The organism is Nonomuraea sp. NPDC052634, from assembly GCF_040678535.1.
Classification (GTDB): Bacteria; Actinomycetota; Actinomycetes; order Streptosporangiales; family Streptosporangiaceae; genus Nonomuraea; species Nonomuraea fastidiosa.
In genome coordinates, this window is sequence record NZ_JBFATY010000001.1 from 781,916 (window position 1) to 839,586 (window position 57,671).

A 57,671-nucleotide genomic window follows, 5' to 3' on the forward strand; every position below is an offset into this window, starting at 1 on the left:
GCCGCCTCCAGCAGCTCCAGCACTCTTTCCGCCCGGCGGGCGCGCGGCACCACGTCGTGCACGGCCAGCACCTCGGCGATCTCGGAGCCCACGGTGCGCAGCGGGTCGAGCGAGACCAGCGCGTCCTGCAGCACGAGCCCGGCGAAGCGGCCGCGCAGCCGCCGCCAGTCGTGCGGGCCGAAGCGCAGCGCGTCCCGCCCGGCGACGGTGAACGCCGCCGCCTCCACCGTCGAGCCGGGGCCGGTCAGCCCGAGCAGGGTCCGCGCCGTCACGCTCTTGCCCGACCCCGACTCCCCCACCACGGCGACGCACTCGCCCGGCGCGATCGCCAGCGACAGGCCGCGCACCACCTCGTGCTCCCCGAAGCTCACCCGCAGGTCCCGCACGTCGATCAGCGGCCCGGCGGAGCCGGACGGCGCGGCCGCGGCGGAGACGGCGTCGTGGGTGGTGGTCATGACGTCCTTCCTTCGAAGCGTTGCTGGAGCCGGCGGCCGACGACGGTCAGGCACACGACGGTCAGCGTGATCGCCAGGCCGGGGAAGAGCGCCTCCCACCAGGCCACCCGCAGGTAGTTGCGGGCCTCGGAGAGCATGGCGCCCCATTCTGCGGCCGGGGGCTGCGGTCCCATGCCGAGGAAGCTGAGCCCGGATCCGGCGATGACGGCCTGGCCGAGCCCGATCGTGGCCAGCACGGGGATCGGGCCGAGCACGTTCGGCAGCACGTGCCCCACGGTGATGGCGAGCCGGGAGCGGCCGAACGTGACGGCCTGCTCGACGTAGCCGGAGCGGCGCACCACGAACGTCTGGGCGCGGATCACGCGGGCGTAGTTGGGTACCTGGGCGACGGCGATCGCGAAGATCACGTTTCCGGTGCCGGGGCCGGTGATCGCCACGATGAGCAGCGCGAGCAGCAGCTCGGGCAGCGTGGACAGCACGTCGAACGAGCGGGCCAGCGCCTCGTCGAGCCATTTCGGCGACAGCCCGGCGGCCAGGCCGAGCAGCACGCCCGAGGTGACGGCGAAGACGGTCGCGGCGACGCCGATGCTGATGGAGTGGCGGGCGCCGTAGACGACCCTGGCCAGCACGTCGCGGCCGAGGTGGTCGCTGCCGAACCAGTGCTCGCCGCCGGGCGGGGCGAGCACGGCGAGAAAGACGATGGGGAGGATCAGGCGGCGCACGGTCAGCCTCTGATTCGCGGGTCGATGGCGCGGTAGGCCAGGTCGAGCAGGGTGCTGATGGTGACGTACACGAGGGCCGACAGCAGCACGACCGCCATCACCACCGGCATGTCGCGGCCCTGTACGGCCTCCATGGCGACGCGGCCGAGCCCCGGCCTGCCGAACAGCACCTCGGTGATGACGGTGCCGCCGAGCAGCGCGCCGGTGAACCAGCCGGCCAGCGTGACGGCGGGGATGAGGGCGTGCCTGAGCGCGTGCCTGGCGACCAGCGCCCGCTCGGTGAGCCCGCGCGCCCGCGCGGTGACCGCGAACGGCTGCTCGAGTGCCCGTTCGAGACCGCCGCGCAGCACCTGCCCGAGCACGCCCGCGATGGGCAGCGCGAGCGCGAGCGCGGGCAGCACGAGCGCGCGCGGCCCCTGCGCCCCGGAGACGGGGAACCAGCCCAGCGTGAACGAGAACAGCGACAGCAGCAGGATCCCGATGAGGAACGGCGGCACCGACACCGCCACCAGCTCCGCCAGCGAGGCCGCGCCGCGCGCGAGCCGCCCCCGGCCGGCGGTGACGAGCGCGATCACCCCGGCCAGCGCGATCCCGATGCCGGCCGCGGCGGCGGTGAGCTGCAGGGTGGGCCCGACCTGAGTGGCCAGCACCTCGCCGACGTCCTGCTGCAGCCGGTACGAACGCCCGAGGTCGCCGTGCAGCAGCCGCCACAGGTAGGACAGGTACTGGACGATCTCGGGCCGGTCGAGCCCCCACTCGGCGATGATCTTGGCCCGGATCTCGGGGGTGTCGGGCCCGTCGCCGACCAGGATGTCCACGGTGTCGCCTGGGGCGAGGAGCAGCGCCAGGTAAGCGGCGGTGGCCGCGGCCCACAGCACGGCCAGCCCGCTGCCGAGCCTTCTGATCATGTGCCGATCCGCACGTCGTAGGCGCTCGCGGGGGTGCCCGACGCGGGCTCGAAGCCGAGACCCTGCACGCTCTTGCGCGCGGCGATCTGGTCGGCGGGCACGTAGAGCGGGAACACGATGGCCTTGTCGAGCACCGCGGTCTGCTGGACCTTGTGGTAGAGCTCCTTGCGCCGCTCCTGGTCGGAGATGGCGCCGGCCTCGGCGAGCCAGGAGTCCAGCCGCTTGTCGGCGTAGTGCGTCCTGTTGAGCGAGCCCTCGGCGGGCAGGATGAGGTTGAGCGCGGCGCCGGAGTCGGAGTCGCCGCGGGAGTTCTCGAACACCTCGTAGTCGTTGTCCTGCAGCGCCTGCTGCGCCGCGCCCTGATCGACGATCTTGACTTGGTAGTCGATGCCGGCGTTCTGCTTGACCTGGGCCTGGATGGCCTGGGCGAGGACGTCGCGGCGGTCGCGCTGGAACGCCGCGGAGGCGAAAACGCGCACGGTCAGCCGCTTGCCGTCCTTGACGCGGTAGCCCTCGGCGTCGCGCTCCTTCCATCCGGCGGCGTCGAGCAGCGCGTTGGCCTTGGCCGCGTCGCCGCCGTAGCGGCCCTCCAGGCTCGCGTCGTAGAACGGGCTCGACTTGGCGACGAGGCTCCACGCCCTGGTCGCGGTGCCCTGGTAGACCGACCGCAGCACGGCGTCGAGGTCCACGGCCTCGCGGAACGCCTCGCGTACGCGCTGGTCGTCGAAGGGGGTGCGGGAGGTGTTGAAGTAGTAGCTGAAGGAGGTGCCGGAGTTGAGCGCGGTGCTCAGCGTGAGGTCGGGGTCGCGCTCGATCATCGCGGCCTCGGTGGCCGGCACGCCCTCGATGACCTGCACCTGGCCGGAGGTGAGCGCGCCGACGCGGACGGCGGCCTCGGGCAGGAACCGGTAGGTGATCTCGGCCAGGTGGGCGGGGCCCTGGTGCGCGGCCCCGGCGGGCGGCCACTTGTAGTCGGGGTTGCGGCGGTAGTGGATCTCCTGGCCCGGGACGTACCTGTCGAGGATGAACGGCCCGGTGCCGACCAGGTCGGGCCCGCCGAACTTGAGGTCCTTGGCGTTCTTGAGCGAGCGCGGCGAGACCTGCCCCGCGTAGGGGGAGGCGAGGAAGTCGAGGAAGAGCGCGTCGGGCTCCTTGAGGGTGATCTTGATCGTGGTCGGCGAGACGACCTCGGACTTCTCGTACGCCTTGAGCTGGATGGCCGCGACGGCCGGGTTGTAGCCGGGCACCATGAACTGGTCGAGGTTGGCCTTGACGGCGGCGGCGTCGAACGTGGTGCCGTCGTGGAAGGTGACGTCGTCGCGGAGCCGGAGGGTGTAGACGCGGCCGTCGTCCGACACCTTCCACGACGTGGCCAGCCAGGGGTGGAACTCGCCTTGCTCGTCCCGCGACAGCAGGGCGTCGAACTGGTTGAACACCAGCAGCCTGGCCTTGTTCTGCACCCACTGCTGGGGGTTGAGCGTGATCGGCTCCGTCTCGATGGCCCAGGTCAGGCTGGCGGGCGCGGCCCCCTCCTGCGCGGGCTCGGCGCCGCAGGCGGCCAGGGTGAGTGCGAGCAGTAAGGCCGGCGCGAGGCGTTTCATCGGCGTCATGGGCGTCACTGGTGGTTCCATGCTTCGGCGAGCAGCTCGTACGAGCGCACGCGGTCTTCGTGGTCGTGGGTGATGGTGGTGACGAGCAGTTCGTCGGCCCCGGTCACCCGGCGCAGGGTGCGCAGCCGTTCGGCGACCTGGCCGGGGGTGCCAACGAACTGGGTGTCGACGCGGTCCTTGACCAGGGCGCGGTCCTCGTCGGTCCAGACGTGGGCGGCGGCCTCGGCGGGCGTGGCGAAGCGCATGGCGCCCGCGCCGGTCCTGATGCTGCGCACCCACAGCGCGTAGGGGGAGGCGAGCTCGCGGGCGGCGGCCTCGGTGGGGGCGACGACGGCGTCGGCGGAGACCATGACGTACGGCTCGGACAGCTCGTCCGACGGCTTGAACGCCTCCCGGTAGGCCTCCACCGCCTCCAGCACATTGGAGGGGCTGACGTGGTAGTTGGCGGCGAACGGCAGCCCGCGCTCCCCCGCCACCCTGGCGCTCTGGCCGCCGCTGCTGCCGAGGATCCACACCTCCAGGTCCGCGCCCTCGCCCGGGACGGCGTGCACCTCGTGGGTGCCGTTGATGAAGGCGAGCACGTCGTCGATCTGCTCGGCGAAGTCGGGCGTCTGAGCGCCGGGCTGCTGGAGGAAGGTGGCGTAGTGGACGAGCTGCGGGTGGACGGCGAGCGTGGACAGGTCGAGCGGCGCCGGGATGAGCAGCCCGTCCACCACCTTGTCCTCGCGGTCCTCGCGCGGCCGCGGCGGAGGACCCTTGGGGGCGGCGGCGAGCTCGGCGCGGCGCTGACCCGAGCGGCCGATGCCGAGGTCGATGCGTCCTGGATGCAGGGCGTCGATGATGCCGAACTGCTCGACGACCGACAACGGGGTCTGGTGTCCGAGCTGCACCGCGCCGGAGCCGACCCTGATGCGCGAGGTCGCCGCGGCGACCAGGGCGATCAGCACGGCGGGCGCGGAGCTGGCCACGCCGGGCGCGAAGTGGTGCTCGGCCAGCCAGTAGCGGCGGTAGCCGAACTCCTCGGCCCTGCGGGCCAGGTCGATCGTGTTGTTCAGGGCGTCGGAGGCCGTGCCGCCCGAGGGGATGGGGGCGAGGTCGAGGATGGACAGCGTCATGACGTGCCTCCTGCGACGGCGGGCACCCGGTCGTCGGACGCGGCGGGAGAGGAAGGCGGTGAGGGGAACGGCCGGCTCGGGGCCTCGGCCCGCAGCACCGGCGCGATCTCCGACTGGAACAGCTCAAGCGTGGCCCGGTGCCGCGCGGGCGTGAGCCCTTCTGCGTCGGCGGGGATGTGCATGACCTCGTGCCCGAACCGCCGGTGGTAGCGCAGCACCTTGTCGATGATCTGCTGCGGGCTGCCCACCAGCACCGAGCTGCGCTCGATGGCGTCCTCCAGCGTGGGGAAGACGATCGGGATGCCGGCCTTGCGCTGATAGTCCAGCCGCGCCTGGAAGACCGGCCGGTAGGCGGCGATGGCCTCCTGCGAGGTACGGGCCGCGTACAGTCCGGCGAACCCGGCCCCGACCAGCGCGTCCGCCGGGTCGTGCCCGTAGTGCGCCCACCGCTCGCGGTAGTGGTCGATCAGCTCGGCGTACGGCTCGATGGGGTTGGAGACGTTGGCGGAGAACAGCGGGTCGCCGTGGCGGGCGGCCAGCTCGACCGACTCCTTGCTGGTGGCGCTGCCGTGCCAGACCCTGATCGGCCGCTGCAGGGGACGCGGCCAGGTCTGGGCGTCCTCAAGGGCGGGGCGGAACCGGCCGCTCCAGGTCACCTTCTCCTCCCGCCACAGACGTCGGAACAGCTCGTACGACTCCCGGTTGCGCTCCCACTGGTCCTCGGTGGTGACGTGGAACAGCTTGGCCTGGGCCGCGCCGTTGCCCTTGCCGATGATCAGTTCCAGCCGCCCGCCGCACAGGTGGTCGAGCGTGGCGTAGTCCTCGTAGGCGCGTACGGGGTCGAGCAGGCTCAGCGTGGTGACGGCGGTGAACAGCCGGATGCGGGAGGTCTTGGCGGCGATGTGGCTGAGCACGACGGGCGGCGATGAGGACAGGAACGGCCACTCGTGCCGCTCCCCCACCCCGAACCCGTCGAAGCCCAGTTCCTCGGCCAGTTGCGCGGTCGCGACGACCTCGCCGAAGCGCTCGGTCGGCGAGGTGGCGGCGTGGTGCGAGATGAGGGTGATGGCCAGGATCTTCATCGTGCCTCCGCGTACCGGTTCGCCGGCCGGGGCAGGCCGAGCAGCCCGCGCAGTGTCCCGGCCTCGTAGGTGCTTCTGAAGGCCGAGCGCGCCCGCAGCTCGGCGGTCAGCCCCGAGGTGATCTGTGACAGGTCGTACGGCAGCGCCCCCGGCCGCAGCCGGAACCCCTGGATGCCGGCCCGCCGCCACTGCATCAGCAGGTCCGCGAGCTCCCGCACGTGGCCGGTGAAGATCGCCGCGTCGGAGGTCAGCTCGGCGCCGTCCTGCTCGTCGAGCCGTGCCTTGCGCCGCGCGGCGTCGTCGCCGAGGAACACCAGCAGGTCGGCGAAGATCTTGATGTCCGGCGACAGCTCCCTGATCTCGGCGACGATGTCTCGGGCGTGCCCGGCCGAGTGCGGTGTGACGAACACGACGTCGGCGTTCGCGGCGGCGAACTCGTACGGCAGCCGCTGGTGGGCGAGCGCGGCCACGACCGGCTGTCCTTGCGGCGAGCGCGGCGTGATGGACGGCCCTTTGACGGAGAAGAACCTCCCGGAGAAGTCGATGTAGTGGAGCTTGTCGCGGTCGATGAAGCGGCCGGTGGCGACGTCCCTGATCTCGGCGTCGTCCTCCCAGCTGTCCCAGAGCCGCCTGGCCACCTCGACCGCGTCGGCGGCCTCCTCGAACAGGTCCTGTACGTGCGGGTGCGCGCTGACCGACCCGGCGGCGGGGTCGAGCGGCGGGATGGTCCTGCGGCCGAAGTGGCGGGCCTCGGCCGAGCGTACGGAGATCTGCGGCCGCCAGCCGGCCCGGCCGCCGCTGACGTGGTCGAGCGTGGCGATGCCGATGGCGACGTGGAACGGCTCAGTGTGGGTGGTGGTGGCGGTCGGCACCAGGCCGATCCGGTGGGTGAGCGGGGCCAGCCGGGCGGCGAGCAGCACGGCGTCGAACCGGCCGCGCACCTGGTCGGTGCGGTCGTCGAAGCCGTCGGGCAGCGAGGACTGCGGGCCGAACGCGTCCTCGATGGTGACGAAGTCGAGCAGGCCGCGCTCGGCCTCGGTGACGAGCCCGGCCCAGTAGCGGGCGGTGAACAGGGCGCGGGCGGCCCCGGGCGCCTCCCGCCAGGCGGCCGGGTGCCAGCCCGCGCCGTCCAGGGCGACGGCCAGGTGGAGGGGTGCGGGTGGGGTCATGCCAGCTCCAGGTGCTCGCGCAGGGTGGCGCCGGTGTAGTCGGTACGGAAGACGCCGCGCTCCTGCAGCAGCGGCACCACCTTGTCGACGAAGTCGTCCAGGCCGCCGGGCGTCAGGTGCGGCACGAGGATGAAGCCGTCGGCGGCGCCGGCCTGCACGTGCTCGTCGATCTTGCGGGCGACGGTCTCGGGGGTGCCGATGAACGTCTGCCGCCCGGTCACCTCGATGACCAGCTCGCGGATGGTGAGCTTCTTCTCCGCGGCCAGCGCCCGCCACTTGGCGGCCACGGCGGCCCTGTCCTTGATCGGCACCCGGCCGCGCGAGACGCCCTCGCTGAGGTCGGGCTCGACGTCGGGCAGCGGGCCTTCGGGGTCGCAGGCGGACATGTCGCGTCCCCACACCTGCTCCAGGAAGGCGATGGCGGTCTGCGGGCTCACCTGCTGCCTGCGGATGGCGGCGGCGTTCTCGGCGGCCTCCTCCTCGGTGTCGCCGAGCGCGTACGTGACGCCCGGCATGATCTTGAGCTGGTGGGGTTCGCGGCCGTACTTGGCCATGCGGCCTTTGACGTCGGCGGAGAACCGCTTGCCGTCCTCCAGCGTGCCGTGCCCGGTGAAGACGACGTCGGCGGTGGCGGCGGCGAACTCCCTGCCGTCGGACGAATCCCCGGCCTGGATGATCACGGGGTGCCCCTGGGGGCTGCGCGGCAGCGTGAAGCGGCCTTCGACGTCGAAGTGCTTGCCGTGGTGCACGACGTCGCCGATGGCTCCCTCCCGCAGGAAGCCGCCGCTGTCCGCGTCGGCGAGCACGGCGTCCGGGGCCCAGGAGTCCCACAGCTCGCGGGCCAGGCGGACGAACTCGGCGGCCCGCTCGTAGCGGTCGTTGTAGTCGAGGAAGCCGCCGCGGCGGAAGTTCTCGCCGGTGAAGGCGTCGGAGGTGGTGACGACGTTCCATGCCGCCCTGCCCTCGCTGAGGTGGTCGAGCGTGGCCAGGCGGCGGGCCAGCTCGTACGGCTCGTTGAAGGTGGCGCTGACGGTCCCGGCCAGCCCGAGCCGGTCGGTGACGGCCGCCAGCGCGCTCAGCACGGTCAGCGACTCCGGCCTGCCGACCACGTCGAGGTCGTGGATACGGCCTTTCAGCTCGCGCAGCCGCAGGCCCTCGGCCAGGAAGAAGAAGTCGAACTTGCCGCGCTCGGCGGTCTTGGCCAGGTGGACGAACGAGGAGAAGTCGATCTGGCTGCCGGAGCGGGGGTCGCTCCAGACGGTGGTGTTGTTGACGCCGGGGAAGTGCGCGGCGAGATGTACCCGCTTGCGTGCTGTCATCGGTCCCGCCCGTGGGGAGTGCGCCAGGTGTCCGGCAGGCCCTCGGTGGTCTCGGCGAACGCGGGCAGCGTGTAGAGGTCGCGGGCGTAGCCCCACAGGTTCGGGAAGCCGGACAGGTCGTGCTCGGTGATGAGGTGGTGGCGGTTGTACTCGGTGTCGTACCTGGCCAGCGTGACCCACAGGCGCACGTCGGCCTCGGTGACCGTGTCGCCGAGCAGGTAGCGCCGTTCCTCCAGCCTGCGGTCGAGCGAGCGCAGCATGCCGGCGACCCGCTGGCGCTCGTTGTCACGTTCCCGCTCGCTCGCGGCGCGGGCGACGCGCGAGACGCCGGTGTTGACGTCGTGGTAGATCCAGGCGTTCAGCTTGTTGATCTCGGGGCGCAGCGCCCGCGGATAGAGGTCCACGCTGCGGTCGGCCCACTCCTCGAACTGGGTGGCCAGGTCGATCGTGATGTCGGGGAAGTTGTTGCTGACGATCCTGCCGCGCCGCCGGTCCCACAGCACGGGCACCGAGATGTGGCCGGGGTAGCCCTTCTCGGTGGCGTCGTACGCCTGCTCAAGGAGCGTGAACCCGTTGACCGGGTCGGGGCCCCTGCGCTCCCTGAAGGCCCAGCCGCGCCCGTCGCGCTCGTCGTCCACGTAGGACAGCGACACCACCTCCTCCAGCCCCTTGAGCTTGCGGACGATCGCCGCGCGGTGCGCGTACGGGCAGACCCAGGCGACGTAGAGGTGGTAGCGGCCGGGCTCGGCGCGGTAGCCGCTGGACCCGTCGGCGGTGATCCGGCCCTGGAAGGGGTAGATGGGGCGGTTCCAGCCGGGCGACAGGTGCAGGCGGCCTGGGCCGTACGAGCCGTAGGCGTCGTAGTCGACGGGACTGGCGTAGGCGGGGGCCGCCGTCCCGATGTCGGTCCGGGGGTTGATCCCGGTGTGCACGGTCACACTCAGCTCCAGACGCGGGTCGCTCAGTCTTCGTTGTGCGGGCGGAAGCGGCCGAATCGGCCCTTGTGGTAGAGGAGCGGCCGGCCCTCGCCGTGCGTGCGCACGTCGGCGACCAGGCCGACGACGAGCACGTGGTCGCCGACGTCGGCGGTCTCGTACGGCAGGCACACCAGGTGCGCGCACACGTCCTGCAGCAGCGGCGCGCCGAGCGGGCCCGGCCGCCACCTGGTGGGCGGGGCGAAGCGGTCGATGCCCTTGCGGGCGAACCTCGCGGCCAGGTCGGCCTGGTCGGCGGAGAGGATGTTGACGGCGAAGTGGTCGGCGGAGCGCAGCCAGGGCCAGGTGGTCGAGGACTGGTCGACGTAGAAGGAGACGAGCGGCGGTTCGAGGCTGACCGAGGAGAACGAGGTGGCGGTCATGCCGACCGGGACGCCCTCGTTCTGCGCGGTGATCACCACGACGCCGCTGGCGTGGACGGCGAGCGCGCGGCGGAACGACTCGGCGCCGACGGCGCGGCCGGGCAGCGTGTCGGTCATGCCCGGGCACTCCCCTCGCGGTCGGTGCCGGCCGGTGCTGGGCTGGTGGGGGTGGTGGGACGTGATGGGATCACGGGATCGTTCCTCACGGGGAAGGCGCGCTCGCGCGGCGCGCTGGCGGTGGTGCGCGAACGCGGGTGTACGGGGTCGTCAGCGGGTGCGTGGACGGCGTCGGCCACGCCCGAGCTCAAGGGGTGATGGCGGCGTGCGGCGGAAGGCCGCGGGCGGTGGTCCGTGATCAGCGACACTGCGCGCTGGCGATGTGGCAGAAGTCCACGTGCGGGCGCGCGGTCAGGAGGAAGCCCTGGCTCATGTCTTCGACGCTAAGCCGGACTCTCGGATAAGTCAATATTTCCTACTTGTTATACGGGAAATTGGACGGCGCCTGCCCGGACATGGCGACGCCCCGCCACCGGCCGGCGGCGGTGGAACCGTCCATCGTCACCGCCTCGCTCCCCCAGGCCGCCGCCGGCACCGCCTACCGGCACGAGCTGCGGGCCAAGGGCGGCGTGCCGTTCTACGACTGGCAGATCACCAGCGGGTCGCTGCCCGCCGGGCTCACCCTCGACCGGTTCACCGGCACCATCACCCCGACCGCCGCGGGCAGCCACACCTTCACCGTCCGGCTGCGCGACTACGACCGGCTCAGCAGCTCCGTCACCAAGACGTTCACGCTGAACGTCGGCAGCGGCGGCGCAGGCCCCGCGACCGACCTGGCCGCGGACGCCGCCCCCTCGGCCTCCTATACCGCGCCCTGGGAGAGCGTGGCCGCGATCAACGACGGCATCGACCCGCCGTCATCCAACGACACCGCCAACCCCCGCTGGGGCGCCTGGCCGCAGACCGGCACCCAGTGGGCCGAGCTGACCTGGCCGTCGGCCCGCACGATCGGCTCGGCCGAGGTGTACGTCTTCGACGACGGCGGCGGCGTGCGGCTGCGGCGAGCTGGAAACTGCAGTACTGAGCGGCGTTGGTCGGGCTTCTCGAGGTCAAGGCATACGCCTGACCGGCCGTGCGGATACCCACTTTTTTGTGGGTACTTGCCGCCCCGGCACTCCACGGACGAAGCTGAGGACACGGCGGCCGGAGGGCCGCCGGGGACCAGCAGGACGTACGAGAGGAGGCCGGGGCGGTGCGCGTCACGAGACCTGCCGGGCCGCGGCCAGCCTCTCCAGGCGGCGGTGACCCCAGCCGGCGAGGGGCTCCAGCGCCTCGGCCAGGTCGCGGCCGAACGGGGTCAGCGAGTATTCGGTCCGCAGCGGCCGCTCGTCGTACACCTGCCGGTGGACCAACCCGTCGCCCTCCATCTCGCGCAGCGTCTGAGTCAGCACCTTCTCGCTGAGCCCGGGCAGCCGGCGCAGCAGCTCGCCGGGACGCCACGGGCCTGACTCCAGCAGCCAGAGCAGCGTCGTCTTCCACTTGCCGTCGATCACGGCGATCGCGGCGGTCACCCCGCAGACGTTGGGGTCCTGTGCTCTGCTGCGCGTCATCGCCGTTTCACCCTTCACAAGCCATGTCGTCGAGGAGTCTTCACGGATGTCCGTATCCACCCCACAGTCTGCCGTCACCGTGCTCGGCCTGGGTCCGATGGGCCGGGCGCTGGCCGGCGCGTTCCTGGACGCGGGCCTGGCCGTCACGGTCTGGAACCGTACGCGGGGCCGGGACCGCGAGCTGGTGGCCCGCGGCGCGTCGGGCGCGCCGTCACCCGAGGCCGCGGTCGCCGCGAGCCCGCTCACCGTGCTCTGCGTGGTGGATTACGACGCCGCCCACGCGATCGTGCGCAGGGACGCGGTGGCCGCCGCACTCAAGGGCCGCACGCTGGTCAACCTGACCGCCGACACGCCGGCGCGCGCCCGCGACATGGGCGCGTGGGCCTCCGCGCACGGCATCGGCTACCTGGACGGCGCCATCATGACGCCGTCCACCACCATCGGCACGCCGAACGCGGTGTTCCTGCACAGCGGCCCCGAGGAGCTCTACCGCGAGCACCGGGCGGTGCTGGAGACGCTCGGCGGCACCCACACCCACCTGGGGGCCGATGTCGGCCGGGCGGCCTCGTACGACCTCGCGCTGCTCGACATCTTCTGGACCGCGATGGCCGGGTACGCCCACGCGCTGGCGCTGGCCAAGGCGGAGGGCGTCACGGCCCAGGAGCTGGCGCCGTTCGCGAAGGGCATCTCCGCGATCCTGCCGCCGCTCTTCGAGCAGGGCGCGCGGGAGGCCGACGCGGGCGTCTTCTCCGGCGACATCAACCCGATCACCTCGGCGGCGTCGTCCATGCGGCACATCGTGCAGGCGTCCGAGGAGCGCGGCATCGACGCGAGCGTGATGCGCGCCGCCGAAGGGCTGGCCCGCCGCGTCATCGGGCTCGGACACGGCGGGGACGGCTTCCTGCGCGTCACCGACCTGCTCAACCCCCGCTGACGGTCCCCCGGTACGGCGGGTCAGCGGCCGCCGGCCGCCGAGGCGGGCAGCGGGATGGCCGGGAAGGGGTTGTCGGGCAGCAGCACCACGCGGCGCGGCCGGTCGGGCGTGCTGGCGGCGTCGAGGTGGAGCAGCGCCGCGCCGATGCCCGCCGCACCGACCATGTAGCCGGTGTCGGCGGTGACCTCGCCCGGCCGCAGCCTCCGGTACGCCTGGTACCAGCGGTAGCCCCGGCCGTTGTGGTCGGTGGCGCGGGCGATCAGGTCGGCGGCGAGCGTGTGGGCGTACTCCAGGTGGGCCCGGTCGCCGGTGACCGCCCACAGGCCGACGAACAGCTCGATCACCCCGGCCGTGCCGCAGCACTGGCAGGCCACGTTCCAGTAGCCCTCGGTGCGGCGGCGCGGCGCCCCGCTGCTGACGATGCCGCGCGCCAGCCGCTCGGCCCACTCCAGGTCGGCGGGGTCGCCGCCCACCCGGTACAGCTCGTAGAACATCCTGGCCACGCCGGCCGAGCCGGAGCAGAAGCCGAGGTAGTGCAGGCCGCGCGCCTGCGGCACGTGGTGCGGCACGACCGCGCAGCGCCCGCTGACGACGCTGACCTCGCGGACGAAGGCGGCGCCGCTGCGCGCGGCGTCGAGGAAGCGCCGGTCGCCGGTGACGCCGTACAGGCGGGCCAGCAGGTACGCCGTGCCGGACGTACCGGCGAGAAAGCCGGGGGTGACGGCGTCCACCGGCAGGTCGGCGCACTCGCCGAACCAGTGGCCCGGCACCGGCACGCGGGCGACGCGCAGGCCCGCCTCCACGGCGGCTTCCTCGTACGCCGGCACGCCGAGGTGCGTGGCCGCCCGCAGCAGCCCGAGGATGATGCCGCCCTCGCCGCGCTGCGCGGGGTCGCGCGACCACTGGACCCCGTCGCCTCGCTCGGTGCCCTTGCGCACGATGTGGTCGGCGATGGCGGCGGCCTCGGCCTCGAACCGCGCATCGCCGAGCGTCCATCCGGCCTCCATGAGGGCGATCATGATGCCGGTGAGCCCGTGGTAGAGGGTGAGGTCCTCCTGCTCGCGCCAGGTCGCGGCGAGCCGCCTGGCCCCGGCCCTGGCGTCCTCCAGGTACGCCTCGTGCCCAGTGGCGGCGGCCAGCTCGAGGAAGAACAGCACCACGCCGGCGGCCCCCGAGTACAGGGACCAGGGCTCGGCGGTGACGGCGGACGCGCCGCGCGTGTCGGGGTTGGCCTGCCACCAGCGGCCGTGCTCGTCGTCGACGGCGGCCGAGCGGACCCACCGCCCGGCCAGGATGGCGGCGGTCAGCGGCGTGTCGGCGCGGGCGCTCGACGCGCGCATCTCGTCCAGGCTCATGGAATCATTTTCCCATAGATTTAGTAGGAAGACTCGGAAAGCGGGCGAAGCAGATGTGGACACGATGCTCCACCCGTCCGGGCCGCGGCACAAATAGCCGCGCGGGAGCGACAGCACTTGCGGTTCCGGCGGCGCCGCCGGCTCTGACGGCGAGCAAGGCCCCGCTACTGGGGACGGCTCCGCTACCGGGGACGGTTCTGATGCCGGGTACGGCTCTGCCGAGAACGGCTCTCGAAGCGCAGGCCGCTCGCGTCGCGTCGGCGTGCATCACTCGTCCCCGGTGACGCCGAGCGCCCGCAGCAGCTCGGCGCGGACCTCGGCGGCGTCCGTCGTGGCGTCGAGCCGCTTCTCGACGGCGATCCGGCCGCCGTCCAGCACCAGCACGCGGTCGGCCAGCGCGATGGCCTCGTCCACGTCGTGGGTGACCAGCAGCACGGCCGGGCGGTGCTGCTCGAACAGCCGGCGCAGCAGCCGGTGCATCTTCAGCCTGGTCAGGGCGTCGAGGGCGCCGAACGGCTCGTCGGCCAGGAGCAGGCGGGGCTCGCGTACCAGGGATCTGGCCAGCGCCACCCGCTGCTGCTCGCCACCCGACAGCTCGTTCGGCCAGGCCCGCTCGCGCCCGGCGAGGCCGACCTCGGCCAGGCTCTGCCTGCCGCGCTCCTCGGCTCCGGTCAGGCCGAGCACGACGTTCGGCAGCACCCGCTGCCACGGCAGCAGCCGGGCGTCCTGGAACACCACGGACACCTCGTCAGGCACCTGCACCGTGCCGCCGCCGGCCACGTCGGCGTCCAGCCCGGCCAGGGCCTTCAGCAGCGTGCTCTTGCCCGAGCCGCTGCGGCCGAGCAGCGCCGTGAACTCGCCGGGCGCCAGCTCCAGGTCCAGGCCGTCCAGCACCCGGCGGGAGCCGTAGACGCGGGTCAGCCCTTCGACGCGGATCAGCTCGCCAACGTCCGTCGCCACGACAGCGCCCTCCTTTCCACGAGGCGGACCGCGGCGTCGGAGAACAGGCCGAGCAGGCCGTACAGGACGATGCCGACGAGGATCACGTCCGTCTGCCCGTACGTGCGGGCCAGGTCCATCATGTAGCCGATGCCGCTGGTCGAGTTGATCAGCTCGGCCACCACCAGGAACAACCAGGCCGTGGTGACCGCGAAGCGCAGCCCCAGCAGGAAGCCGGGCAGCGCTCCCGGCAGCACCACCTTCCTGATGAACGCGCCGCGCGTCAGATCGACGGTCTCGGCCAGCTCGACGTAGCGGCTGTCGATGCCGCGCAGGCCGTTGTGCGTGTGGATGTAGATGGGCACGAGCACGCCGACGGCGATGACGGTGACCTTCATGGTCTCGCCGATGCCCAGCCACAGGATCAGCAGCGGCATCAGCGCCAGCGACGGAATGGCGCGCTTGATCTGCACCGGGCCGTCGATGATCGCCTCGCCCCAGCGGCTGAGGCCGGACACCAGCGCGAGCACCGTCCCCAGCGGCACGCCGATGGCCAGGCCGGAGGCCACCCGGCCGAGCGAGGTCAGCAGGTTGTCCTGGAGGCGGCCGTTCTCGATCAGTTCGCCCGCGGTGGCGACCACGGTCCACGGCGCGGACAGGAAGCGGGGATCGAGCCGGCCCGTCGCCGATGCCACCGCCCAGAGGGCGAGCAGCAGCAGCGGGCCCACCAGGAAGCCCAGCTTGATCGGGCGGCCCGGCCTCAGCCGGCGGCGGGCCCGTACGCGGGCGGGCGCGACGGGACGTGAGGCGAGCAGAGTCATGTCACGCACCCTCCTTGAGCGCGGTTCTCGGGGATCCGGCGGCCTGCGCGGCCTGCGCGGTTTCGCGTGCGTCCGGTCGCGCCGCCTGGCCACGGCCTGCGCGGACGCCGGGCTGCGCCATCACGCGCCCTCCTTGAGCGCGTCGGCGGCGATGTGCTCGAAGCGGCGGTCGTACAGGTCCTCGGCCTTCAGCGGCGGGTTGCCCGTCTCGGCGGCCAGGATGTCGATGGTCTCCTGGTGCCGGGCGATGACCTCCGTCCAGTCGGCCGGGATGTCGGGCTCGCCCGCCTGTTCGACCAGGTACTGGCCGTCGGCGGTGTTGAGGCCCTGGTCCTTGACGTAGTAGCCCTCGATCCACTCCTTGGGGTGCTCGTAGGCCCAGCGGGAGGCGCGCGCCCACGCGGCGACGTACTCGCGGATGGCGGCCGCCTTGGCCGGGTCCTTCAGCGTCTCGGTGCGGACGTAGAGGTGTGCGGGGTCGTCGCGCAGGCCGTGCTGGACGGTGGTGGCGCCGTCCCTGCCGAACTTGCCGGTGTAGCGCTTGATGTTGACGCCGCCGATCGGCGCGACGTCCACCTGGCGTGATGCCAGCGCGTTGGGGTAGACGTCGCCGGTGCTCGGCAGCTCTACCAGCTCGACGTCGTCCTTGGTGAGCCCGGCCTTCTTCAGCACCCTGAGCACCAGCGCGCCCTGCGCCTGGCCGGGACTGTAGGCGATCTTCTTGCCGCGCAGGTCGGCCAGGCTCTTGACCTGGACGCCTGGCGCGATGCCGAGCTCGTAGGTGGGGTGGTCGATCGGGTCCTTGCGGAACTTGGCGGCCACGATCTTCACCGGCAGGCCGGTCCAGGTGGCGTGGATGGGCGGGATGTCGGCCACCGCTCCGACGTCGAGCGCGTTCGCCCTGAAGGCCTCGGTCGTCTGCGGGCCGCCGCTGATGTTGGCCCACTCGATGTCGAACGAGAACTTGTCGATCTCGCCGGACAGCTCCAGCGCCACCCTGGTCGCCGGGTCTCCGACGATCAGCCGGGTGCCTTCCGGGACCGCGGTCGGCAGCGGCGCCTGCGCGGACAGCTCGGGTCCTGAGGACTCCTGGGCGGCGCCCGGCGTACAGGCGGTCATGACCAGCATGAGAAGCGCGGCGAGCACGGGTCGTAACGAGGACGTGTGGTAGGGGCCCTGGCTCATGACCACGAAGGTACGAGCGCCAGGACCATAAGTCAACATTTCCTACCAGGTTTACATGATTTTCTGCCGATGGCGGTCCATGGCCTGCTGAAGTGGCGGTCAGGCACGCCTCGCCAGGGCCCTTTTCGGGCGGGTCATTCGTGCTCGCCGAAGCCTTCTCCAGGGCGGGTTATTCGTGCTCGCCGAAGCCTTCTCCAGGGCGGTCACCGGTGCCCCCGGCAGAACCGCCGTCAGCGGCGCTCGCGGGAGCCTCGCCGCGCCGGTCAGCGGTCGCCGGCGGCGGGGCCGGCGATGCGGCGGAAGTCGCCGAGGCTCTGGCGGAAGAACGCGTGGTCGCTCTCCAGCTTGGCCCTGGTGAAGCGGCCCGGGTCGGCCTCGCGCGCGGACCTGCCCATCTCGGTCCAGAACGCCTCGGGCGGCAGCTCGGCGGCGCCCTCAGGCAGGAACTTCAACGCCTCGGCCACCGCATCGGCCGCGTAGATCCAGTCGGTCTCCACGGCGCGGAACCGCTCGGCGTCGGGCGCGCCCGCCACGTAGTCGAGCTGGCCCTCCAGGGCCCGGCTCGCGTACGTGGCGCCGATCAGCACCCACTGGCCGGCGTCCAGCAGCTCGGATGCGCCGGTGCCGAACGTGGCGCCCGACCGTCTGGCCGCGTGCTCGCCCTCGTACGAGACCGGCACCTCCACGCCGCCCGCCCGCACCAGCCACCCGTCGGGCACCTCGATCACCGACGCCTCCGCCGACCCGCCGGAGACCGTCAGATCGAGGTAGATGTGCGCCTCGACCAGCGAGCGCGCCGTGGCGCCGTCAAGCATGCCTGGCCGCCAGATCGCGGTAGGAGTCGCGGACGATCAGCAGCCGGTCGAGCTGGAACCTGCCGGGTTCGGCCGCCCGCATCTCGCGTCCCCGCTGCGACCAGAACGCGTCATCGGGCACCTCGTCGGCGCCCGGCGGGATGAACTTCACGACCTCCTCGACGGCGGCCGTGGCGATCGACAGCGTACGGTGGGCCTCGGCCGCGTCGTCCGCCGGCACATTGCCCGCCGACAGGTCCGCCACCCACAGCCACTCCCCCGCGTCGAGCAGCTGCGACGGCTCCTCGCCCCCGAACGTCGGGTAGCCCGACGGCATCACCGGCCGCTCCGGCAGGCCGAACAGGTATTCGCGCTGCCTGCCGCAGTCGTCGCAGGTGCCCCAGTAGCGGTTGGCGAGCCCCTCGTCGACGGCGACCAGGCCGTTCTCCCAGGTCGTCTCGACCGAGCCGCACTCGCACGGGTGCAGGTCGAGGTAGAGATGCGCCTCATCCCTTGTCCGCGCCACCGCGAAGGCCATAACCGTCCTCTCCTCGCCGTTCTCCTATCATGCCCGCCCAACGAGACGACCGGCTCGTGCCCACGCCACGAGACGGCCCGCCCACGCGCGCGTCGCACGACGGCCGGGTCACCCCCGCGCCACCAGACGACCCGCCCGCGCACGCGCCACGAGACGGCCCGCTCATACCCGCATCACGTGGCGGTCGGTGTCGCGCTGCTTGCGGCGGCCGCAGTGGCACGGACCGGCTTTCGGGCAGTGGCACTCCTCGTCCGGCAGCCTGCCGACGCCGGCGGAGAGCTTGCGCCCGCGCTCCAGGTACGTGCGCGCCCGCTCCAAGCGGTCGTCGCGGCCGCCGGGCCGTGGACCGTCGAGCAGCTTGGTCAGCTCGGCGGCTACCGGAGCGGGCACCAGGTGCATCGGGGCGGTGGCGGCCAGGTCGTACAGCACGCCGAGCCGGGCCCGTCGCTGCGGCACCGTCGCGGCCCGCACCTGGCGGGCGGCCTCGACCAGCGCCGCGACGTGCCGGTACGGTGCGGCAGGCAGGCCCATCGCCGCCGCGATGGCTCCGGCGGTGACGGCCGCGGCGGCCCGCTCGTTCGCGCCGACCGGCTGCAGCCCGTCCACCTGGTACGTCACCACACCACCGCCCGTCGGTTCCACGGCCCCGCCCGCGCTCGCCGAGCCGGACGAGCCCGCCACACCGGCCGCCCCCATGCCGATGTCCTGTCCGACACCGGTGTCCTGGGCCTTGCCAAGGGTTCGGGCCATGCCAGTCCCATGGGCAGTGCCGTTCGCCTGCCCCACGCCGTTCGGCGAAGCCTCGCCGTTGTGGTGGGCGGCGCCGTTCGCGGCGGCTGTCGGCTGGGCGGGGATGGCCGGGGCGGGCGGGCGGATCTCGACGGCCAGGGGCGGCCGGCCGGGGAGCTGGACGTCGATCAAGCCGGGCCCCAGCACGCGGGCCTTCGCGCCCATGAGCGCGGCGGCCCTGCTGACCGCGTTGGCCGCGGCCAGCTCCGGCAGCTCAGGCGCGCCGCGCAGCGCCGCCACGTGCTCGGGGGCCAGCTCGCCCGCCCTGGCCAGGGCCACGAGCTTAGCGGTCGCACCCGGCTGCCCCGGTGCCAGGCCCGCTCTCTCGGCTTCGGCACGGATCGCGGCTGCCGCCTCGGCGGCACCGGACCGCCCGCCACCGAACACCGCGCCGAGCGACCGGCGCGCGGCGGGCCGCCCACTGAGCGCATCGGCCAGGGATCCGGTGGCAGGGGCAGTGCCGTTCGAGGCGCCGGCGAGCGAGCCCGGAGCTGACGCGCCACCGTTCACGACGTCGGCCAAGGAGTGCGGAGCAGCGGGACGGCCGTGCAAAGCGTCGGCGAGTGACGGCCCCGACGCCGTGGCGCTGCCGTGCAAGGCGTCGGCGAGTGACGGCCCCGATGCCGTGGCGCTGCCGGTCAGGGCGGCGGCCAGGGAGGGCTCGGCCGGCTGCGCGTTGTGGAGCGCGTCGATGAGGGCGCGTAGGCGGGCGGCGGCCGCCGCGTCCTCGTCGCTGACCCGCACGCCGGGCACACCCTCCGCAGCCGGAGGGCCGGACGGCGGGTGGGTGGGCCAGGGCGGGGGCGGCGGGGTGTGGCCGCGTTTGCGGATGTCCGTGGCGACGGCGTTGATGGCGGCCGCGAGCGTCTCCCTGAGCTGCGGGTCGGCGGTCGCGCTCCACCTGCGCGACAGGTGGGCGTGCTCGTTGAGCCGGGGCACCAGGCAGTGGTCCGCGCCTTCCTTCCGGGGCGACAGCGACTCCCTGATCGTCCCCTGGGGCGCCCCGGCCGCCTGCGCGGCGCGTTCCTGGGCGATGTGCGAGATCTCGTGGACCAGCACCGTGGACACCATGTCCGGGTGCACCCGTGGAGCGACGAAAGTGATGTGCGGGTCCTCCGCGGTGCCGGCGCGGAAGTCGGTGCGCCCGATGAATCCGTCGCCGGGGTTCGCGGCCACCACGCGGACGTGCTGGTCGGCGGCCCCGGGCAGCCGGACGACGAGGCGGTCCTCACCGGTCCAGCGCACGTCGGCGACGGCCCCGCCGAAGTCGGTGGCGGCCACGTGCCGGCTGCGGATCTCGGCGACGGTGAGGTCCGGTTCGCCTTCGGGACGCGCCGAGGCGCCCAGCGGGCTGTCAGGCAGCGCCTCCTCGTGCGCGCTGGACGGGAGCGTGCCCTGGAAGGTGCTGGCGCCGGGCGGCGGCTCCGACTCCTCGACCTGGACGATCTTCCAGACCGGTTCCGGCGGCCTGGGCAGGGCGCCGCGCTCGGCCAGCGCGGCCGAGACCTGGTCGGTGAACGTGCCGGACACCGGCGAGTTTAGGAACACCTCGCGCAGGTCCAGGTTCTGCTGGTCGGCCGCGTCCAGAATGTGGGGCGGCAGCGTGGAGAACGCCTCGGCGAACCCGGCGTCGCGGTGGCTGTTCCGCCCGGAGTCGTCGCTGCGCACGGTGCCGTCGGGAGCGGCCAGGTAGTGGTGGAGGCCGTCGGGCTCCTGCACGCGGACGCGGGCCACCGCGCCGCGGTCGCGGGCGGCCACGCGGGCGTCCTGAAGGACCTGGATGAGCCCTTCGCGGCCGGGCTCCGGCGTGAACCTGAACGTCGGCAGCCCGTCGAGCGGCGCCGCGATGCGGATGCCCGCCTGCATCCTGGCGTGCAGCTCGTTCAGCTCCTCGCCGGACATCGTGACCATGGCGGTGCCGCCGCTCGCGCCGGGCAGATGGACGGCCTCGCGCGCGGACCGGACGTCGCCATCGCGCCGCAGCTTGACCCGCTCGAACGTCAGGTCGTAGTCCACCCGCACCTGGACGGTGTAGAGCTTGCCGCTTTCGAACATGCTGCGCTCGCTGCGCGCGCCCTGGTGGACGTTGACGCTCTGCGACGCCTGGGCGCCCGCGCTGGTGCCGACGCTCACGCCGAGGGCGCCGATGCTCTGGCCGCCGTTCACGCCCACGGGCGTGACCTGGCTGCGGCCGACGGAGACGTTCTGCGCCTCGGCCCGCCTGTCCACCTCGCCCTTCTCGCCGTCGAACGGCCCGGCCACCACCGTGAGGTCCGACATGCGGGTCTTGATCGAGACGTCCACGCCCTGGTTGCGGAGCTTGGCCTCGGCGACGTGCGGCACCACGGCGCCGTCGCGTCCCGAGATCTGTTCCAGGCCGGTGATCAGGCCGGAGTGCGACAGCCAGGCCGACAGCGCTCCCAAGCGCTCTCTGACCGCGGCGTCGCCGACCATCTTCGTGAGCTGGCGGATGACGGCGTCGTAGAGCGTGGGCCTGTCCGGGTCCTCGGTCAGGGTGTCGGGGAAGAAGCCCGGCTCCAGCTCGACCGAGCGCGGGTCGGTCACGGCGCGGACCGGACCCGGGTCCTCGGCGACGGGGCGCACCATGTCGCTGGGCACGTCGCGTTCGAGCACCACGTCGTACGTGCGCTGCGGCGGCTCGCCCTTGCGCCCCACCGCGTGCACGGTCTTGCGGATCCTGGCGGCGGTGCCCGGCATGCGCCGCTCGAACGGGATGCGCCGCACGCGGGCGGGGCGGGTCTCGACCTCGAGGACGAGCTCCATGTCCTGGGCGACCGTGGTCACGCCGACGAACCTCGCGATCCGCAGCAGCCGCATGACGTTGTTGATCTTGGTGTTGGAGAAGGAGCGGCTGCGCTTGGTGGACGCGCCGGCCTTGCTTTCGCCGCCCTCCTCGGCTGCGTTGTAGTCGACGCCGGCGGACAGCGCGACGGAGTGCGACTCCGTGTGCGCGAGCTCACCTCCGCGGTAGCGCTGGATGATGTTGCCCTTCTCAGCGGTCTGGCTCACCATCCGGGCCCGGCTCGGGTCGCCCTTGGGCCTGAGCTTGGCGCGGACGGTGACGACCTGCGGGGCCGCGTTGGGGGTGCTCGACTGCACCTCGTACTCGCGCTCGAACCCGCGCCGCGACATCATCTCGTCGAGGTGGATCTCGGAGCGGGTGTCGTTGAGGTCCACCCTGACCTGCCTGGCCAGGTTCGGGGTGGCGGCGTTGGCGCCCGGCACGGCCTCCTCGATGAGGCTGAGCGCCTCGTCCATGAGGTTGACCTCGTCGCCCTGCCTGTTCGTCACGGTGAACGACGTCGGCACGCTGGAGCTCATGCCGGCGGCGTACTGGGGCGCGAGGACGACCTCCTTGAGCCGGTCGTTGACCTCCTGGGCCTTGCTCAGCGCGTCCGCGAGGTGGATGAAGCCCTTGCCGGGGTCGTGACGGGTGGCCTCGGCCGCCGGGGCGACGGCGGGCTCGAGGTCGGCGACCTTCTTGAGCGCTTGGAGCAGGTCGGACGGATAGTGCCGCTTACCGAGCCCGATGTCCTCGCCCCGCTCGACCGCCTCCCTCCTGGCCTGGATGTAGCGGGTGATCAGCGGTACGGCGACCGTGCGGTGCAGGTCCATGTGGCCGTTGATGAAGCGGTCGACCGCGTCGGCCACGACGGCCACCGGCAGCTTCAGCTCTCCCTCGGCGAACATCCGCAGCGCGTCGTGCTCGGGGACGACGAACACCCCGTTGCCGTGGCTGCGCAGCGTGTCGCCCCGCTGGGTGCGGGATTCGTCTCCGACCAGGCCGACCTTGCTGGTGCTGACGGTCGTGACGACGTCGACCGGGACCTTGAAGCGGTACTTCCGGCCGGTCGCGATGCCGAGGAACTCGGTGCCGAAGATGGCGACGAGCGCGGTCAGCAGCATCCTGGTGCGGTTGCGCGAGGGCAGCGAGGCGCTGCCGGTGTCGCTGCTGGCACCGTTGTCGTCCGAGTCGCCGACGCTGTTCACCAGGCTGAGCAGGAAGTTCTTGGCCCCGTTCCAGGAGATGCCGACGCTGCGCAGGGCGAGCATGATGCGGCCGGACACCGGGTCGGCGATGTCGACGAACTCCGCCTCGCCGAGCTCCGCGCGCACGTCCACCTTGGCCCGCGTGGGCTTCGGCCCCTGCGGATCGAGCACGAGATCGTTGGAGATCGGGCCCTCGAAGATGTGGCCGGCGAGATGGTGGCGGCTCAGCATCGGCCAGAGCTGGATCAGCGGCGCGACCCGCTTTCTCAGCGCCTTCGGCAGCAGGCGGCGGACCTGGTCGATGTCGCTCAGTTCTGGGCCGACGTCGAAGTGCTCCAGCGTGGAGAGCCGCATGAGCCGCTTGCTCGGCTTGCCCATCGAGCCGGAGAAGCGCGGCCCGCCCTCGCGGGGCAGCATGTCGCCGGGCACCATCAGGACCGCCGTGATGGGGCGCGGCTCGATCAGGGGCGCCATCGTGGCCCCGTGGATCTGGTGGACCTCGATCGTCGCCCTGGTCTCGACGACGGCGGTCGGCTTGTTCTTGCCGTCCTCGGTCATGCCGACCTTGTTGACCATGCTGGTCACGTTGGTCGCGGCCGAGTACGAGCGGTCGCCGCCGACGTTCGGTCCCGCCTTGTGCGAGATCCCGTCCTGCCCCTCCTCCGGGCCGTCGGTCTTGGACGCCGAGCCGCCGAGCGTCCCCGCCACCGACCGGCTCACGCCCCGCCCGGCGGTGTCGCTGGCGATGTCGAGGTGGGTGCGCACCTTGGTGACCTGGCCGGTGCCGGTGCCGGTGTCGTCCGGGTCCTGCCGGACGACGATGTACAGCGCGTCCAGGCCGAGAGCCCGGTTGAAGCCGTGCTTCTGCAGCGGGACCATGACGCCGCCCTGGGCGAGCTGGTCGAACGCGCTGCGGACCGGGCTCTCCTCCAGGTGAAGCCTGATGTCGCTCTCGTTCATCCGCTGGGCGGCGCGGACGAGCGGGTTCTTGCTGTAGACGCGCTTGCCGTCCACCTCCTCGCCCACCAGCCCGGTGCCGGACAGCTCGGCGAGTACCTCGTCCACGAGCCCGTCGAGCCCGTGGACCTCGCGCACGTCGGTGGGGCCTGCGCCGCGCAGCCGTCCATCCCCGGCGCCGAGCCATTCCGGCAGCCGCATCTCGCGGCCCGGGATGGGCTCGGCTCCCTTGGAGTCCTTGAGCACGGCGAGCCCGTCGTCGCCGATCTTGATGCGGCCGTTCTCCGTGACGAACAGCTCGACCGGCACGGGGTCGCCGGCGTGGAAGGCGTCGAGCACCTGCTGGCGCACCAGCAGCTCCGTCTGGAACGGCTCCAGCGTCCGCGGCGGCTTGTTCTTCCGTTCGATGGTGAACGTCACCTTGGCCACCTTGCGGTAGGCCTGCGAGGGGCCGCTGCGCTTGTCCACCTGCGGATGGACGGCGACCTCGTTCGCCGTGGACGACGACGACTGCGACACCGGCCTGCTGGTGTTGGCGCTGGGCCCGATGGAGTCGGGCCGGTAGTCGCTCAGCGGCCCGGTGACGTCGAGATCCTCGATCTCCGCCTTGGGGAATCCCGCGGATACCTTGCCCTCGAACGAGTCGCCGGTCTCGGCCTTGGTGGTGGAGGTGGCGGTCTCGGTGAGCACCTCCTCCTCGAGCGCGTCGCGCGTCCACCCACCGACCATGCGGGTCTCTTCTTCGACGATCTCGCTGTGGGCGGTGATCTTGAAGTCGGTGTCGCCCGGCACCACCAGATCGACCGACAGGCCGGAGTCCAGGGTCTGGCGGAAGCGCGTCTGCAGCTCGCGGACGACGAACTTGCGCAGGTTCTGGCGGGCGGGGGTGCCGACCTGGGCGAACTCGCCGCCGAGCTGCTCGGCGAGCGCGTCGAACGCCTCCTCCAGGCCGGTCATGCTGATGACCTCCTGGTTCGGCGGCTTCGGGTTGCGCAGCTGCGGGTCGATGGTCTGCTGGGAGGCCGTGCCGGCGTCGGCGTACGAGTGCCACACCCAGAAGCGCTGGGTGCGGGAGTCGCCGCGGCTGCCCTCGCTGACCCGGATGGGCGCGCTCCACGTAGCGTTCTTGCCGGAGCGCTCCTCGATCGTCCACTCGGCGACGGCGTCGTACAGCAGCGACTCGGTGCGGTTGTCCGCGACCGAACCGCCCTGCTCGAACATGCTGCCCCCGCCGGAGGCCGACCAGTTGCGACCGAAGCGGCCGCCGACGGAGATGCCCGCCACCTCCAAGAGGGCGGCGCCCCAGCTGCCCGGAATCAGGTACTCCGCCGCCTTCGCCGTGTTGAAGTCCACGTTGACGCCGAAGCTGCCCGCCTCGGTGGCGGTGTAGGACTGTCCCGTCTGGTAGAACAGGCCGACCGTCACCTGGGACGCCCGCATGGCGGGGCTGTCCACCTCCACGAGGTCCGACAGCCTGAGCTTGATCCGCAGCTCGATCGCCCTGCCGCTGAAGTTGATCGGCAGCACCAGGCCGTCGCCCGCCACCGCCTTGTGCCAGTCGGCGCGGATGAGCCCTTCCAGCTCGTTCGGCGTGAACCGCTTGGCGACCTTCTTCCGCTCCAGCAGCGCGTTGACCTGGTCGGTGAGCTCGTCGAGGTGCGCGAGCCGGCCGGTGGGCATCGCCTCGGGCAGCGACAGCGGGTCCGGCCTGCTCCGCCCCAGCACCTGCTCGTACCGCGCGTACGCCTTCTCCGCCTCCCGACGGGCCTGCCTGATGAGGTCGGCCATGGTGGGCTGGCCCGGATGCGAAGGCCCGAGGCTGCCGGGCGGCGCGGCGAGCAGCCGCGCGTACCGCTCGTACGCCACCCTCGCCGCGATCGACGCGTTCACCGCGTTCGCGTACACGGCGGCGATCCGCTCGTTCCGCGCCTGCTTGTCCCGCCCCGCGCGGGCGTCCTCGGCGGCCGTCGTGGCGCGGATGTCGGCACCGCTGTCCTTGTCCCGGCCGGCGGTCTCGGCCTTCTTCTCGGCCTCCTCGGCGTCTTTCGCGGCCTCCTGCGCGATCGCCACGTGGGCCTTCAGCAGATGGCGCAGGGCCTTCTCGACCGTCGAGAGCTGCTCGGCCGCCCGGCGCAGCTCATCGACGTCCTCGGACGGTCTGGGGATGTCGAAGCCGGTACGCACGTCGTCCGGCCCCACCGCCCACGGCGGCGGCGGCACCTCCGCGCCCCGGGCGCGCAGCTCGGCGTCCAGGCCGTCGATGTCGATCGCCTTCTGCCGCTTCTCCGGCATCGTGGGGGCGTTCTCCCACTGCTCGATCAGCAGCACCCGCTCGTTCCGGCGGGCGGTCACGCACTCGTCCCTGACCTCCCGCGCCGGGCGGCCCGGCAGCATGCGGCGCAGGATGCCCCTGCGTCCCTGGCCGGCCGCCTGCCGCTGGAACGTGTCGGTGATCTCGTGCAGCCACACCCTGGTGAGCTGGTCGGTGGCGACGCGCGGGGCGAACGTCACCACGTGCGGGTCCTCGGCGGTGCCCGCGCGCACCCTGGTCCGCGCCATCTCGCGCTGGCCGGGCTCGCCGACGGTGAACGTGAAGTGCTGGACGCCGCTCCCCGTGGTCACCGTCAGGGCGTCGCCGTCCCAGGACAGGCCCCGCACCTCCTGGGCGCCGTGCACGAAGTGCCTGGGGTCGAGGGCCTGGGCCGCCTGCTTGATCTCGTCAAGGGTGACGTCGGTGTCGCGGCCGCTGTCCGTGACGTACGCGGTGCCGGCGATCGGTTGCGAGGTGACCGTTCCCGGGATGCTGGTGTGCGTCTCCGGCGGGGTGACGCGGGTGACGTCCGAGGACAGCGAGTCGCTGGACGCGGCGAGCACCAGCAGCGCGGACGCCTCCACCACCAGCTCCGGGTGGCTGTCCACGTTGCCCGCGACGTCGTCGAGCGTGCGGCGCAGGCGCTTCATCGTGTCGTTCGGCAGGACGCGGAATCCGCCGTCCGGCTTCGGGACGATCACCTCGCCGTCTGGGCCGATCACGGCGCCGGGGAACGTGGTCTCGAGCGCTTCCACCAGCGCCGCCCGCGCCCTCGTCGGCGCCCCGGCCTTGGACGCCGCCTTCGTCCGGCCGCCCTGGTCGGCGGCCGTCCTGTCGGCCTCGTGGTCCGCGTCCGCTGCCTGGTTGCTCGCCTGATCGGCCGCCTGGGCGGCCGCTGCCCGGCCGCCCGTGTCGGGCTGACCGGACGTACCAGGCCGGCCCGTTACGACGGGCTGGGCGGTTGTGCCGGGCTGCTGGGTCGCGTCGCTGCGGTCGGCAGGCGGCGTGGCCGGCTGAGCCGCGTCGCTGCCCGTCCGGCCGGTGGACGGGCCGGTCGGCGCGCCGGCCGCCACCACAGGCTGGGCCGCGCCCTCGTTCGCCGGGCTCTGCGCGGTGGTCTGCTGCTGCCCAGCGGCCGGCTGCGGCCGGCCATCGGCGCGTGCGGCGGACGGCTCGCTCGTCGTCACCGCCGTGTTCGCGCTGGTCGTGTCCCCTGCCGTGATGCCCGCCGTGGTGCCCGCCGGGGTGCCGGTCGGGCTGCTGACGGTGGCCGGGTCGCCGAGCGTGGCGGCGGCCGGCGCGCCCGGCGCCTGCCCGGCGGCCGGCTGCTGCGCGGAAGCCGAGCCGGACTGCGGCGACGAGGCCGTGCGCGGCTCCGGTGCGGTGGCCGGCTCCGACTCCGGCGTCGCGTTCGTGTGCGGCGTGCGGGCGTCAGGACGCGTGTCGGAGGTGACGCTCGCGGAAGGCTGGGCGTCCGCGGCGAGCCGGGGTGCGGTGTCCGGGGTGGTGCGTGCGGGCTGCCGCTCCGGGGTCGCCTCGGGGGCGTCGTCCTGGTTCGGCTCCTGATTCCGGTCGGGGGCCGGGGTGACCTGCTGTTCCGGGGTGCGGCGACGCTGCGAAGCGTCGGCGTCGGGGACGCCGACGCTCGGGCGGGACGCCGAGCCGGACGACGAACCGGCCGACGACATCGTGCCGGCCGTGCTCGCCGTACGCTGCGCGGGGATGGTGACCGGCTCGGACGTACGCATGCCGCCGGCCGTGGCGGGCTGGTTGCCGCCGGGGCCGGTCGGCGCGACAGCGGTCCCGGAGGGGTCAGCGGACGGGCTGCCTCCGCCCGCCCAGGCGGCGGCGCGGGCGGCGTCGGTCCGTGCGGCGGCGTCGTAGGCGGAGGCCAGCGTGGTCGTCGGATGCGCCAGCGCCAGGGCCACGTCCGGGTTGAACGGGCTGATCGTCCCGGTACGCCCCACGCCACCCATGAACGCGCCCACCATGGACTCGGCGGTGAACGGATTCTGTAGCTCCCCGTACACCAGCGCGTTGCCCATGAAGCTGCCGACCGGTGAGGCGATCACATTGGTCGCACCCGTCGTCAGCGCCCGCCCGGCGAACCCCGGCACCACCTGGGTGACCCGCGAGATCGGCCCTCCGACCACCGTCCCGGTGATTCCGCCGCCACCGCCGCTCGCCGTGACCATGGCGATCTCCCGCCAGTCGAAGTCCTCCCGGGTGCCCTTCAGCCTCTGAAGGTATTGGGCGACGAACTCGATGAAGAACTCCTCGCCCATCTCTTCGACGAGCTCCCTGCCGATCGGCGAGGCCAGCACCCGCAGCAGCAACGCCCGCCCGGTGGGGCCGCTCAACGCCGCCACCTGCGCCAGGCGGGCCGCACCGACCTTCTGCCCGGCGGCGCCCACCAGCTTGACCAGGATCCGGCTGATGGCCGCGCGTGCACCAGCCGCGTACGGACCGATCAACGGCGTTGAGACGCCCGCGGTGAAGAACGCCACCAACAGCGTGATCGCGATGGCGATCACCGTCACCCAGAAGGCCACGTTGATCGTCAGCTTCGAGTACTGCGTCTGCACCGCGAAGTTGCTGGCCTGCACCGCGTACGCGTGCGCGTTGTGGCTGACGCCGGTGATGCCGCTCTCTTTGCTGTACAGCTCACGCGCCCGGCCCACGAACTTCGCGGTCGCGGGCGCCGCCCATCCCGTGACGATCGTCCGCACCGCCGAACCAGCGGGCTCGGCGGAGGAGATCGCGCCGTCCGACAGCGCCGCGTACCGGCGTGCGAGCTCCGACAGCCCGGCCTCGCTGGCCTCCGGCCACTTCTGACCGGCCGACAACATCGGAATCAGCCAGTAGTTCACCCAGTCCGGCAGCGCTTCGGTCTCCCAGACGGGCCGGACGTCGCTGTCGATCTGGACGATCTGCTTCTGGACGGACTGTCCGCCGGGGGTCTGGATGTTGGAGTTGTGGTCGCCCGAGTACGCCATGAACCCCGTCTCAGACTTCCCGCGCCATGCGGGTGAGGTCGTGCCGGATGTCGGCGTCCGTCTGCAACGTGTTGTCGATCGCGGCGCGCAGCCGGTCGCCGGCGTCCACGATCTGCTCGGCCAGCCGCTTGGCCTGGCGGACCATCTCGATGGGCCCGCCGTCGCCGCAGTGGGCCTTGTAGAACGCCTGGCCCTCGGCTCCGCCGCCCCACGGCGCGGTGCTCAGGTACGACTCCACGTCGTCGGCGAGCTTGGGCAGGGTCCTGCCGACCTCTTCGGCGGTCGTGGACCAGGCCGACATGCCGCGGTTCACGACGGTCTTGGAGACGTACGCGCCCGACCAGTCCTCGATCACCGGTCACCTCCGATGCCGTCGACGAGCTGGGCCATCGCGGCCTCCACGTCGCCCTCGAGGTGCGCCTTGAACTGCTCGGCCGGGATCACCGGCTCGAAGATCTCCATGACCCGCTGCTGGGCGGCCTCGGCGGCCTTGCGCGCGGTCGCGGCGATCGTGTCGGCGAGCGCCCTGGCGTCGGGGCGGCGGTAGATGCGGGGGTCGAGGTCGAGGCGGATCAGGTCGCCGCGCGGGCCGACGGTGACGGAGACCAGGCCGTCGCTGGAGGTCTCGGTGACCTGCACGGCCTTGGCCTTGGCGTGCAGCTCCAGCCCTTGCTCCTGCAGGCGCGTGAACGTCTCACGCAGCTCGTCGGCGTATGCCCGCATCGCGGCCACATCCGGCTGTTCGGAAGCCCCCATAACCCCCTCGCTACGTTTGCACCATGTGACGCCACATGTGCCTGAGAGGTCAGTTTCCGTCACATTAACACCAGGAAACAAGGGCTTAACCTAAACGTTCAGAAACCTCGAAGTGAGGGGCACCGCCTCCTCCCGCATGTCCGTCACCTCCGCGCGCGGCACCCAGGCCCGCCACACGCCGCGTTCCACCCGATCGAGTCCCAGGTCACGGGCCTTGAGCGCGGACCCGCCGAGGTATTCGAGCAACAGCCGCCCGTCCCGCTCGTCGTGCACCTGGAAGGGCTCGTCGCGCCACCGGCACACGACGGTCACGAAGTGCAGCGACTCGCACTCCTGCACCGGGACCGTGCGGACGTGGCAGTCCGGCTCGACCTCCTCGAAGCCGTCGCGCGGCGTCTCGCTGCGCAGCCGTACCCAGAGCTCCAGCGCGTGCGGCTCGGGGCTGACCGGATATTCTTCGCCGTTCCAGCGCGCACGGTAGCCGTGCCACGACGTCATGATCGCCTCCCCACCAGGAGCCAGCGGCGCAGGTCGCCGTGGTAGAAGGCGCGGCGGTACTCGGTGCCGGCCTGGGTGAGCTCCCAGATCTCCGCGCCGTGCGGCAGGCCCACGCCGTACACCTTGTACTCGCGGATGACGTTGTCGACGCTGGGGACCAGGCCCATGCCGAAGAACGGCGGCTCCTCCACGACCCAGCCCGCCACGGCCTGCCGCCCCTCCTCGTCGGTGCCTCCGTACGGCGTGCGGTAGAGGTCGAGGCCGACGGGACGCCAGCGCAGCATGTTCAGCGAACCCGTCTCGGTGAGCATGTCGGTCTGGTTCAGTGCGGCGGCCAGCACGGCGGGGGTGGCGATGTGCGAGACGTCGAGCGCGTGGTGGCAGTAGCCCGACACGCGCGGCTCGGACGTGGCGAGCAGGTCGGGGATGTCGGCGGCCGCGATGAGCTTCTGCACCACCGGCACGCCCGAGCCGGGGGCGATCTGCAGGTCCTGCTCCAGGGTGGGCACGGCGAGGCGGGCCACCGTACCGGATTCGAGCAGGAAGGACACCGGCAGCCCCGGGTTGATCGCCAGCCCCCAGCGCAGGTCGGGCCAGCCGGCGGCCAGCTCGGTCATCGACGCGACCCGGCAGTGCGTGGCGGCGCCGCCGGTGGCCAGTGTCATCGCCTCGACCGAGGTGAAGGCCATCACCCAGGTCCGCTCGCCGTCGGCGGCGGTCGCCCAGGCGGGACGCTCGGCGCCGGCGGCCGCGGCGGCGGTGATCGGCAACGCCAGGTCGGCCTCGCGCAGCAGGCTCAGGCACGCCGCCTGCTGCCCGTCCTGATAGGCCGCCAGCAACTGCTCCTCGAAGGGGCTGGCCGGAAAGTGATCATCGACGGTCACCCGACAATTCTGTCCCGTTCTCAACCCTTGTGGTTCCTGTCCGCCCGCCCCTCCCTTCCCGGCCGCGTCACCGCGCGCCCCGGCGGAGCGCATGGTGGGTCCGCGCGGAAGCGGCCGGCCCCACGCCCCCACCGCGCGCCCTCGGCCGAGCGCACGACGAGGCCGCATGGAAGCAGCCGGCCCCACGCCTCACCGCGCGCCCCGGCGAAGCGCATGACGAGGCCGCACGGCACCGGCCGGCCCCCGCCCCCACCGCGCATCCCAGCGGGTGAGGAGCGACGTGGCACAGAACCGGCGCCGTTTCCTCCCCTTCGCCCGACCCGTCAGCGGGTGGGGACCGGGGTGCGGGGAGAGGTGGGGCGGGTCTGGCGGGCGGCGGCGCGCAGGGCGCGGTAGAGGAGGCGGGCGTCGCCGAGGCGGTGGCGCAGCAGCTTTTCGAGCCCGCCGATGGGCACGAGGTTCTGCGGGGCGCGCGGGTCCTTGTAGTCGACGCCCGCGAGCGGCGGCAGGGCGCGGGTGAGCGAGTCGGCCAGCCGTACGAGGTCGTCGAGCGGCAGGTCGGCGCTCGCCTCGCAGCGTACGATCCCCGCCCACGGCATGTCGGAGGTCGTGGGCAGGCGAAGGTACCAGGTGTGGCGGCGCCAGCTCGTGCCCATGAGGAAGACCGGGGTGCGCTGGCCGGGCAGCAGCGCCGGCACGGTGGCGGCCTGCGGGGCGGGCAGGTAGGCGGTGTGGTGGGTCTTGACGTAGCCGACCGTGCGCGGCAGGTGCGTACGCCCCCGCAGCGGCCCGTCCACCAGCAGCAGGTCCTCCTCCCCCGCCTCGGCCCGGTAGCGGACGGCCAGGCCGACCTCCAGCTCGGTGAGGTGGCGCTGCAGGGCCAGGGTCAGCTCGTCGGGGCCGGAGCCGGGGGCCCTGCGTGCGCGGTAGGCGGCGGAGGAGGTGACGACGTCGGCCGCGTGCGGCGAGGCGCTGAAGAGCGACCGGCTGACCTCGACGGCGACCGGCGCGGCCCCCGTCCCGGGGGCGCAGCGGACGATCCCGGCCGCGCACGAGGCCGCGATGCCGGGCAGCACGTCGGGCTCGCCGTCGGCGTACGTCCACAGCCGGGCGTCGATGCGGCGCACCCCGTCGGCGATCAGCAGCACGCCGGGCGGCGCGGTGGCGGGGTCGGGGGTGACCGGCCGCCACCGGGCGGCGGGCAGCTCGACGTCGAGGTCCAGCTCGGCGCTGGTGGCGTCGAGCTCGGCGAGCGCCTCGGCGTCGAGCGCCGCCGAGTAGGCGGGGTCCCACGCGTCGACGGTGAACCCGGCCGTCATGCGGTCGTCCTGCACAGGTGTGACCCCCTGGCGTCGCGGCTGACCTCGAAGCGTACCGGGATGCGGTCGGCCAGCGCGGGCACGTGCGTGACGACGCCGACCATGCGGTCGCGGCCGGCGGCCAGGCGTTCGAGCGTGGTGGCGACCGTGTCGAGTGTGGCCGGGTCGAGGGTGCCGAAGCCCTCGTCGAGGAAGAGCGAGTCGAGGCTGCGCGCGGCGGTCGCCGACAGCCCGGCGACCTGGTCGGACAGGGCGAGTGCCAGCGCGAGCGCGGCCTGGAACGTCTCGCCGCCCGACAGGGTGCGCGCGTTGCGCCGCATCCCCGCCTCGGCGTGGTCGATGACCTCGATCTCGTTCCGCGCGCCGAGCGCCAGCTCGTACTGGCCGTCGGACAGCTCGCGCAGGGTCTCGGAGGCGGCGGTGACGAGCAGGTCGAGCGCCTCGGTGCACAGCCAGCGTTCGAAGGCGTCGGCGCGCAGGCACTGGGCCAGCTCCTTGGCGACCTGGGCGCGCTCCTCCTCGGCTCTGACGCGCTCTTCCAGCTCGCGGGCGGTGGCGCGGTTCTCCTTGACCTGGGCGAGCCTGGCCTCGGCCTGGGCGATCGCGGCGCTGACGGCCTCGCCGAGGCGCGCGGCGGGCCCCGCCCGTCCGGCCCGCTCCCCGGTGCCTTCCGGCGGGGTCACGTCGTGCTCGGCGAGGCGGGCGACCAGCGACGTCCACAGGGCGCGGGCCTGCCGGTCGGTCCCGGCCATGCGGGCCTCCTGCTCCTCCAGGGCGGCGCGCTCGCGTACGGCCGCCTCGTCGCGCCAGGCGAGCAGGGCCGTCCAGGCGTGGTGGAGGTCGGCGCGGTCGAGCGGCGGCGCGCCGAGCGGGACCACGGTGTCGCGGGCGGCGTCCAGGTCGCGCCAGAGCCGCTCGGTCCTCCGTGCCAGCTCGTCGGCGCGGCTTCTGGCCCGGTTCAGTGCGGTGCGGGCCTCGCGCGCGGCCCGCCGCAGCTCGGCCGCCCGCTGCCGCGCGGCCCGCCCCGCCGCCAGCCGTTCCTCCAGCCCGGCCCGCCACTTGGCGATCCGCTCGGCTTCGAGCCCCCCGTCGATGGCCTCCGCCCCGGAAGGCGGCACCGGGGACGCGGCCCGCTCGCAGGGCTGCGGGTCGGCCCCCTCCGCGGCGGCGGCCGCCGCCCGCGCTCCGGCATCGGTGCGCGGCCTCCCATCCCGGCCGATCGTGGCGGCGTCGCCGACATCATCCGCACCGCTCGTGGTGGCGGCGTCGCCGAGAACCGCCGCCAGCTTCCCGCGCAGCTCGGCGGCGCGGGCGGCGAGTTCGCGTACGGTGCGGTCGAGGTGGCGCAGCTCGGTGCCGGTTTCGGTGTGGCGGCGGCGGGCCTGCTCGGCCTCCTTTCGCGTGGTCTTGACCCGCTGCTCGGCGGCCCGCAGATCATCCGTGGCCGGGTGGTGCGGCAGGGCGGTGACGGTCTGCAGGCAAGTGGGGCACGGTTCGCCGACGACGAGGCGGCGGGCCAGGTCGGCCCCGGCGTGGGCGTCGCGCAGCCGGTCGCGGGCCTGCTCGGCCTCGGCCAGTGCGGCCTCCAGGTCGCGGGCGCGGGCGGCGAGGGGTTCGAGCGCGGCGCGGGTCTCGGCGGCCTGGGACTCGGCGGTGCCGAGGTCGGCGAGCAGCCGCTCGTACGTGTCGAGCGCCTGGAGGCGTTCCAGCAGCACGGCCGGGTCGTCGCAGGCGGCGGCCGCGTCCTCGGCGCGCTGCTCGGCGGCCTCGGCGGCGGCCACGGCCTCGGTGAGCGCGGCCACCTCGTCGGTGGCGGCGCGGGCGCTCCCGGCGAGCGTGGGCACGTCGGCGGGCAGGGCGAGCGCGGTCAGCGCGGCCAGCCGGTCGCGCAGCGCGTCGCGCTCATCGGCGAGGCGGCGCAGCTCCTCGTCGTGGCCGCGCAGCGCGTCGAGGTCGGCCCTGATGCTCCCGTCGAGGTCGCGCAGCGCGGCGAGCCGGTCGGACGCGGCGCGCTCGGCCTGCTCGTCGGCGTCGGTGAGCTTGGCCAGGCGCTCCCTGGCGAAGCCGGCGGCCTGCGCGGCGGCGGCCTCCTCCTGGACGGCGCGCTGCCGGATGCGTTCGTAGACGTCGGCGTCGAGAAGCTGCACCAGCAGGTCCTGGCGCTCGCGCGGCTGGGCGTGCAGGAACTCGGCGAACCTGCCCTGCGGCAGTACCACGCACTGGGTGAAGAACCGGTATTCGAGGCCGGTGATGCGCTGCACCTCGGCGGTGACGGCGGCGCCCTCGGCGACGGGCCGGACGACGGCGGCCAGCAGCTCCTCCAGCTCGGCCGAGCCGGGCACGGCGGGGTCCAGCTCGTCGAGGCGGGCCTCGGCGGTGTGCACCTTGCCCTTGGCGTCGCGCTTGAGCGCCCGTACGACGGCGTAGCGACGGCCCGCGCTCTCGAAGACGAGCGCGACCTTGGCCGCGACGGCGGACGGCGCCAGAGCATGGGCGATGACGTTCTCCTTGCCCCAGCGCGGGACGGTGCCGTAGAGGGCGAAGCAGATGGCGTCGATGAGCGTGCTCTTGCCGGCGCCCGTGGGGCCGACCAGGACGAAGTACTCGACGCCGGAGAAGTCGGCGGTGGCGGGCTCGCGGAAGCTGCCGAAGTTGTCGAGGTGCAGCCGCAGCGGGCGCATCAGCCGGTCACCTCCTCGTGGAGGCGGTCGAACAGGGCGGCGACGCGGTCGTCGTGGCGGCCGGAGGCGGCGAGGTAGTCGCGGAAGAGGTCACGGGGGCTGCGGGCGGGTCCTGTCGCCGGGGCGCGGCCGGGGTCGCGTACGGGGCGGAACCGCTCGTGGACGGTGACCTCCAGGGCGGTGGGCAGGATCTCGCGTACGGCCTCGGCCAGGCCCGGCCTGGGCGGCTCGGTGACGACGACCCGCAGCCACGTCTCGGCCAGGCCGGGCGCCATGGCCTCCAGCTCCTCCAGCGTGCCCGTCCTGGTCGCGAGGGCGCGGGCCGAGGTGATGGGCACCTCGCGGACCTGGGCGGGACGGCCCGGCTCGACGGTGACGAGCAGCGCGCCGGGAGTGTTGTCCTCCTCGCCGAAGTCGACGGCGATGGGGGAGCCGCTGTACCAGATGGGACAGGGACCGGCGATCTGCTGGCGGCGGTGCAGGTGGCCGAGCGCGGCGTACTGGGTGGCGGGCGGGAACGCGGTGGGCTCGAAGTAGTAGGAGAAGATCGACTGAGCCCGCCGCTCGCCGCCGCCGAACCGGCCGCTGGGCAGCGTGCCGTGGGTGGTGACGAGGTTGACGGTGTCGGCGGAGAATCCCGCGGTGAGCGCGGCGACCAGCTCGGCGATGCGGGCGGCGTAATCGCGGTTGTGCTCGGCCTGGGTGCCGGCCAGCACCTCCGCGGCGCGTACGACGTACCGATGCGACAGGAACGGCAGCACGGCGAGGCGCACGGGCTCGCCGGAACGTGCGGTGAAGGCGAGCGTGCCGCCCTGGTCGGGCCGCCGGAACGCGCCGACGACGTGCACGCCGATCTTGCCGAGCACCGGCCGGTAGACCTCCAGCAGGTGCGGGTTGTCGTGGTTGCCGGCCAGCACCACCACCTGGCGCCCGCCCTCGTGCAGCGCCATGAGGGCGTTGAGCACCAGCGCCTGCGCCTCGGGCGTGGGGGCGCTGGTGTCGAAGAGGTCCCCGGCCACGAGGACCGCGTCGACGTCCTCCGTACGGGCGATGGTCACCAGGTCGCGCAGCACGGCGCGGTGCTCGTCGATGCGGTGGCGGCCCTTGAGTACCTTGCCGACGTGCCAGTCGGCGGTGTGCAGGATCTTCATGCGCGCTTTCCCTGACCTAGAAGGGCGGGATGTCGTCGTCGGCGCCCGGCAGCCCGGCGAACGGATCGGCGGCGGCCTTCGGGCTCGAAGCGGGCCGCGCCGCGGCTTCGGCGGGACGGGTGGCCCAGGCCGGGAAGGGGAACGTGACGGCGAGCGGCACGGGGATCTCGGGCTGGGTGACGAACATCGTGCCGGGGCGGGCGATCGTGGCGCGGTCTCTGGCGGTGGCGGGCAGCCAGCCGTACTCGGGGCGGGTGGCCTCGGCCGGGTCGAGTCGGCCCGCGATGCGTACCGAGCAGTTGGCCACGATGCGCCGCTCCACCTCGGACGCGGTCTGCTGGGCGCCGATGAGGATCACGCCCAGGGAGCGGCCGCGCTCGGCCACATCCAGCAGGATCTCCTTGATGGGCGACTCGCCTTCGCGCGGCGCGTACTTGTTGAGCTCGTCCAGCACCACGAACAGCAGCGGGCGTGCGGTGCCCGCGCTCTCCTTGCGGGCGAACTCGCCGCGCAGCGTCACGCCGACCACGAACCGCTGCGCCCGATCCGGCAGGTTGTGCAGGTCCACGATGGAGACCTGGGCGCCGGACGTGCCGATGCCGTGCGGCCGGCCGCCGGGCAGATCACCGCGCACGATGGGCGACAGCGCCCTGACCGCGCCGCGCAGCCGGCGCAGGAACGCGTTGACGGTGCCCAGCGGGGTGGGCGCGCCGGTCCAGACGGCGCGGGTGCCCTCGTCGGCGAGCTGGGCGCCGATCACGTCCACCAGGTCGCCGAACGTGCGGCAGACGGGGCCGCCCTCCTCGCCGGGGCGGCGGATGCGTACGGCGCCGCTGTCCCCCACGGGCTCGGCCCACGCCTGCAGCCGCGCCGCGACCTGGCCGACGAGCAGCGAGTACTGGGCACGCTCGTCGTCGGCGTCGGTGAACACGAACCGCAGCAGCTCCTCGGCGCAGAACTCGGCCAGCGTCCAGTAGTAGGCGCTGACGTCGCGGGTCCTGGCCGAGACGTCGGGCACGCCGTTGGGGTCGCGGGGGCGCGGCGGCGCGAACACGTGGACGCTGCCGAACGGCCCGGCGGGCAGGCCGAGCCGGGCGTACTGGGCGGTCGCGGCGGCGTCGAGGCGGGTATTCGCGTGGTCGAGGAAGAGCAGGTCCTCGCCTTTCACGGAGAAGATCAGGGCTTTGGTGTTGGCGGCCTCCGCGCCCAGCACGCCGGAATTGAATATCGAATAGAGGAGAAATGTGGCGAATGACGTCTTTGTCGCCACGCCGGAAACGCCGGAGATCGACACGTGCGCGCCGCGAGTGCCGTCGAGAAAATCGAAATTGACGTACATCGGCCGGCCGTCGCGGCCGAGGCCCATGGGGACGCGCCGGTCCATGACGTCGAAGTAGAGCGCCTGGTCGCGGTCGCCGCTCGCGGCGCGGTAGACGGGGGCGCCGGGCAGCGGCGGCACGAAGACCTCCGGCTCGACCCGGGTGACGCGCACCTCCGCGCGCTCGACCACGGCGGCGGGCAGCGCGCCGTCGGCGATGAGGAAGACGTCGGAGTCGAACCCGGCGCCCTCGTGGCGCGCCTCGACGGCCGACACCACGCCCGCGACCAGCACCGGACCGTAGTCGGGCGTGTCGCGCCTGGTCACCACCACGTCGTCGAGCTGGACGACGCGGCCCGGCTCCAGCCCCACCCAGAACGACAGCGGGGAGGCGGCGTGGGTGCCGAGGACCCGGCCGACCGCATCCGCCGAGGCGGCCCTCCCGCCGGCGGCCGTCCCGCTGCCGGAGGCCGTCGCGCCGGCGGCGGTCCCATTCCCACCGGAGGCCGTCGCGCGCCCTGAGGTGTGGCCGGTGGACCCGTTGGCGGCCGCCGCCTCCGTCTGCTCGCTCACCGATCTCCCCCGCCCCGGACGTTCACGTACTTCCCGCAGAATCCTAACGACCGCAATGCCGCCTTTTGCCACTGTTGTGACATTGCCGACAGGGAGGCGTGGTGGCCGGACCGATTTGGTCAAAAGCAGGTAAAGAATCACCGGTAACGGGGCGCGTGCGCGCGGTACTCGCCGTAGCGGCGGGCCCGGTGCAGCGCCTCCAGGAACGCCCGAGGGCCGTCGAAGTCGGGCATCTCCATGTACGCGGCGCCGATCCCGTCCGGGTCGTGGGCGTCGGAGCCGACGGTGCCGGGCAGCCGGTACGCCCGTGCCGCCCGTAGCGCGGCCCTGTTGTGCTCCTGGTCCTCGATCTTGGCGTTGAACACCTCGACGGCGTCGATCAGCCCGTCGCGGCACAGCTCTTCCAGGCGGTCGCCGAGGCCGGAGCGCTCCGGATCGTACGGGTGCGGCGCGCACACCAGCCCGCCTTGGGCGCGGATGCGCCGGATCGCCTCGCGGGCGGGCAGCACGTACGGCACCCGCTCGGTCAGGAACAGCCCGAGCAGCTCGCCCCACCCCGTACGGATCTCCTCGCCCGGCACGACCCGGCACCCGACGGCCCGCGACAGCTCCTCGGCCGTGCCCGCCAGGTGGTTGTGGTCGGTCAGGCACACGACGTCGATGCGGTGCGCGGCCACCCGTTCGGCGAGCAGGTCGAGCGTGGTGACCGCGTCGCCGGAGGCCACGGTGTGCACGTGGCAGTCCACCCGCACCCATCCGGCGGGCACGGGCCGCTGGGTGTCGGGCGGTGACGCCGGCTCGATCGCGGGCGGCACGTGCGTCACGATCTCCGCTCCCCTGGCGATGCCGGCGCACCCCCGGGTGCGGCGGGCGCGGGCTCTTCCCCCGCGGGTACGGCGGCCTGGCGGGCGCGGCGGCGCAGCCCGCCGAGCGAGGCCAGCACCGCCAGCACGGACACGGTGGCGAGCACCCCGAACGTGATCCGATACCCGGTGATCAGCGCCCCGATCCCCTCGGGGGCCACCCGCGACAGCGTCCCGGCGAAGACGGCGGGCCGCAGCGCGGCCGGCAGCGGCCCGGTGACCAGGGAGAGGGCGAGCGCGGTGCTCACCACGACGCCGGTGTTCTGCACCATGAGCCGCATGGCGTTGACGATGCCGATCCGGTGGGAGGGAAGCTGGTCGAGTATCGCGGTGGCGGTGGCCGGCAGGAACATCCCGGCGCCGGCTCCGACCAGCACCGTGCCGGCGCAGACGGGCGCGTACCCGACGTCCGGCGACAGGCACGCGAGCAGCACCACCAGCCCCGCGGTGCCGACGACGTTGCCGAGCAGCCCCACGACCCGGGCGCCGAGCCAGGCGTGCAGCGGGCCGGCGCTCATCGACGCGATCATCATGGCGACCGACAGCGGCAGCACCTTCAGCCCTGCCGCGACCGGGTTCTCGCCGTGCACGGCCTGGTAGAACAGCGCGACGAGCAGCACCACCGCCATCCGCCCGACCGTGCTGAGCAACGTGGCCAGCAGGTCGAGCGCGAACACCCGGTCGGCGAAGAGCCGTACGTCCACCACCGGGTGCGCGCTGCGCCGCTCGACCACCACGAACACCGGCATGAGCAGGACGAACAGCACCACCCCGCCCACCACGACCGGGTCCGTCCAGCCGAAGTCCGCGGCCTGCGACAGCCCGAACAGCAGCCCGCCGAGCGAGACCAGCACCAGCAGGTTGCCCGGCACGTCGGTGCCGCGCTCCCTCGTCCGGGACGCGGTGCGGCGCAGCGTGATCGCCCCCCAGACGAGGCAGAGCACGCCGAGCGGCACGTTGTACCAGAACACCCACTGCCAGCCGAACCGGTGCGTCAGGAAGCCGCCGAGCGTGGGACCGACGAGCTGGGCGACGGAGAAGGAGGCGATGTAGATGCCCATGCCGCGGCCGAGGTGGCGGCGCGGGAAGGCGTCGGTGAGCAGGGCGGCGCTGTTGGTCAGCAGCATCGCGCCGCCCGCGGCCTGCAAGACGCGCAGCGCGACGACGTACCACTCGCCAGGGGCGAAGCCGAGCAGGAGGCTCGCGCCGGTGTAGGTGGCCAGGCCCCACAGGTACATCGCGCGGCGGCCGAACATGTCGGCAAGCCGCCCGAACACCACCATGAGCACGGTGTTGGCCAGCATGAACGACAGCAGCATCCAGCTCGCCGCGGCGGCGCCCGCGTCGAAGTGGCGGACGACCTCGGGCAGCGCGACGTTCAGCGAGCTGCTGCCGAGCGCGATGAGGATGCTGGCCAGGCCGACGACGGACAGCACGCGCCAGGCGTAGCGGAGCCGCGCGCGCTCATCGGGGTCGTCCGGTACCCCTGGATCGTCCCGGGCCGGTTCTCCCGGCCGGGTCATGGGAACGTGACCAGCGAGCGGATCACGTCCCCTGAACCCATGGCCTCGAACGCCTCGCCCACCCCGTCGAGCGTGATGCGCCTGCTGATCAGTCCCTCCAGGTCGAGCCGTCCGGCCCGCCACAGCCGCAGCAGGCGGGCGAAGTCGGTGCGCACGTCGCCGGAGCCGTACAGACAGCCGAGCAGGCGGCGTTCGGTGGCGAACAGCTCGGCGGCGCTGAACGTGACCGGGTCGTCGGCGCTGCCCGCTCCGACGACGACGGTGGTGCCGCCGCGCCTGGTGGACTTGTACGCCTGCCTGATCGTCTCGGAGCGGCCCACGACCTCGAAGGCGTAGTCGAAGCCGAGCCCGCCGGTCAGCTCCTTGGCGGCCTCCCGCAGCTCGTCGGGGGTGAGGGTGTGGGTGGCGCCGAAGGCGCGGGCGGCGGCCAGCTTCTCCGGTACGCGGTCCACCGCCACGACGGGCGCGGCGGCGGCCAGCGCGGCGCCCTGGATGACGTTGACGCCGACGCCACCGCAGCCGATCACCAGCACCGACGAGCCGGGCCGCACGCGGGCGGTGTTGATCACCGCGCCGACGCCGGTGAGCACCGCGCAGCCGACCACGGCGGCCACCTCGAACGGCACGTCGTCGGGGATGGGGATGGCGGCGCGGGCGTCCACGACCGTCTCCTCGGCGAAGCAGCCGACGCCCAGCCCCGCGTACGCGGGCTCGCCGCCGACGGTCAGCGTGGGCTCGGCGGGCGGGCTGACGGAGGTGCACAGGTTGGGCTGCCCGCCCAGGCAGTACGCGCAGCCGCCGCAGGGCGGGATCCACGACAGGATGACGTGGCTGCCGACGGGCGGCCCCGTCACGCCGGGACCGAGCTCGACCACCTCGCCCGCGCCCTCGTGGCCGGGCACGAGCGGCAGCCGGGCGGGCAGCCGGCCCTCGCACATCGACAGGTCGGAGTGGCAGACGCCGGCGGCCCGCAGCCGTACGCGCACCTCGCCAGGGCCTGGCGGCCGGATGGCCAGCCCGTCGCTGACCTCGACCGGCTTGCCCGTCTCGCGCAGGATGACGCCTCGCATCGATCTTTCTCCCCCGGTGCTTCAGAGCTGGATGGACGTGGTGGTGAGGAACTCCTCCAGCCCGAAGCGGCCGTACTCGCGGCCGTACCCGGACTGCTTGTAGCCGCCGAAGGGGGCCAGGCCGTTGTGCGCGCCGTCGTTGACGCTGATCTGCCCGGCGCGCAGCCGCCGGGCGACGCGGTAGGCGCGCTCGGGGTCGGCGCCGCGGACTCCGGCGGCCAGCCCGTACGCGGTGCCGTTGGCGATCCTGACCGCCTGGTCCTCGCCGTCGTAGGGCAGGATGACCAGGACCGGCCCGAAGATCTCCTCCTGGGCGACGCGCGCCTCGGGGGTCACGCCGGTGAGCACGGTCGGCCGCACGTAGAAGCCGCGTTCCAGGCCGTCGGGCGCGTCGGGGCCGCCGGTGAGCACGGTCGCGCCGTCCTCGGCCGCCGAGCGCAGGTGGTCGCGTACGCGCTCGCGCTGCACGTCCGACACCAGCGGGCCGAGCCTGGTGGCGGGGTCGCGCGGGTCGCCCACCGTGTACGTGCTCGCCTCGTCGGCGGCGACGCGCTCGGCCTGCTCCAGCCGCTCGCGCGGGACGAGCAGCCGGGTCAGCGCCGAGCAGGTCTGGCCCGAGTTGAGGTAGCAGGCGGCGACGCCTTTGCGTACGGCGTCCTCGAAGGCGGCGTCGTCGAGATCGTCGAGCAGCACGTTCGCGGACTTGCCGCCGAGCTCCAGCGCGGTGCGCTTGACCCCGGCGGCGGCCAGCTCGGCGACCCGCCGCCCGGCCCTGGTGGAGCCGGTGAAGGAGACCATGTCCACCTGCGGGTGGCCGGCCAGCGCCTCCCCGGCCTCGGGCCCGGTGCCGGAGACCAGGTTGAACACGCCCGCGGGCACGCCGGCCTCGTGCATGACATCGGCCAGCACGAACGCGTTCAGCGGCGTGACCTCGCTCGGCTTGAGCACCACCGTGCAGCCGGCGGTCAGCGCGGGGGCGACCTTGGCGGCGATCTGGTGCAGCGGGTAGTTCCACGGGGTGATGGCGCCGACGACGCCGATGGGGTCGCGGTGCACGACCGAGTTGCCGAGCCGTTCCTCGAACGCGATCTCGGCGGCGACCTGCGGCATCGAGGCGAACGTCCGGATGGGCGCGCCCACCTGGATGGCCTTGGTGAGCTTCAGCGGCATGCCCAGCTCGTCCACGATCATGTCGGCCAGCTCGTCGGCGCGTTCCCGCAGGGCCTCGGCCACCTTCGCGCAGAGGGCGGCCCGCTCGGCGACCGGCCGGGCCGACCAGCCGGGCAGGGCGGCGGCAGCGGCCTCGACCGCGCGGGCCACGTCCTTGACGCCGCCGCGCGGCACCTCGTCGAAGACCTCCTCGGTGGCGGGGTTCACCACCGGTATCGGCGTGCCGCCGCTCGCCTGTACCCACTCACCGTCGACATAGATCCGATGCGGCATGACCCCACCTCAAGGAACGGACGCAAATTCTAGATTCGGATTCTAGATTCGCCGTACGTTCCCGTCCAGGGCGGCGGTGTGGAGCCTGGGAGGCCGACAGCCGGTGGGGGCCGTCAGCCGATACGGACGGGGAGGGTCCTGGGCCCGCGTACCTGGCTGGCCGCCCAGGTCACCGCCGCCGGGTCGGCCAGCTCGAACACGGGGATCCGCTCCAGCCAGACCTCCAGCGCGACCCGCAGCTCCATGCGCGCGAGATGCGAGCCGACGCACCGGTGGATGCCCAGCCCGAACGCGACGTGCCGGTTCACCTCGCGGTCGATCACCACCTCACCGGCCCGCTCGAACTGCCGCGGATCCCGGTTGGCGGAGGGGAACGACAGCAGCACCCAGTCGTCGGCCTTCATCTCCACCCCGCGCCAGGTCATGTCCTCCTTGACCAGGCGGGCCATGGTGACCGGCGCGTACGCCCGCAGGAACTCCTCCATCGCCGTCGGCAGCAGCTCCGGCTCGGCCACCAGCCGCTCCCGGTCGGCCGGCGTCTTGGCCAGATGCCACAGCGAGGCCCCGATCGCGCTCCACGTCGTGTCGATCCCGGCGATGAGCAGCAGCGTCATCATGCCCACCACGTGGATCGGGTCGAGCTTGCGGCCGTGCAGCTCGGCGTTCATCAGGTACGTGGTGAGGTCGTCGCGCGGGTGCTCGATGTGGTCGTGGATCTGCGCCACCAGGTAGTCCGTCAGCCTCTCGAAGCCCTCCACGCGCTCTTCCTGCGGCCGGTTGATGCTCTCCAGCGCGGCTTCGACGAACTTGGCGAACTTCGGCCCGTCCTCGGGCGGAAAGCCCAGCATGTCGGCGATCACCCGCATCGGGATGTGCTGGGCGTAGTCGGCGGCCGCGTCCACGACCTCCTTGCCGCGCATCTCGTCTATCAGCTCGTGGCAGTACGCCCTGGTCGCCGCCTCCCGCTTGGCCACCGCCGACCTGGTGAACGCGGGCAGCAGCAGCTTGCGGGCATCGTGGTGGAACGGCGGATCGGAGGAGATCGGCGGCACCGCCCCCACCGGGGCCAGCTCCTTGGGCGGGCGGACGTTGCTCACGATGATCGCCCGGGAGGAGAACCGGTCGGTGTCGTAGGCGATCGACGCGATGTCCTCGTACCGGGTCGGCAGCCACACCCCGCCGAACCGCTCGGTGTGCGCGATGGGGCAGCGCTCGCGAAGATCATCCTGGATGGGATAGGGATCGGCGGCCCACTGGGGATCGACGTGGGAGAAGTCGGTCGCCCAATCCGTGACCGGGTCGGTGACCGGGGCGGTGGCCGTGCCGATGGGGCGGTTCTTGCGCGCCTGCGCGAGCTCTTCGCCGAAGCGGTCGGTGGCGGTCATCGTACGGCTCCGCTCGGGGACCCGGGGTCGATCTGTACCTTCATGCCCTCGTTCCCGTCTGTGCTGGGTCTCGGTTCCGGGACGTCCTTGAGCGAATTAAAAAATCGTTCATTTGCCCCGTCAAGAGCCCCACGGCGGGTGCGGGCCTCGGCCGGCGCCCGGGGGACAGGTCCGCCTGCGCGCCTGCCGGCTCCTTCGTCCGCTCGGCCGCGTGAAGGCGCCACGTTACGCCGATGTCACCTCGGTGAGCGCGATGGTGCAGGCGTATTGCCGGTGTGTCACGGCGATGGAACGGCCCGGCGTGACCCTCCTGGTATCCGCACCGGAGGGAAGGTCACCAATGGCGTCCATCTTTGACCAGATCGGCGGCACCGACATGGGCAAGCTCAAGGCGCACCAGCGCAGCTTCGTCGCGGCGGCGCTGGGCGGGCCGCAGGAGTACCGGGGCAAGACGATGGACCAGGCGCACGCCGGCCTGGGCATCACCGGCAGCGACTTCGACGCGGTGGTCGGGCATCTGGCGGGGGCCCTGACGCACTGCGGGGTGCCGCAGGAGACCATCGCGACGATCGCGGGCGCGCTCGCCCCGCTGCGCGACCAGATCGTGGCCGGCGAGGTGTCCACGGTCTGAGCCGTGTCTGGGAGCGGCGGGCCGGGCTTGTCGCGGTCAGGGGCTGTGGCCCGTCCCACCGCTCCCAGCGCGGTCGCCCCCGCTACCGCCGCGCTCCGTGCGTCCCTCCCGTGATCGCCCGCACCCTCCCCACGAGCCCTCACGCCCTCCCCACGAGCGCCCGCGCCTCCAGCGCGAGCCCTCGCACCCTCCCCACGAGCGCCCGCGCCATCCCCAGAGCCCTCGCACCCTCCCCGCGAGCATCCGCGCCATCCCCGCGGCCCCTCACACTCTCCCTCGAACACCCGCGCCATCCCCACGAGCGCCCGCGCGGGCTCCAGGGGCGCCGGACAGCAGGGTTTCGGCGACGGCCGTGCGGGCGTAGAGGACGTAGCGGCCCGTACGATGCGCGCCGGCCAGGCCGCAGGCCGGGTACGTGGAGCTGCCGCTGCTCGCGGTGACCGCTCTCGGCGCGCCCGCCCCGGCGAAGTGGGCCTGCTCAGCTCCCCGACCACGATCACGGTACTCGTACTCGGCCTGCCCACCGGCTCCTGGGTGACCGGGTCAGGCGCCGCCCGATGTTGATCGCGACGGACCCTGCTGCGCGCCGCGCTGCCGCTGTCTATCCCGCTCGCGTGGCGGCTGGACGCGCTCACCATGGGCCGGCTCGACGGGATCGCCGTGCTGACGGGCGCGGCCACGCCGGCGTCTCCGGGCTGGGGCATCCCGCCTGGGTGCTCGGGGCGTACCTCGCCGCAGGAGGGGCGGGTGTGCCGGTGGGGTCGTCGGCGGCCCATCTGGTGGGACGCGGGCTGGGGCGCGGGTGTGCGGTGCGGGCGGGCCGGCCTGGTCACCGCGCCTTCGCACTGATAGTGCCGTTCACGGGCTGGAGCGTGTGCCGTCTCGATCCGGACTCGGTCTTCACCCCTCCTCCAAAGTGCTATAGATATAGATAAATGGAGGAAGTCACGTGATCGAGTTCTATCTGGACGGCCGTTCCGGCCTGTCGCCGTACCTGCAACTCGTCCAGCAGGTACGGCACGCGCTACGCCTTGGCATGCTGCGCGAAGGAGACCGGCTGCCCACCGTCAAAGACGTGGTGTCCCGGCTGGCGATCAACCCCAACACCGTGCTCAAGGCCTACCGGGAGCTCGAACACGAAGGGCTGGTCGCCGCCCGTCCCGGTGTCGGCACGTTCGTGACCAGGACGCTGGCCGACACCACCTTGGCCGCGCACGGCCCGCTGCGGCAGCGGTTGCAGCGCTGGCTGGCCGACGCCCGCAGGGCCGGGCTGGACGACGAGAGCATCGAGGCCCTGTTCATGACCACCTTTCGCGGCGTCGCTCAAGAGAACATAGCGTGACCGTGCCAGGCAAAGGCAGCCCAGCGGCGGAACGGCCGGCACGACCACCGACCAGGCTCCGAGCATCCGGGCTCGGGCGCTGACCAAGCGGTTCGGACGGCGTACCGCGCTGGACGGCTGCACGTTCGACATCCCGGCCGGGCACGTGACCGGCCTCGTCGGCCCCAACGGCGCGGGCAAATCGACGCTGCTCAATCTGGCCGCCGGGATGCTCACCCCCACCTCGGGCACGATCGAGGTGTGCGGCGGCCGCCCCGGCAGCGGTGCCGGCCAGCTCGCCAAGGTCGGTTACGTCGCCCAGGACGCCCCCGTCTACGCCGCGCTGACCGTCGCCGACCACCTCCGCCTCGGCGCCCGGCTCAACACCGGCTGGGACGACGCCCTGGCCCGCGACAGGATCGCCCGCCTCGGCCTGGACCCCGGGCAGCGGGCCGGCAAGCTGTCGGGCGGCCAGCGCGCCCAGCTCGCCCTCACGCTGGGCCTGGCCAAGCGGCCTGAGCTGCTGCTCCTCGACGAGCCCGTCGCCACGCTCGACCCGCTCGCCCGCCGCGAGTTCCTGCAGGATCTCATGGAGGCGGTCGCGGAGCACGGACTCAGCGTCGTGCTCTCCTCCCATCTGATCACCGATCTTGAACGCGTCTGCGATCGCGTTGTGGTGCTGGCCGGCGGCCGGATCAGGGTCGAAGGGGAGGTCGAGGAGCTGCTGGCGGTGCACCACCGGCTCAGCGGTCCCCGCCGCTACCCCGCCAGGCTGCCCGCCGACCAGCACGTGGTCACCGCCGCGCACACCGAGCGGCAGACGACGCTGGTCGTCCGTACGCGTCACCCGTACCCGCTGGCTGGTCACCAAGCTGGCGGTCGTCGGCCTGGCGGCCGTGGCCGCATCAGAGTTGCTCAGCCTGGCGGTCACCTGGTGGGCCGGTCCTCTCGACACGATCGCGGACACGGCGGAGACGACGTGGTGGCCCGACGTCACCGCCCTGCCCGTCGGCGCGGGAAGCGTCGAGCTCCTCACGCGTGTCGATCCGCGGCTCTTCGGCGCGCGCGGCGTGGCGCCCATGGCTTACGCCGCTTTCGCGTTCGTGCCCGGCATCGCCGCCGGTGCCGTCGTCCGCCGCACCGTGCCGGCGATGGCGGTCACCGTCGCGGTCTTCGCGCTGGTGCGGGTCGCGGTGCCCGTGGCGGGACCGCCGGGAGCCTGGGTCGTCGTCAACGAGACCGTGGACGCGTCCGGCCGCACGGTCGCCGCCCTGCCCGACTGGGTGCGTCGCTGCGCGCCGCCGCCACCTGGGTCGGATCGACCGGTACGGACGGGACTCGACGTACCGGCCATCGAGGCGTGCTTCGACGAGCTCGCCGACCACGGCTACCAGCAGCGGATCACGTACTACCCCGCCGGCCGCTTCTGGCCGCTCCAATGGGCGGAGACCGCGCTCTTCCTGACCGCCACCGCCCTGCTCACCGGCTTCTGCCTCTGGTGGACCCGCCACCGCCTGCCCTGACCCCTCCCCTGTGACGCACCCCCGGGTCACGGGGGCGCTCACCCCTGCCATGAAACGCCCCGAAGAAGTACCCCATGAGAAAGGACACCGTCATGAGTCATGCCCGCACCCGGTTCCAGCGCGGCGCGGCCGTCGTCGCGGGGCTGCTCGCCCTGATGACCCCGGCCGTGAACACGACCCCCGCCCAGGCCACGGCCGCCGCCCCGGCCCTGCCCGCGCCGACCGGCTCCAGCCCGGTGGGCTTCACGGCCCTGCACCTGAAGGACACCTCATGTCCTGACCCGTGGCTGCCGAGCGTGAAGTACCGCGAGCTCATGGTGTCGGTCTGGTACCCGGCGAAGTCGCCGGGCCGCCACCGCGCGCAGTACATGACGCCCAAGGAGTCCGAGCTGCTGCTGAAGGACGGGAAATCACCAGCGTTCCTCCCGGCATCCTCAGCACGACCAGGACCCACGCCTACACCGACGCCCGCCCGGCCGGGCGGGAGCGCGGGCTGCCGCTGGTCGTGCTCTCCCCCGGCCACGGCAAGCCGCGCTCGGAGCTGACCGGGCTCGCCGAGGAGCTGGCGAGCAGAGGGTACGTGGTGGCCGCGATCGACCACACCTACGAGAGCATCGCGACGACCTTCCCCGACGGGCGCGTCACCACATGCGTCACCTGCGAGATCGAGAAGACCCCCGAGTGGTGGGTGGGCCTTGTGAAGAGCCGGGCGCGCGACGTGTCGTTCGTGCTCGACCGGCTCACCGGGCCGCGGGCGGCGTGGAAGGGCGCCCGCCTGATCGACCCGTCCAGGATCGCGATGGCCGGTCACTCGGTCGGCGGGGCCGGTACGATCCCGGCCTTGCTGAGCGACTCCCGCGTACGGGCCGGCATCGACATCGACGGCACCACGGACATGGCGATCCCGGAGGGCGGGCTGTCGCGGCCGTTCGTGTTCCTCGGCAAGCCGTCCACCTACACACCCGGGCAGGGCGAGGCCGCCGCCGCCACGTGGGAGCGGGACTGGGAGCGGCTCACCGGGTGGAAGCGCCGGCTCCTGCTGACCGGGGCGGAGCACCTGTCGTTCACGGACCTCGGCGTGCTGGTCGATCAGCTCGGTCTCGACGCCGGCGCCGGCATCTCCGGCGCCCGCGCCATGGCGGTCACCCGCGCCTACGTGACGGCCTTCCTTGACCGGCACCTGCGCAGGGGGCACCGGCCGCTGCTCGACAGGCCGTCGCCCGGCTACCCCGAGATCAAGCACTGCGCGCCGGAGAGCAGAACCTGCCGGTAGCGTCCAAGGCCGTCGAACATCCCCCACCTGGGACGAATCTTTAGTTACGCGAATATAATCGTTGTGTGCCTATAACTGATCGGTCCTCCCCCACGGCCGTGACCCCCGTGCTCAGCCCCCGGCGGCGGATGCTCGTCCTGGCCATCTGCTGCATGAGCCTGTTCATCGTCGGCCTGGACGTCACGATCGTGAACATCGCGCTGCCCTCCATCCGGCGCGATCTCAACGCCTCCGTCTCCGGCCTGCAGTGGATCATCGACGCCTACACGGTGGTGCTGGCCGGCCTGCTCATGCTGTCCGGCTCCACCGCCGACAGGATCGGGCGGCGCCGGACGTTCCAGACCGGGCTGACGCTGTTCACGCTGGGCTCGCTGCTGTGCTCGCTCGCGCCCGGCCTGGGCTGGCTGATCGCGGCGCGGGCCGTGCAGGCCGTAGGCGGGTCGATGCTGAACCCGGTCGCCATGTCGATCATCACGAACACGTTCACCGAGCCGCGCGAGCGGGCGCGGGCCATCGGCGTGTGGGGTGGCGTGAGCGGCGTCAGCATGGCGCTGGGGCCGCTCGTGGGCGGCTCGCTGGTGGGCGCGGTCGGCTGGCAGTCGATCTTCTGGATCAACATCCCGGTGGGGGTGGCCGCGTTCGTGCTGTGCGCGCTGTTCGTGCCCGAGTCGCGCGCGCCGCGCCCGCGCCGGGTGGACCCGGTGGGTCAGGTGCTGGTCATCGTGATGCTGGTGACGCTGACGTACGGGCTGATCGAGGCGCCGGCCGCCGGCTGGGGATCGCCGCGCACGCTGGGCTGCTTCGCGGTGGCGGCGCTGGCGCTGGCCGGCCTGATCGGCTACGAGCTGCGCACCGAGGAGCCGCTGATCGAGCTGCGCTTCTTCCGCAGCGTGCCGTTCGCGGGCGCCACCGTGACCGCCGTGTGCGGGTTCGCCGCCTTCGGCGGCTTCCTCTTCGTCAACACCCTCTACCTGCAGAACGTGCTGGGCCTGTCCGCCCTGCACGCCGGCCTCTACACGCTGCCCATGGCCGGCCTGACCGTGATCTGCTCGCCGCTGTCGGGCCGGATCGTGGCCGCGTCCGGCACCCGCATCCCGCTGCTGCTCGCCGGGATCACCATCGGGGCCAGCGGCCTGATCATGACGGGGCTGGCGGCCGGCACCCCGCTCTGGCGGCTCATGGCCGCGTACGTGCTGTTCGGGCTGGGCTTCGGCATGCTGAACGCGCCGATCACCAACACCGCCGTCTCCGGCATGCCGCGCGCCCAGGCCGGAGTGGCGGCGGCGGTGACCTCGACCAGCCGGCAGATCGGGCAGACGCTCGGCGTCGCGGTCATCGGCTCGCTGGTCACCTCGGCGGTGGCGGGACCGTTCGCCACCCACTTCCCTGAGGCCAGCCGCATCGGCTGGTGGATCGTCACCGGGTGCGGCTCGGCGATCGTGCTGCTCGCTATCCTGACCACGACCGGCTGGGCCCGCCGCAGCGCCACGCGCACCGCCGAACGGCTCGCCCACTCCCCCGACAGAACGGCGACCACGTCATGACCGACACCCCGGACCGCGAGCCCTCCGACGAGCGGCAGGGTCACGAGCACGGCCAGGAGGCGGTGAGCCGGGTCTGGGCCGCCATGCAGGACCTCGTGCTGCGGCAGGAGAACCGCCGCAAGGAGGTGGCCGACGCCCTCGGCATGAGCTTCTACCGGGTCAAGGCGCTGCGCCACCTGCTGTCGTCCGGGCCGATGACCATGCGGGAGCTGACCGCCGACCTCGCCACCGACAAGCCGTACACGAGCCTGATGGTGGACGACCTGGAGCGGCGCGGCTACGTGACCCGCAGCGTCTCCCCCGAGGACCGGCGCAGCAAGATCGTCACACTCACCCCGGCGGGGACGGCGGCCGCCGAGGAGGCCGAGCGGATCATGGCCCGGCCGCCGCGCTCCCTGCTGGCTCTCGGTCCCGACGACCTGGCCGAGCTCGACCGCATCATGGCCAAGCTCCGCGCTCCCGCCGATCAGCGGTGAGCGCTACAGCGTGAGCGTCGCGTCCGCGTCGAGCGGGAAGATGGGACGGTTGAGCCTGCGGTACGGCAGCCGGTGCAGGTCCTGGTCCACGCCCCCAGGCGTGAGCGCCAGCATCCAGCCGGCGGCGGCCTCGTACAGCTCGGGCTCCAGGTAGCCGATCTTCACGGTGACGACGTCCACATCGGCGACGTCCACGCCCAGCCGCCGGTACGACTCCAGCAGCCGGTACTGCATGCGCCGCGAGGTGAGGAAGACGCTGAGCCCGCCGACCCGCACGCTCACCACCCGGCCGCCGTCGGGGTCGTCGGCCACGGCCTCCAGCGTGCCCTCCAGCTCGATCGGGCCCGGCGGGCGCGTGTCCACCCGGCCGCCGGCGCGCACCCTGACCGAAGAGCCCACCGGCAGGTGGCCGATGAGCGCCACCGCCTCGGGGTCGAAGAGCGAGGCGTAGACGGCACGGACGGAACCGTCGCGGATCTCGGGCCTGGCCAGCAGGCGCGACAGGGCGTAGGTGACGTCGTCGGCGCCGCCCGCGCCGGGGTTGTCGCCGGAGTCGCTGATGAAGTACGGCCGGGCCGCGCCCTCCTTCAGCGCCGCGTCGAGGCATTCGTCCATGGTGCCGGTGGGCGCGACGAAAGCGAAGTCGTCGCGGGCGTCCCAGAACGCCTGGGCCAGCTCGCGGGCGGCCTGCTCGGTGGCGGCGGCGTCGGTGCCGGTGGCCACGACGGCGCCGGTGCAGCGCGGCTCGTCGGCCCAGGCGAAGCCGATCCAGATGGCCGCGTCGATCACGCCGGGCCTGGACTCGACCTCGGGAATGCGGGCGTACAGGCCGCGGGCGGGCTCGACGCGGGTGCTGGTCATCTCGCCGGGCAGCAGGATCGGCACGTGCACGAGCGACTTGTGCGGCCGTCCTTCGCCGGCGCGCAGGCGGTGCAGCGCCTCGACGAGGTTGCGGGCGGCGCGCTCGCGGGTCTCCCAGACGTCCACGTGGGGCGCGGTGCGGTAGCAGGTGAGCAGGTCGCAGCCGCCGAACAGGACGTGGGAGACGTTGCCGTGCAGGTCCATCGCGGCCGACACCAGCGGCTCGGGGCCGATGACGGAGCGGATGGCGGTGATGAGGTCGCCTTCTGCGTCCTCGCGGCCGACGACGCTCATCGCGCCGTGGATGTCCAGCAGCACGCCGTCGAACGTGCCCTGGCCGAGGCCCTGGACGATCTCCTCGCGCCAGGCGTCGTACGCGGCGGGCTCGACGGCGCCGCCGGGCAGGGCGCGGGCATGCACGAGCGGCACCCACTCCACTTCGGCGGCCCACGGCTGCTCCAGCCAGTCGTAGCGGCCCAGCAGGGCCTGCCCTCGGGTGACGTCGAAGTCGGCGGTGCCGCTCAGGTGCGGCGAGAACGTGCTGGACTCGATGTGGATGCCGCAGATGGCGATGCGCAGGGACACGGTGCTGCTTTCCAGAAGATTCGGGGCTAGGAGGTGGTGGTGGCGTCGGCGGCGGGCCGCTGCTCGGGTGAGAGGTTCACGCCGGCCGTCTCGCGCAGGAGGCGGCCGAGCCCGATGAGGGCGGCGTCGGGGCCGGCGGCGCTCGGCTCGATGGTCAGCGACTGGGTCAGGGGCGGCAGGCAGCGCTCGTACAGCATGCCTTTGACGGCCGCGACGTAGACGTCGAGGCTGGACAGCGCGCCGCCGATGACGACGCTGTCGGGGTTGAGGAAGTTGACCAGGCCCGACAGGGCGACGCCGAGCAGCCTCCCGGCCTGGCGGACGAGCGTGACCACGGCGGGGTCGGCGTCCACGGTGGCGGCCACGACGTCGCGCAGGTTGGTGACGGGCCGGCCGCGCCCGGCCAGCTCGCGGGCGAGCGCGGCGCCGCTCGCGACGGTCTCCAGGCAGCCGCGGCTGCCGCAGGAGCACTCGCGCTCGCCGCTGTCGGCCACCCGCACGTGGGTGAGGTCGCCGGACAGGCCGCGCCCGCCGCGGTAGATGCGGCCGTCGGTGACCAGGCAGCCGCCGATGCCGCTGCCGGCCTTGACGTAGATCATGTCGCCGGTGGCGCGGCGGGTGACGTACTCGCCGATGGCGGCGGCCTTGGCGTCGTTGTCGACGACGGCGCTCACCTGGAACCGCTCGCGCAGGTCGCTCTGCACGTCGTAGCCGCTCCAGCCGGGCATGCGGGCCGGGCCGACGAGGCGGCCGTGCGGGAAGTCCACCGGGCCGGGCAGGGCCATGCCGACGGCGAGCAGCCGGCGGCCTGGCGCGTGCGCGGCCCTGATGCGGTCGAAGGCCTCGGTGATCTCGTCGAAGATCGCCTGCGGGCCTGCGCTTATATCGCAGGCGAACTCCTCGGCCACCTGGAGCTCTCCCGAGGGCGCGCACAGGCCGACGCGGGCGTGCCGGCCGCCGAGCTCGGCCACGGCGTACACGCCGCCGTCCTCGCGCAGCCGCAGGATCTTGGGGCGGCGCCCACCGGTGGAGGCGCCCACGCCCTCCTCCAGGATCGCGCCCTCCTCGAGCAGGCGGCGTACGACGCTGGAAACCGTCGAGGGAGCCACCTCCAGCAGCTCCACCAGGTCCGCCCGGGAGGCGGCCTTGCCACTGGCCAGCAGGCTGAGCGCCTGCTCGCGCAGATTGGCGGGCGGCTCCGGCATCTCTCTCCTCCCCCCTGGCAGTGTGCAGGGCGAGCACGGGGGCCCGCGAGCGGGCCCGACCCCTGGGCCCGGCGGCGGGCCATCACAGCAGACGCCCATCATCGGGCACGGAGACGATCACCGAAAGATGTCGCGCGGATGTCGCGGACGTTCCGCACGGATCTCATCGGCGGATAGCTCCGCCGCGGACTCTATCCCGAAATAAGTGTCCCGAACAAAGTGGATTTTTCACATTGACTTACTACTTGCACCTCTATACATTCTCCGGACTGAAGGCCCCCAGAAGGGCCCGCGCACGTCTCGACGAGGAGAAACATGGGGACGAGAACCCGCATCGTGAGCGGCGTGATGGCCATCGGCCTCGGTTTGACCGCCTGCAGCGCGGGCGCCGGCGGCGCTTCGCCGCAGGGCGGAGCGGCGCAGGCCAAGGACACCGTGACCGTCGCCCTGCGCACGCCGAACTGGATCCTGCCGATCTCGGCCCCCGGATTCACCCAGGGCGAGAACGACATCTTCTCCACCGCCCTGTACCGCAAGCTCTACAGCTTCCAGCTCGACGGCAGCTCCGAGGACAACATCAACACCACGCGGTCGCTGGCCGAGCCGCCCGTGGTCAGCAACAAGGGCAAGACGCTGACCATCACGCTCAAGGACGACACCTGGTCCGACGGCAAGCCGATCACCACCAAGGACGTGCGGTTCTGGTGGGACCTCGTCACCGCCAACAAGGACAAGTGGGCCTCCTACCGGCCCGGCGGCTTCCCCGACAACGTCGCCGAGTTCAAGGTCAAGGACGACAAGACCTTCTCCATCACCACCAAGAAGGCCTACAACGCCGCCTGGTTCGTCGGCAACCAGCTCAACCGCATCGTCCCCCTCCCCCAGCACGCCTGGGACAAGGGCGACCCCAAGAAGACGTTCGACGAGCTGACCGCCGCCTCCAAGGACCCCAAGTCCTACGCCACCAACCCGCTGTGGAAGACCACCAGCGGCCCCTTCAAGCTGGAGAGCTACGTGCCCAGCGGCGAGGTGGTGCTGGCCAAGCAGGACGCCTACTCCGGACCCGACAAGCCGAAGATCAACAAGATCGTGCTGCGCCCGTTCACCGGCGACGACGCCGAGTTCAACGTGCTGCGCGCCGGCGACATCGACTACGGCTACATCCCGCCGGCCAACCTGTCGCAGAAGTCGTACCTGGAGTCCAAGGGGTACAAGGTCGCCCCCTGGTACGGGTGGTCGATCACGTACCTGCAGCTGAACTTCAACAACCCCAAGACGGGCCCGCTGTTCAAGCAGCTCTACCTGCGCCAGGCGCTGCAGATGCTCATCGACCAGCCGACGATCAGCAAGGTCATCTGGGCCGGCATGGCGCAGCCGACCTGCGGCCCGGTCCCGGCCAAGCAGGGCACGCCGCCCGGCCAGGGCTGCGTCTACCCGTTCGACCCGGCCAAGGCCAAGCAGCTGCTGGAGAGCCACGGCTGGAAGGTCGTCCCCGACGGGCAGACCACCTGCGCCGACCCGTCGCTGTGCGGTGAGGGCATCGCCAAGGACACCCCGCTGAGCTTCACCGTCACCAGCCAGTCCGGCTTCTCCGCGACCACCAAGATGTTCGCCGAGATCAAGTCGCAGATGGCCAAGGTCGGCGTGCAGCTGACGATCAAGGAGGTGCCCGACTCCGTCGCGGTCACCCCCGCCTGCAAGCCGGAGGAGTCCAAGTGCGACTGGGACATGTCGTTCTTCGGCTCCCAGGGCAGCTGGTACTACCCGGCCTTCGCCTCCGGCGAGCGGCTCTTCCAGACCGACGCCCCCGTCAACCTCGGCAGCTACAGCAACCCCGAAGCCGACGAGCTCATCGAGAAGGCGCAGTTCTCCGCCGACGCCGGCGCCCTCCAGGAGTACAACGACTTCCTGGCCAAGGACCTGCCGGTGCTGTGGATGCCCAACCCCGTCTACCAGATCTCGGCGTACAAGTCGGACCTGCAGGGCGTCGAGCCGCAGGACCCGATGAACCTCATGTACTTCCAAGACTGGTCCTGGAAGAGCTGACCCTTGGCCCGGTACCTCCTCACCCGCCTGGGCCAGGCCCTGGTCATCGTGATCCTGGTGACGCTGATCACGTTCGTGATCCTGCACCTGCTCCCGGGAGGCGCGGCCAGGGCCATCCTGGGCAAGGAAGCGACGCTCGAGCAGATCGCGGCCTTCAACCACGAGATGGGGTACGACCGGCCGCTGTGGCAGCAGTACGCGATGTACCTGCAGCGGCTGGTCACCGGCGACCTCGGCTACTCCTTCCAGCTCAACCAGTCGGTGGCCGAGGCCATCGGGCAGCGGCTGCCCAAGACCATGCTGCTGTCGCTGGCCTCGACCCTGCTGGCGGTCGTGGTGGCCATTCCGCTCGGCGTGGTGCAGGCCGTGCGGCGCAACCGCTGGCCCGACTACACCATCAACGGGCTGTCGCTGCTGGCCTACGCCACCCCGATCTTCTTCATGGGCCTCATGATGATCATCCTGTTCTCCCAGGTGTGGCCGCTGCTGCCGCCTGAGGCGCCGCAGGGCTTCACGCTGGCGGAGATGCTGGCCGAGCCCGAGGGGCTGGTGCTGCCGACGGTCACGCTGGCGATCCTCACCGTCGCGGTCTACTCCCGCTACGTGCGCTCGTCCATGGTCGACAACCTGAACGAGAACTACGTACGCACGGCCCGCAGCAAGGGCCTTTCGGAAACCCGCGTGATCGTCGGCCACACCCTGCGCAACGGCCTGTTCCCCGTCATCACACTGCTCGGCATGTACCTGCCGGCGCTGTTCAGCGGCGCCCTGGTCGTCGAGCGGCTGTTCAACTACCCCGGCATGGGGCTGCTGTTCTGGCAGGCGGCGCTCAAGCGGGACTACCCGATCCTGCTCGGCGTCACGCTGCTGATCTCGGTGGCCACCGTGGTGGGCGCGCTGATCGCCGACGTGCTCTACGCCGCGGTCGACCCGCGCGTCCGGCTCAAGGCAGGCCGCTCATGACCGCGATCCCCCACGAGGACGAGGCACCCGTCCGCGGCATGTGGCGCCAGGGCCTGGAGGTCTTCTGCGAGAACCGGCTGGCCCTGGTGGGCGTGGGCCTGTTCGTGGTGCTGGCCGCCTTCAGCTTCCTCGGGCCGCTGTTCTACCAGACCGACCAGGTGCACACCGACCTGACCAAGGTGTTCCTCACCCCGGGCACCGACGGGCATCCGCTCGGCACCGACGGCGTCGGCTACGACCAGCTCGGCCGGCTCATGCTGGGCGGGCAGACGTCCATCGTGGTCGGCCTGGCGGCGGGCCTGCTGGCCACGGTCGTCGGCACCGTCTGGGGCGCGGTCGCCGGTTTCGCCGGCGGCTGGGTGGACGCGGTCATGATGCGCGTGGTCGACGCGTTCATGTCGATCCCGGCGCTGTTCCTGTTCATGCTCATGGCCTCGATCGTCACGCCGACCGTGCCGATGCTCATCGTCATCATCGGCGCCTTCGCCTGGCTCGGCCCCGCCCGGCTGGTGCGCGGCGAGGCGCTGACGCTGCGCACCCGCGAGTACGTCATGGCGATGCGCGGCATGGGCGGCACCGGCGGGCGCGCGGTGCGCCGGCACATCATCCCCAACGCCATCGGCACCGTGATCGTCAACGCCACCTTCCAGGTGGCCGACGCCATCCTGTACGTGGCCTACCTGTCCTTCCTCGGCCTGGGCGTGCCGCCACCCGCGGCGAACTGGGGCGGCATGCTGTCGGACGGACTGTCGGACACCTTCAGCGGCCACTGGTGGCTGCTGTACCCGCCGGGCATCGCCATCAT

44 protein-coding genes and 2 pseudogenes (2 of these 46 running past the window's edge) are annotated in these 57,671 nt (G+C 72.7%); 13 read left to right on the forward strand and 33 right to left on the reverse strand.

Annotation, left to right across the window (positions count from 1 at the left end; all coding sequences use genetic code 11):
• The 10 genes in view from AB0K67_RS03760 to AB0K67_RS03805 are tightly spaced (at most 23 nt apart) and all read right to left on the reverse strand, a layout consistent with a single transcriptional unit that may run on beyond the window.
• Nucleotides 1-455 carry the 5' end (the start) of an ABC transporter ATP-binding protein gene (locus AB0K67_RS03760; RefSeq protein WP_364052310.1) on the reverse strand. The gene continues 1,231 nt to the left of window position 1, outside the view, so only the first 455 of its 1,686 coding nucleotides appear in the window; its start codon is at nucleotides 453-455; the stop codon falls past the left edge of the window.
• A complete protein-coding gene (locus tag AB0K67_RS03765; RefSeq protein ID WP_364052313.1) occupies nucleotides 452-1,177 on the reverse strand; it encodes an ABC transporter permease in 726 nt (241 codons plus the stop codon). Before AB0K67_RS03765 ends, AB0K67_RS03760 begins: the two co-directional genes overlap by 4 nt.
• 2 nt (nucleotides 1,178-1,179) lie before the next feature.
• Nucleotides 1,180-2,085 carry an ABC transporter permease gene (locus tag AB0K67_RS03770; protein ID WP_364052316.1) on the reverse strand — a complete coding sequence of 302 codons (906 nt, stop codon included), beginning with the start codon at nucleotides 2,083-2,085 and terminating at the stop codon, nucleotides 1,180-1,182.
• A complete protein-coding gene (locus AB0K67_RS03775; RefSeq protein ID WP_364052319.1) occupies nucleotides 2,082-3,686 on the reverse strand; it encodes an ABC transporter substrate-binding protein in 1,605 nt (534 codons plus the stop codon). The genes AB0K67_RS03770 and AB0K67_RS03775 overlap by 4 nt, the downstream gene beginning before the upstream one ends.
• A gap of 14 nt (nucleotides 3,687-3,700) precedes the next feature.
• On the reverse strand, nucleotides 3,701-4,810 hold the full coding sequence (locus tag AB0K67_RS03780; RefSeq protein ID WP_364052322.1) for an LLM class flavin-dependent oxidoreductase: 1,110 nt from the start codon (nucleotides 4,808-4,810) through the stop codon (nucleotides 3,701-3,703).
• The gene (locus AB0K67_RS03785) at nucleotides 4,807-5,892 is read right to left on the reverse strand and encodes an LLM class flavin-dependent oxidoreductase (protein WP_364052325.1); all 1,086 of its coding nucleotides are present in this window, start codon (nucleotides 5,890-5,892) and stop codon (nucleotides 4,807-4,809) included. The genes AB0K67_RS03780 and AB0K67_RS03785 overlap by 4 nt, the downstream gene beginning before the upstream one ends.
• Entirely contained in the window at nucleotides 5,889-7,061 is a 1,173-nt protein-coding gene (locus AB0K67_RS03790) for an LLM class flavin-dependent oxidoreductase (RefSeq protein ID WP_364052328.1), read from the reverse strand. The genes AB0K67_RS03785 and AB0K67_RS03790 overlap by 4 nt, the downstream gene beginning before the upstream one ends.
• Nucleotides 7,058-8,380 (reverse strand): NtaA/DmoA family FMN-dependent monooxygenase, encoded by a 1,323-nt coding sequence (locus tag AB0K67_RS03795; protein ID WP_364052331.1) that lies wholly within the window; start codon nucleotides 8,378-8,380, stop codon nucleotides 7,058-7,060. The genes AB0K67_RS03790 and AB0K67_RS03795 overlap by 4 nt, the downstream gene beginning before the upstream one ends.
• On the reverse strand, nucleotides 8,377-9,318 hold the full coding sequence (locus AB0K67_RS03800; RefSeq protein WP_364052334.1) for a glutathione S-transferase C-terminal domain-containing protein: 942 nt from the start codon (nucleotides 9,316-9,318) through the stop codon (nucleotides 8,377-8,379). Before AB0K67_RS03800 ends, AB0K67_RS03795 begins: the two co-directional genes overlap by 4 nt.
• Before the next feature lie 23 nt (nucleotides 9,319-9,341).
• Nucleotides 9,342-9,854, reverse strand: coding sequence for a flavin reductase family protein (locus tag AB0K67_RS03805; RefSeq protein WP_364052337.1), 513 nt, complete (start codon nucleotides 9,852-9,854; stop codon nucleotides 9,342-9,344).
• A gap of 395 nt (nucleotides 9,855-10,249) precedes the next feature.
• Here AB0K67_RS03805 and AB0K67_RS03810 point away from each other — a divergent pair.
• A pseudogene (locus tag AB0K67_RS03810) lies at nucleotides 10,250-10,525 on the forward strand (Ig domain-containing protein); the annotation flags it as partial.
• Nucleotides 10,526-10,993: 468 nt separating this feature from the next.
• Here the strand turns inward: AB0K67_RS03810 and AB0K67_RS03815 are convergent.
• On the reverse strand, nucleotides 10,994-11,344 hold the full coding sequence (locus AB0K67_RS03815; RefSeq protein WP_364052340.1) for a helix-turn-helix domain-containing protein: 351 nt from the start codon (nucleotides 11,342-11,344) through the stop codon (nucleotides 10,994-10,996).
• Between the two features lie 46 nt (nucleotides 11,345-11,390).
• Here AB0K67_RS03815 and AB0K67_RS03820 point away from each other — a divergent pair, with 46 nt between their 5' ends.
• Nucleotides 11,391-12,278, forward strand: coding sequence for an NAD(P)-binding domain-containing protein (locus AB0K67_RS03820; protein ID WP_364052343.1), 888 nt, complete (start codon nucleotides 11,391-11,393; stop codon nucleotides 12,276-12,278).
• Between the two features lie 20 nt (nucleotides 12,279-12,298).
• Here the strand turns inward: AB0K67_RS03820 and AB0K67_RS03825 are convergent, their stop codons facing one another.
• The 20 genes from AB0K67_RS03825 to AB0K67_RS03920 all read right to left on the reverse strand — a co-directional run bounded on the left by AB0K67_RS03825 (nucleotide 12,299) and on the right by AB0K67_RS03920 (nucleotide 44,438).
• Nucleotides 12,299-13,633, reverse strand: coding sequence for a lanthionine synthetase LanC family protein (locus AB0K67_RS03825; RefSeq protein WP_364052346.1), 1,335 nt, complete (start codon nucleotides 13,631-13,633; stop codon nucleotides 12,299-12,301).
• A gap of 267 nt (nucleotides 13,634-13,900) precedes the next feature.
• A complete protein-coding gene (locus tag AB0K67_RS03830) occupies nucleotides 13,901-14,593 on the reverse strand; it encodes an ABC transporter ATP-binding protein (protein ID WP_364052349.1) in 693 nt (230 codons plus the stop codon).
• Nucleotides 14,569-15,393: an ABC transporter permease gene (locus AB0K67_RS03835; protein WP_364052352.1), complete on the reverse strand. Its 825-nt coding sequence runs from the start codon at nucleotides 15,391-15,393 to the stop codon at nucleotides 14,569-14,571. Before AB0K67_RS03835 ends, AB0K67_RS03830 begins: the two co-directional genes overlap by 25 nt.
• Before the next feature lie 120 nt (nucleotides 15,394-15,513).
• A complete protein-coding gene (locus AB0K67_RS03840; RefSeq protein WP_364052355.1) occupies nucleotides 15,514-16,578 on the reverse strand; it encodes an ABC transporter substrate-binding protein in 1,065 nt (354 codons plus the stop codon).
• Between the two features lie 263 nt (nucleotides 16,579-16,841).
• Nucleotides 16,842-17,393 (reverse strand): hypothetical protein, encoded by a 552-nt coding sequence (locus AB0K67_RS03845; protein ID WP_364052358.1) that lies wholly within the window; start codon nucleotides 17,391-17,393, stop codon nucleotides 16,842-16,844.
• Entirely contained in the window at nucleotides 17,386-17,910 is a 525-nt protein-coding gene (locus tag AB0K67_RS03850) for a hypothetical protein (RefSeq protein WP_364052361.1), read from the reverse strand. Before AB0K67_RS03850 ends, AB0K67_RS03845 begins: the two co-directional genes overlap by 8 nt.
• A 162-nt stretch (nucleotides 17,911-18,072) precedes the next feature.
• The gene (locus AB0K67_RS03855) at nucleotides 18,073-28,974 is read right to left on the reverse strand and encodes a hypothetical protein (protein WP_364052364.1); all 10,902 of its coding nucleotides are present in this window, start codon (nucleotides 28,972-28,974) and stop codon (nucleotides 18,073-18,075) included.
• Between the two features lie 10 nt (nucleotides 28,975-28,984).
• Nucleotides 28,985-29,329 (reverse strand): hypothetical protein, encoded by a 345-nt coding sequence (locus AB0K67_RS03860; RefSeq protein WP_364052367.1) that lies wholly within the window; start codon nucleotides 29,327-29,329, stop codon nucleotides 28,985-28,987.
• On the reverse strand, nucleotides 29,326-29,697 hold the full coding sequence (locus tag AB0K67_RS03865; protein WP_364052370.1) for a YbaB/EbfC family nucleoid-associated protein: 372 nt from the start codon (nucleotides 29,695-29,697) through the stop codon (nucleotides 29,326-29,328). Before AB0K67_RS03865 ends, AB0K67_RS03860 begins: the two co-directional genes overlap by 4 nt.
• Before the next feature lie 123 nt (nucleotides 29,698-29,820).
• Nucleotides 29,821-30,228, reverse strand: a complete 408-nt coding sequence (locus tag AB0K67_RS03870; RefSeq protein WP_364052373.1) for a hypothetical protein — start codon at nucleotides 30,226-30,228, stop codon at nucleotides 29,821-29,823.
• Complete coding sequence (locus AB0K67_RS03875; RefSeq protein WP_364052376.1) at nucleotides 30,225-31,112, reverse strand: SseB family protein; 888 nt, start codon at nucleotides 31,110-31,112, stop codon at nucleotides 30,225-30,227. Before AB0K67_RS03875 ends, AB0K67_RS03870 begins: the two co-directional genes overlap by 4 nt.
• A gap of 323 nt (nucleotides 31,113-31,435) precedes the next feature.
• Nucleotides 31,436-32,431, reverse strand: a complete 996-nt coding sequence (locus tag AB0K67_RS03880) for a hypothetical protein (protein ID WP_364052379.1) — start codon at nucleotides 32,429-32,431, stop codon at nucleotides 31,436-31,438.
• Nucleotides 32,428-35,112 carry an SMC family ATPase gene (locus AB0K67_RS03885; protein ID WP_364052382.1) on the reverse strand — a complete coding sequence of 895 codons (2,685 nt, stop codon included), beginning with the start codon at nucleotides 35,110-35,112 and terminating at the stop codon, nucleotides 32,428-32,430. The genes AB0K67_RS03880 and AB0K67_RS03885 overlap by 4 nt, the downstream gene beginning before the upstream one ends.
• Nucleotides 35,112-36,263, reverse strand: a complete 1,152-nt coding sequence (locus AB0K67_RS03890) for an exonuclease SbcCD subunit D (protein ID WP_364052385.1) — start codon at nucleotides 36,261-36,263, stop codon at nucleotides 35,112-35,114. The genes AB0K67_RS03885 and AB0K67_RS03890 overlap by 1 nt, the downstream gene beginning before the upstream one ends.
• Nucleotides 36,264-36,279: 16 nt before the next feature.
• Complete coding sequence (locus AB0K67_RS03895; RefSeq protein ID WP_364052388.1) at nucleotides 36,280-38,154, reverse strand: ATP-binding protein; 1,875 nt, start codon at nucleotides 38,152-38,154, stop codon at nucleotides 36,280-36,282.
• 137 nt (nucleotides 38,155-38,291) lie between these two features.
• Complete coding sequence (locus tag AB0K67_RS03900) at nucleotides 38,292-38,978, reverse strand: CehA/McbA family metallohydrolase (protein WP_364052391.1); 687 nt, start codon at nucleotides 38,976-38,978, stop codon at nucleotides 38,292-38,294.
• Nucleotides 38,975-40,453, reverse strand: a complete 1,479-nt coding sequence (locus AB0K67_RS03905; protein ID WP_364052394.1) for an MFS transporter — start codon at nucleotides 40,451-40,453, stop codon at nucleotides 38,975-38,977. Before AB0K67_RS03905 ends, AB0K67_RS03900 begins: the two co-directional genes overlap by 4 nt.
• 83 nt (nucleotides 40,454-40,536) lie before the next feature.
• Entirely contained in the window at nucleotides 40,537-41,610 is a 1,074-nt protein-coding gene (locus AB0K67_RS03910) for a Zn-dependent alcohol dehydrogenase (protein WP_364052397.1), read from the reverse strand.
• A 21-nt stretch (nucleotides 41,611-41,631) separates the two neighbouring features.
• Nucleotides 41,632-43,053, reverse strand: a complete 1,422-nt coding sequence (locus tag AB0K67_RS03915; protein ID WP_364052400.1) for an aldehyde dehydrogenase family protein — start codon at nucleotides 43,051-43,053, stop codon at nucleotides 41,632-41,634.
• 113 nt (nucleotides 43,054-43,166) lie between these two features.
• On the reverse strand, nucleotides 43,167-44,438 hold the full coding sequence (locus tag AB0K67_RS03920) for a cytochrome P450 (protein ID WP_364052403.1): 1,272 nt from the start codon (nucleotides 44,436-44,438) through the stop codon (nucleotides 43,167-43,169).
• A 340-nt stretch (nucleotides 44,439-44,778) separates the two neighbouring features.
• On the opposite strand from AB0K67_RS03920, the gene AB0K67_RS03925 reads away from it, so the two are divergent.
• The 8 genes and pseudogenes from AB0K67_RS03925 to AB0K67_RS03960 all read left to right on the forward strand — a co-directional run bounded on the left by AB0K67_RS03925 (nucleotide 44,779) and on the right by AB0K67_RS03960 (nucleotide 51,206).
• On the forward strand, nucleotides 44,779-45,069 hold the full coding sequence (locus AB0K67_RS03925) for a group 1 truncated hemoglobin (protein ID WP_364052406.1): 291 nt from the start codon (nucleotides 44,779-44,781) through the stop codon (nucleotides 45,067-45,069).
• A gap of 949 nt (nucleotides 45,070-46,018) precedes the next feature.
• A complete protein-coding gene (locus AB0K67_RS03930; RefSeq protein ID WP_364052409.1) occupies nucleotides 46,019-46,411 on the forward strand; it encodes a GntR family transcriptional regulator in 393 nt (130 codons plus the stop codon).
• Between the two features lie 145 nt (nucleotides 46,412-46,556).
• A pseudogene (locus AB0K67_RS03935) lies at nucleotides 46,557-46,967 on the forward strand (ABC transporter ATP-binding protein); the annotation flags it as partial.
• Between the two features lie 319 nt (nucleotides 46,968-47,286).
• Nucleotides 47,287-47,913 carry a hypothetical protein gene (locus tag AB0K67_RS03940; RefSeq protein WP_364057587.1) on the forward strand — a complete coding sequence of 209 codons (627 nt, stop codon included), beginning with the start codon at nucleotides 47,287-47,289 and terminating at the stop codon, nucleotides 47,911-47,913.
• Nucleotides 47,914-47,987: 74 nt separating this feature from the next.
• The gene (locus AB0K67_RS03945; protein WP_364052412.1) at nucleotides 47,988-48,458 is read left to right on the forward strand and encodes a hypothetical protein; all 471 of its coding nucleotides are present in this window, start codon (nucleotides 47,988-47,990) and stop codon (nucleotides 48,456-48,458) included.
• Entirely contained in the window at nucleotides 48,419-49,186 is a 768-nt protein-coding gene (locus tag AB0K67_RS03950; protein WP_364052415.1) for a hypothetical protein, read from the forward strand. The genes AB0K67_RS03945 and AB0K67_RS03950 overlap by 40 nt, the downstream gene beginning before the upstream one ends.
• Before the next feature lie 65 nt (nucleotides 49,187-49,251).
• On the forward strand, nucleotides 49,252-50,730 hold the full coding sequence (locus AB0K67_RS03955) for an MFS transporter (RefSeq protein ID WP_364052418.1): 1,479 nt from the start codon (nucleotides 49,252-49,254) through the stop codon (nucleotides 50,728-50,730).
• Complete coding sequence (locus tag AB0K67_RS03960; protein ID WP_364052421.1) at nucleotides 50,727-51,206, forward strand: MarR family transcriptional regulator; 480 nt, start codon at nucleotides 50,727-50,729, stop codon at nucleotides 51,204-51,206. The genes AB0K67_RS03955 and AB0K67_RS03960 overlap by 4 nt, the downstream gene beginning before the upstream one ends.
• Before the next feature lie 3 nt (nucleotides 51,207-51,209).
• Here the strand turns inward: AB0K67_RS03960 and AB0K67_RS03965 are convergent, their stop codons facing one another.
• Both AB0K67_RS03965 and AB0K67_RS03970 read right to left on the reverse strand, forming a co-directional pair.
• Nucleotides 51,210-52,652, reverse strand: a complete 1,443-nt coding sequence (locus AB0K67_RS03965) for a M81 family metallopeptidase (RefSeq protein ID WP_364052424.1) — start codon at nucleotides 52,650-52,652, stop codon at nucleotides 51,210-51,212.
• Between the two features lie 26 nt (nucleotides 52,653-52,678).
• Nucleotides 52,679-53,857, reverse strand: a complete 1,179-nt coding sequence (locus AB0K67_RS03970; protein ID WP_364052427.1) for an ROK family transcriptional regulator — start codon at nucleotides 53,855-53,857, stop codon at nucleotides 52,679-52,681.
• A gap of 315 nt (nucleotides 53,858-54,172) precedes the next feature.
• Between AB0K67_RS03970 and AB0K67_RS03975 the strand changes: the two genes are divergently transcribed.
• The 3 genes in view from AB0K67_RS03975 to AB0K67_RS03985 are tightly spaced (at most 3 nt apart) and all read left to right on the forward strand, a layout consistent with a single transcriptional unit that may run on beyond the window.
• Entirely contained in the window at nucleotides 54,173-55,903 is a 1,731-nt protein-coding gene (locus AB0K67_RS03975) for a peptide ABC transporter substrate-binding protein (protein WP_364052430.1), read from the forward strand.
• Nucleotides 55,904-55,906: 3 nt separating this feature from the next.
• Nucleotides 55,907-56,866: an ABC transporter permease gene (locus AB0K67_RS03980; RefSeq protein WP_364052433.1), complete on the forward strand. Its 960-nt coding sequence runs from the start codon at nucleotides 55,907-55,909 to the stop codon at nucleotides 56,864-56,866.
• A protein-coding gene (locus AB0K67_RS03985) for an ABC transporter permease (RefSeq protein ID WP_364052436.1) crosses the window boundary here: on the forward strand, nucleotides 56,863-57,671 show its 5' portion. 76 nt of this gene lie beyond the right edge of the window; 809 of the gene's 885 nt are visible here — the first part of the coding sequence; its start codon is at nucleotides 56,863-56,865; its stop codon lies beyond the right edge, outside the window. The genes AB0K67_RS03980 and AB0K67_RS03985 overlap by 4 nt, the downstream gene beginning before the upstream one ends.

Coding starts and splice junctions, on each gene's coding strand:
- AB0K67_RS03770 (WP_364052316.1), bottom strand. CDS start 2,085: ATGATCAGAAGGCTCGGCAGCGGGCTGGCCGTGCTGTGGGCCGCGGCC.
- AB0K67_RS03775 (WP_364052319.1), bottom strand. CDS start 3,686: ATGAAACGCCTCGCGCCGGCCTTACTGCTCGCACTCACCCTGGCCGCC.
- AB0K67_RS03780 (WP_364052322.1), bottom strand. CDS start 4,810: ATGACGCTGTCCATCCTCGACCTCGCCCCCATCCCCTCGGGCGGCACG.
- AB0K67_RS03785 (WP_364052325.1), bottom strand. CDS start 5,892: ATGAAGATCCTGGCCATCACCCTCATCTCGCACCACGCCGCCACCTCG.
- AB0K67_RS03790 (WP_364052328.1), bottom strand. CDS start 7,061: ATGACCCCACCCGCACCCCTCCACCTGGCCGTCGCCCTGGACGGCGCG.
- AB0K67_RS03795 (WP_364052331.1), bottom strand. CDS start 8,380: ATGACAGCACGCAAGCGGGTACATCTCGCCGCGCACTTCCCCGGCGTC.
- AB0K67_RS03805 (WP_364052337.1), bottom strand. CDS start 9,854: ATGACCGACACGCTGCCCGGCCGCGCCGTCGGCGCCGAGTCGTTCCGC.
- AB0K67_RS03815 (WP_364052340.1), bottom strand. CDS start 11,344: ATGACGCGCAGCAGAGCACAGGACCCCAACGTCTGCGGGGTGACCGCC.
- AB0K67_RS03820 (WP_364052343.1), top strand. CDS start 11,391: ATGTCCGTATCCACCCCACAGTCTGCCGTCACCGTGCTCGGCCTGGGT.
- AB0K67_RS03825 (WP_364052346.1), bottom strand. CDS start 13,633: ATGAGCCTGGACGAGATGCGCGCGTCGAGCGCCCGCGCCGACACGCCG.
- AB0K67_RS03835 (WP_364052352.1), bottom strand. CDS start 15,393: ATGACTCTGCTCGCCTCACGTCCCGTCGCGCCCGCCCGCGTACGGGCC.
- AB0K67_RS03840 (WP_364052355.1), bottom strand. CDS start 16,578: ATGAGCCAGGGCCCCTACCACACGTCCTCGTTACGACCCGTGCTCGCC.
- AB0K67_RS03845 (WP_364052358.1), bottom strand. CDS start 17,393: ATGCTTGACGGCGCCACGGCGCGCTCGCTGGTCGAGGCGCACATCTAC.
- AB0K67_RS03850 (WP_364052361.1), bottom strand. CDS start 17,910: ATGGCCTTCGCGGTGGCGCGGACAAGGGATGAGGCGCATCTCTACCTC.
- AB0K67_RS03855 (WP_364052364.1), bottom strand. CDS start 28,974: ATGGCGTACTCGGGCGACCACAACTCCAACATCCAGACCCCCGGCGGA.
- AB0K67_RS03865 (WP_364052370.1), bottom strand. CDS start 29,697: ATGCGGGCATACGCCGACGAGCTGCGTGAGACGTTCACGCGCCTGCAG.
- AB0K67_RS03870 (WP_364052373.1), bottom strand. CDS start 30,228: ATGACGTCGTGGCACGGCTACCGTGCGCGCTGGAACGGCGAAGAATAT.
- AB0K67_RS03880 (WP_364052379.1), bottom strand. CDS start 32,431: ATGACGGCCGGGTTCACCGTCGACGCGTGGGACCCCGCCTACTCGGCG.
- AB0K67_RS03885 (WP_364052382.1), bottom strand. CDS start 35,112: ATGCGCCCGCTGCGGCTGCACCTCGACAACTTCGGCAGCTTCCGCGAG.
- AB0K67_RS03890 (WP_364052385.1), bottom strand. CDS start 36,263: ATGAAGATCCTGCACACCGCCGACTGGCACGTCGGCAAGGTACTCAAG.
- AB0K67_RS03910 (WP_364052397.1), bottom strand. CDS start 41,610: ATGCGAGGCGTCATCCTGCGCGAGACGGGCAAGCCGGTCGAGGTCAGC.
- AB0K67_RS03915 (WP_364052400.1), bottom strand. CDS start 43,053: ATGCCGCATCGGATCTATGTCGACGGTGAGTGGGTACAGGCGAGCGGC.
- AB0K67_RS03920 (WP_364052403.1), bottom strand. CDS start 44,438: ATGACCGCCACCGACCGCTTCGGCGAAGAGCTCGCGCAGGCGCGCAAG.
- AB0K67_RS03925 (WP_364052406.1), top strand. CDS start 44,779: ATGGCGTCCATCTTTGACCAGATCGGCGGCACCGACATGGGCAAGCTC.
- AB0K67_RS03945 (WP_364052412.1), top strand. CDS start 47,988: ATGAGAAAGGACACCGTCATGAGTCATGCCCGCACCCGGTTCCAGCGC.
- AB0K67_RS03960 (WP_364052421.1), top strand. CDS start 50,727: ATGACCGACACCCCGGACCGCGAGCCCTCCGACGAGCGGCAGGGTCAC.
- AB0K67_RS03970 (WP_364052427.1), bottom strand. CDS start 53,857: ATGCCGGAGCCGCCCGCCAATCTGCGCGAGCAGGCGCTCAGCCTGCTG.
- AB0K67_RS03975 (WP_364052430.1), top strand. CDS start 54,173: ATGGGGACGAGAACCCGCATCGTGAGCGGCGTGATGGCCATCGGCCTC.